This window comes from Deinococcus psychrotolerans, from assembly GCF_003860465.1.
GTDB lineage: Bacteria > Deinococcota > Deinococci > Deinococcales > Deinococcaceae > Deinococcus > Deinococcus psychrotolerans.
This window is the reverse complement of record NZ_CP034183.1, coordinates 1610247-1666270: the sequence shown is the minus strand read 5'-3', so window position 1 is coordinate 1666270 and position 56024 is coordinate 1610247. Positions and strand designations below refer to the sequence as shown.

Annotated in this window: 59 protein-coding genes (1 of these 59 only partly in view); 30 read left to right on the top strand and 29 right to left on the bottom strand. The window is 61.3% G+C overall.

The features are described from left to right. Positions 1-91: 91 nt before the first annotated feature. From EHF33_RS08105 to EHF33_RS08080, 6 genes are all read right to left on the bottom strand, one after another. Positions 92-817 carry an SDR family oxidoreductase gene (locus EHF33_RS08105; RefSeq protein WP_124869863.1) on the bottom strand — a complete coding sequence of 242 codons (726 nt, stop codon included), beginning with the start codon at positions 815-817 and terminating at the stop codon, positions 92-94. A 132-nt stretch (positions 818-949) separates the two neighbouring features. After that, on the bottom strand, positions 950-1951 hold the full coding sequence (gene rhaS, locus EHF33_RS08100) for a rhamnose ABC transporter substrate-binding protein (RefSeq protein WP_124869860.1): 1002 nt from the start codon (positions 1949-1951) through the stop codon (positions 950-952). A 67-nt stretch (positions 1952-2018) separates the two neighbouring features. Then, on the bottom strand, positions 2019-3005 hold the full coding sequence (locus EHF33_RS08095; RefSeq protein WP_124869856.1) for an ABC transporter permease: 987 nt from the start codon (positions 3003-3005) through the stop codon (positions 2019-2021). Then, positions 3002-4021 (bottom strand): ABC transporter permease, encoded by a 1020-nt coding sequence (locus tag EHF33_RS08090; protein WP_241191096.1) that lies wholly within the window; start codon positions 4019-4021, stop codon positions 3002-3004. Before EHF33_RS08090 ends, EHF33_RS08095 begins: the two co-directional genes overlap by 4 nt. Continuing rightward, entirely contained in the window at positions 4018-5571 is a 1554-nt protein-coding gene (locus EHF33_RS08085; RefSeq protein ID WP_124869853.1) for a sugar ABC transporter ATP-binding protein, read from the bottom strand. The genes EHF33_RS08090 and EHF33_RS08085 overlap by 4 nt, the downstream gene beginning before the upstream one ends. Further along, positions 5564-5893 carry an L-rhamnose mutarotase gene (locus EHF33_RS08080; protein ID WP_124869850.1) on the bottom strand — a complete coding sequence of 110 codons (330 nt, stop codon included), beginning with the start codon at positions 5891-5893 and terminating at the stop codon, positions 5564-5566. The genes EHF33_RS08085 and EHF33_RS08080 overlap by 8 nt, the downstream gene beginning before the upstream one ends. Positions 5894-6007: 114 nt before the next feature. Between EHF33_RS08080 and EHF33_RS08075 the strand changes: the two genes are divergently transcribed. From EHF33_RS08075 to EHF33_RS08045, 7 genes are all read left to right on the top strand, one after another. Beyond that, on the top strand, positions 6008-6784 hold the full coding sequence (locus EHF33_RS08075) for a DeoR/GlpR family DNA-binding transcription regulator (RefSeq protein WP_124869848.1): 777 nt from the start codon (positions 6008-6010) through the stop codon (positions 6782-6784). Between the two features lie 133 nt (positions 6785-6917). Then, entirely contained in the window at positions 6918-8117 is a 1200-nt protein-coding gene (rhaI, locus tag EHF33_RS08070; RefSeq protein ID WP_124869845.1) for an L-rhamnose isomerase, read from the top strand. 68 nt (positions 8118-8185) lie between these two features. After that, a complete protein-coding gene (locus EHF33_RS08065) occupies positions 8186-10273 on the top strand; it encodes a bifunctional aldolase/short-chain dehydrogenase (protein WP_124869842.1) in 2088 nt (695 codons plus the stop codon). A 90-nt stretch (positions 10274-10363) separates the two neighbouring features. Then, positions 10364-11767: a rhamnulokinase gene (locus EHF33_RS08060; protein ID WP_124869839.1), complete on the top strand. Its 1404-nt coding sequence runs from the start codon at positions 10364-10366 to the stop codon at positions 11765-11767. Further along, positions 11764-12555: a (Fe-S)-binding protein gene (locus EHF33_RS08055; RefSeq protein ID WP_124869835.1), complete on the top strand. Its 792-nt coding sequence runs from the start codon at positions 11764-11766 to the stop codon at positions 12553-12555. The genes EHF33_RS08060 and EHF33_RS08055 overlap by 4 nt, the downstream gene beginning before the upstream one ends. After that, positions 12552-13982, top strand: a complete 1431-nt coding sequence (locus EHF33_RS08050) for a lactate utilization protein B (RefSeq protein ID WP_206431572.1) — start codon at positions 12552-12554, stop codon at positions 13980-13982. Before EHF33_RS08055 ends, EHF33_RS08050 begins: the two co-directional genes overlap by 4 nt. Further along, complete coding sequence (locus EHF33_RS08045; RefSeq protein ID WP_124869833.1) at positions 13979-14590, top strand: LutC/YkgG family protein; 612 nt, start codon at positions 13979-13981, stop codon at positions 14588-14590. The genes EHF33_RS08050 and EHF33_RS08045 overlap by 4 nt, the downstream gene beginning before the upstream one ends. Here the strand turns inward: EHF33_RS08045 and EHF33_RS08040 are convergent. From EHF33_RS08040 to EHF33_RS08020, 5 genes are all read right to left on the bottom strand, one after another. Continuing rightward, positions 14587-15183 (bottom strand): cob(I)yrinic acid a,c-diamide adenosyltransferase, encoded by a 597-nt coding sequence (locus EHF33_RS08040; protein WP_124869830.1) that lies wholly within the window; start codon positions 15181-15183, stop codon positions 14587-14589. The two genes, EHF33_RS08045 and EHF33_RS08040, sit on opposite strands and share 4 nt — an antisense overlap. Positions 15184-15259: 76 nt before the next feature. Further along, positions 15260-16780, bottom strand: a complete 1521-nt coding sequence (gene malQ, locus EHF33_RS08035) for a 4-alpha-glucanotransferase (protein WP_124869827.1) — start codon at positions 16778-16780, stop codon at positions 15260-15262. 197 nt (positions 16781-16977) lie between these two features. Further along, on the bottom strand, positions 16978-17289 hold the full coding sequence (locus tag EHF33_RS08030) for a DUF503 domain-containing protein (protein ID WP_124869824.1): 312 nt from the start codon (positions 17287-17289) through the stop codon (positions 16978-16980). After that, positions 17290-17511 carry a heavy-metal-associated domain-containing protein gene (locus tag EHF33_RS08025; protein ID WP_124869821.1) on the bottom strand — a complete coding sequence of 74 codons (222 nt, stop codon included), beginning with the start codon at positions 17509-17511 and terminating at the stop codon, positions 17290-17292. 70 nt (positions 17512-17581) lie between these two features. Continuing rightward, entirely contained in the window at positions 17582-18097 is a 516-nt protein-coding gene (locus tag EHF33_RS08020; protein ID WP_124869818.1) for a DUF1999 domain-containing protein, read from the bottom strand. Positions 18098-18192: 95 nt separating this feature from the next. Between EHF33_RS08020 and EHF33_RS08015 the strand changes: the two genes are divergently transcribed. From EHF33_RS08015 to EHF33_RS07950, 14 genes are all read left to right on the top strand, one after another. Next, complete coding sequence (locus EHF33_RS08015; protein WP_124869815.1) at positions 18193-18597, top strand: hypothetical protein; 405 nt, start codon at positions 18193-18195, stop codon at positions 18595-18597. Beyond that, entirely contained in the window at positions 18594-19259 is a 666-nt protein-coding gene (gene pth / locus EHF33_RS08010; protein ID WP_124869813.1) for an aminoacyl-tRNA hydrolase, read from the top strand. The genes EHF33_RS08015 and pth overlap by 4 nt, the downstream gene beginning before the upstream one ends. Positions 19260-19344: 85 nt before the next feature. Further along, complete coding sequence (locus EHF33_RS08005; RefSeq protein ID WP_124869809.1) at positions 19345-19905, top strand: DUF4126 domain-containing protein; 561 nt, start codon at positions 19345-19347, stop codon at positions 19903-19905. Between the two features lie 304 nt (positions 19906-20209). Continuing rightward, complete coding sequence (locus EHF33_RS08000; protein WP_124869806.1) at positions 20210-20584, top strand: P-II family nitrogen regulator; 375 nt, start codon at positions 20210-20212, stop codon at positions 20582-20584. Positions 20585-20616: 32 nt separating this feature from the next. After that, positions 20617-21936: an ammonium transporter gene (locus EHF33_RS07995; RefSeq protein ID WP_124869803.1), complete on the top strand. Its 1320-nt coding sequence runs from the start codon at positions 20617-20619 to the stop codon at positions 21934-21936. Positions 21937-22279: 343 nt separating this feature from the next. Further along, positions 22280-22597, top strand: a complete 318-nt coding sequence (locus EHF33_RS07990; RefSeq protein WP_124869800.1) for a V-type ATPase subunit subunit G family protein — start codon at positions 22280-22282, stop codon at positions 22595-22597. Then, a complete protein-coding gene (locus EHF33_RS07985) occupies positions 22594-24648 on the top strand; it encodes a V-type ATP synthase subunit I (protein WP_124869796.1) in 2055 nt (684 codons plus the stop codon). Before EHF33_RS07990 ends, EHF33_RS07985 begins: the two co-directional genes overlap by 4 nt. A gap of 56 nt (positions 24649-24704) precedes the next feature. Then, positions 24705-25022, top strand: coding sequence for a V-type ATP synthase subunit K (locus EHF33_RS07980; protein WP_124869793.1), 318 nt, complete (start codon positions 24705-24707; stop codon positions 25020-25022). 3 nt (positions 25023-25025) lie between these two features. Beyond that, positions 25026-25586 carry a V-type ATP synthase subunit E gene (locus EHF33_RS07975; RefSeq protein WP_124869790.1) on the top strand — a complete coding sequence of 187 codons (561 nt, stop codon included), beginning with the start codon at positions 25026-25028 and terminating at the stop codon, positions 25584-25586. Position 25587: 1 nt separating this feature from the next. Further along, on the top strand, positions 25588-26571 hold the full coding sequence (locus EHF33_RS07970; RefSeq protein WP_124869788.1) for a V-type ATPase subunit: 984 nt from the start codon (positions 25588-25590) through the stop codon (positions 26569-26571). Then, a complete protein-coding gene (locus tag EHF33_RS07965; protein ID WP_124869785.1) occupies positions 26568-26921 on the top strand; it encodes a V-type ATP synthase subunit F in 354 nt (117 codons plus the stop codon). Before EHF33_RS07970 ends, EHF33_RS07965 begins: the two co-directional genes overlap by 4 nt. 353 nt (positions 26922-27274) lie before the next feature. Further along, a complete protein-coding gene (locus tag EHF33_RS07960; RefSeq protein WP_124869782.1) occupies positions 27275-29038 on the top strand; it encodes a V-type ATP synthase subunit A in 1764 nt (587 codons plus the stop codon). Beyond that, a complete protein-coding gene (locus EHF33_RS07955; protein WP_124869780.1) occupies positions 29035-30444 on the top strand; it encodes a V-type ATP synthase subunit B in 1410 nt (469 codons plus the stop codon). The genes EHF33_RS07960 and EHF33_RS07955 overlap by 4 nt, the downstream gene beginning before the upstream one ends. Before the next feature lie 68 nt (positions 30445-30512). Beyond that, positions 30513-31178: a V-type ATP synthase subunit D gene (locus EHF33_RS07950; RefSeq protein WP_124869777.1), complete on the top strand. Its 666-nt coding sequence runs from the start codon at positions 30513-30515 to the stop codon at positions 31176-31178. A gap of 50 nt (positions 31179-31228) precedes the next feature. Here EHF33_RS07950 and EHF33_RS07945 read toward each other — a convergent pair whose 3' ends face one another. The 3 genes from EHF33_RS07945 to EHF33_RS07935 are packed head-to-tail and all read right to left on the bottom strand — an operon-like array spanning position 31229 to position 33721. After that, positions 31229-31792: an HD domain-containing protein gene (locus tag EHF33_RS07945; protein WP_124869774.1), complete on the bottom strand. Its 564-nt coding sequence runs from the start codon at positions 31790-31792 to the stop codon at positions 31229-31231. A gap of 17 nt (positions 31793-31809) precedes the next feature. Then, positions 31810-32748: a nucleoside hydrolase gene (locus tag EHF33_RS07940; RefSeq protein ID WP_124869770.1), complete on the bottom strand. Its 939-nt coding sequence runs from the start codon at positions 32746-32748 to the stop codon at positions 31810-31812. 7 nt (positions 32749-32755) lie between these two features. Next, positions 32756-33721 (bottom strand): hypothetical protein, encoded by a 966-nt coding sequence (locus EHF33_RS07935; protein ID WP_124869767.1) that lies wholly within the window; start codon positions 33719-33721, stop codon positions 32756-32758. Positions 33722-33840: 119 nt separating this feature from the next. Here EHF33_RS07935 and EHF33_RS07930 point away from each other — a divergent pair, with 119 nt between their 5' ends. The 6 genes from EHF33_RS07930 to fabF all read left to right on the top strand — a co-directional run bounded on the left by EHF33_RS07930 (position 33841) and on the right by fabF (position 38694). After that, positions 33841-34911, top strand: coding sequence for a beta-ketoacyl-ACP synthase III (locus tag EHF33_RS07930; protein WP_124869764.1), 1071 nt, complete (start codon positions 33841-33843; stop codon positions 34909-34911). A 5-nt stretch (positions 34912-34916) separates the two neighbouring features. Next, entirely contained in the window at positions 34917-35822 is a 906-nt protein-coding gene (gene fabD / locus EHF33_RS07925) for an ACP S-malonyltransferase (RefSeq protein ID WP_124872976.1), read from the top strand. Next, positions 35819-36274, top strand: coding sequence for a hypothetical protein (locus EHF33_RS07920; protein ID WP_124869761.1), 456 nt, complete (start codon positions 35819-35821; stop codon positions 36272-36274). Before fabD ends, EHF33_RS07920 begins: the two co-directional genes overlap by 4 nt. Further along, a complete protein-coding gene (gene fabG, locus EHF33_RS07915; protein ID WP_124869758.1) occupies positions 36271-37026 on the top strand; it encodes a 3-oxoacyl-[acyl-carrier-protein] reductase in 756 nt (251 codons plus the stop codon). The genes EHF33_RS07920 and fabG overlap by 4 nt, the downstream gene beginning before the upstream one ends. A gap of 100 nt (positions 37027-37126) precedes the next feature. Further along, entirely contained in the window at positions 37127-37357 is a 231-nt protein-coding gene (gene acpP / locus EHF33_RS07910; protein WP_124869754.1) for an acyl carrier protein, read from the top strand. An 89-nt stretch (positions 37358-37446) separates the two neighbouring features. Next, positions 37447-38694, top strand: coding sequence for a beta-ketoacyl-ACP synthase II (fabF, locus tag EHF33_RS07905; RefSeq protein WP_124869751.1), 1248 nt, complete (start codon positions 37447-37449; stop codon positions 38692-38694). 10 nt (positions 38695-38704) lie between these two features. On the opposite strand, the gene EHF33_RS07900 is transcribed toward fabF, so the two are convergent. The 5 genes from EHF33_RS07900 to pstS form a co-directional block, all read right to left on the bottom strand. Beyond that, on the bottom strand, positions 38705-39352 hold the full coding sequence (locus EHF33_RS07900; protein ID WP_241191095.1) for a phosphate signaling complex PhoU family protein: 648 nt from the start codon (positions 39350-39352) through the stop codon (positions 38705-38707). 185 nt (positions 39353-39537) lie between these two features. Continuing rightward, on the bottom strand, positions 39538-40296 hold the full coding sequence (gene pstB, locus EHF33_RS07895) for a phosphate ABC transporter ATP-binding protein PstB (RefSeq protein WP_124869748.1): 759 nt from the start codon (positions 40294-40296) through the stop codon (positions 39538-39540). 60 nt (positions 40297-40356) lie between these two features. Continuing rightward, positions 40357-41223, bottom strand: a complete 867-nt coding sequence (gene pstA, locus EHF33_RS07890) for a phosphate ABC transporter permease PstA (protein ID WP_124869745.1) — start codon at positions 41221-41223, stop codon at positions 40357-40359. 1 nt (position 41224) lies between these two features. Then, on the bottom strand, positions 41225-42220 hold the full coding sequence (pstC, locus tag EHF33_RS07885) for a phosphate ABC transporter permease subunit PstC (RefSeq protein ID WP_124869742.1): 996 nt from the start codon (positions 42218-42220) through the stop codon (positions 41225-41227). A gap of 156 nt (positions 42221-42376) precedes the next feature. Next, on the bottom strand, positions 42377-43408 hold the full coding sequence (gene pstS, locus EHF33_RS07880) for a phosphate ABC transporter substrate-binding protein PstS (protein WP_124869739.1): 1032 nt from the start codon (positions 43406-43408) through the stop codon (positions 42377-42379). A gap of 185 nt (positions 43409-43593) precedes the next feature. Here pstS and EHF33_RS07875 point away from each other — a divergent pair, with 185 nt between their 5' ends. Further along, the gene (locus EHF33_RS07875; RefSeq protein ID WP_124869737.1) at positions 43594-44568 is read left to right on the top strand and encodes an MBL fold metallo-hydrolase; all 975 of its coding nucleotides are present in this window, start codon (positions 43594-43596) and stop codon (positions 44566-44568) included. 79 nt (positions 44569-44647) lie between these two features. On the opposite strand, the gene secD is transcribed toward EHF33_RS07875, so the two are convergent. The 8 genes from secD to truD form a co-directional block, all read right to left on the bottom strand. Next, positions 44648-46933 (bottom strand): protein translocase subunit SecD, encoded by a 2286-nt coding sequence (gene secD / locus EHF33_RS07870; RefSeq protein ID WP_124869734.1) that lies wholly within the window; start codon positions 46931-46933, stop codon positions 44648-44650. Between the two features lie 52 nt (positions 46934-46985). Then, complete coding sequence (locus EHF33_RS07865; RefSeq protein ID WP_124869731.1) at positions 46986-47324, bottom strand: hypothetical protein; 339 nt, start codon at positions 47322-47324, stop codon at positions 46986-46988. Positions 47325-47497: 173 nt separating this feature from the next. After that, positions 47498-48349, bottom strand: coding sequence for a carbohydrate ABC transporter permease (locus EHF33_RS07860; protein WP_124869728.1), 852 nt, complete (start codon positions 48347-48349; stop codon positions 47498-47500). A 17-nt stretch (positions 48350-48366) separates the two neighbouring features. Further along, positions 48367-49293 (bottom strand): carbohydrate ABC transporter permease, encoded by a 927-nt coding sequence (locus EHF33_RS07855; RefSeq protein ID WP_124869725.1) that lies wholly within the window; start codon positions 49291-49293, stop codon positions 48367-48369. 203 nt (positions 49294-49496) lie between these two features. Further along, positions 49497-50759 carry an ABC transporter substrate-binding protein gene (locus tag EHF33_RS07850; RefSeq protein ID WP_124869722.1) on the bottom strand — a complete coding sequence of 421 codons (1263 nt, stop codon included), beginning with the start codon at positions 50757-50759 and terminating at the stop codon, positions 49497-49499. Between the two features lie 452 nt (positions 50760-51211). Further along, on the bottom strand, positions 51212-51664 hold the full coding sequence (locus EHF33_RS07845; protein ID WP_241191094.1) for a DUF3293 domain-containing protein: 453 nt from the start codon (positions 51662-51664) through the stop codon (positions 51212-51214). Between the two features lie 10 nt (positions 51665-51674). After that, positions 51675-52070, bottom strand: coding sequence for a hypothetical protein (locus EHF33_RS07840; RefSeq protein WP_124869719.1), 396 nt, complete (start codon positions 52068-52070; stop codon positions 51675-51677). After that, a complete protein-coding gene (truD, locus tag EHF33_RS07835) occupies positions 52067-53131 on the bottom strand; it encodes a tRNA pseudouridine(13) synthase TruD (RefSeq protein ID WP_241191093.1) in 1065 nt (354 codons plus the stop codon). Before truD ends, EHF33_RS07840 begins: the two co-directional genes overlap by 4 nt. Before the next feature lie 452 nt (positions 53132-53583). On the opposite strand from truD, the gene EHF33_RS07830 reads away from it, so the two are divergent. Next, entirely contained in the window at positions 53584-54174 is a 591-nt protein-coding gene (locus EHF33_RS07830) for a CAP domain-containing protein (RefSeq protein WP_124869713.1), read from the top strand. Between the two features lie 99 nt (positions 54175-54273). On the opposite strand, the gene EHF33_RS07825 is transcribed toward EHF33_RS07830, so the two are convergent. Beyond that, positions 54274-54984, bottom strand: a complete 711-nt coding sequence (locus EHF33_RS07825) for an ABC transporter ATP-binding protein (protein ID WP_124869709.1) — start codon at positions 54982-54984, stop codon at positions 54274-54276. Positions 54985-55195: 211 nt separating this feature from the next. Between EHF33_RS07825 and EHF33_RS07820 the strand changes: the two genes are divergently transcribed. Further along, complete coding sequence (locus tag EHF33_RS07820; RefSeq protein ID WP_124869706.1) at positions 55196-55843, top strand: GNAT family N-acetyltransferase; 648 nt, start codon at positions 55196-55198, stop codon at positions 55841-55843. Positions 55844-55906: 63 nt separating this feature from the next. On the opposite strand, the gene EHF33_RS07815 is transcribed toward EHF33_RS07820, so the two are convergent. Beyond that, positions 55907-56024 carry the 3' end of an ABC transporter ATP-binding protein gene (locus EHF33_RS07815; protein WP_124869703.1) on the bottom strand. 680 nt of this gene lie beyond the right edge of the window, so only the last 118 of its 798 coding nucleotides appear in the window; its start codon lies off the right edge, out of view — the gene reads right to left on this strand; the stop codon is at positions 55907-55909.

Here is a 56024-nt window from a genome sequence, read left to right as displayed (position 1 = left end):
TACGGCGAATTATTTGTCTGGGCGCACGAAAACCCGCGCTCTGGGCCTTTGGGACGCCGGAGTGCGGGCAAAAAGGGGAAACGGGCTGAATTTACTTGCGGGGCGGCTGTGCGGGCCGCACTTCGACGCGGCTGGGCAGCGTGCGGGCGGGCATTTTCACCAAATCCACCACGATCTGAGCGATGTCTTCGGGCTGAATCTTCCAGGCGTCACTTTCTGAAGGAGTGTGTCCGCCAAAGTGGGTGGCCACCGAGCCCGGCATGATCTGGGTAACCTTAATGTTTAGGGGGCGTAGGTCGAGCATCATCACTTCTGAGAGTCCGTTGAGACCGAATTTAGAAGCGTTGTAGGCTCCGCCGGCCGCAAATGGATTTTTGCCGGCCAGGCTGGAGAGCGTGATCACGTAGCCGTGGCTTTCCTTCAGGTAGGGAATGGCCGCCTTGACCGTGAAAAAAGCTCCGGTGAGGTTGGTGTCGATCACGGCCTGCCAGTCCTCGGCGCTCATATCCTGGATGGGGGCGAACTTGCCGACGCCCGCGTTGACGAACAGCACGTCCAAGCCGCCGAACGCTTCGGCGTGGGCTTTCATCGCGCCTTCCAAGCTGCTCAGGTCGCGCACGTCGCAGACCACGCCCCGCGCAGACTCGCCGAGTTGCTGCGAATTGAGTCGCTGGGCCGCCGCTTCAATCTCACTCTGGTCGCGGCTGGTAATCGTCACGCCGTAGCCTTCTTTGAGCAGGGCCTCGGCAGTCGAGTAGCCGATGCCTTTGCTGCCGCCGGTGATAAAAGCGCTTTTCTGGGTCTGGGGATTAGTCATAGGGGAAATCTAACACGCCATGCCCGAGTCTCAAGGTAAGCCGTCAGGCGGCTCGATATTTCAGCCTATCCAGCCCAAAAAAGCCGCCCGCGCCCACTCAGGGACGTTGGCGGCTCTCGTATTGCGCTTGGCTCAGAAGTTGAACTTGTCGATATTGGCTTTGTCGAAGGTGGTGGGCGGCCCAAGCACCACTTCGCCGTTCTTGCCGACGGTGTACTTGCCGAGCTTGCCTGCCGTGAAGGTGTCGCCCTCCTTGCCAGTCACCTGATTGCTGGCCAGCGCGGCGGCGGCGTAGGCGGCCAGGTAGCCGAGGTCGCCGGGATTCCAGAGCTGGAAGGCAGTGACGGTGCCGTCTTTGATGAACGAGCGCATCTGGTTGGGGGTGCCGAGGCCGGTCAGCATCACCTGACCCTTTTTGGGACTGGTCGAGAGGTACCGCGCCGCCGCCGCCACGCCGACTGTGGTGGGGGAAATTACGCCTTTGAGGTTGGGGTAGGCTTGGAGCAGCCCCTGCATCTCGGTGAACGATTTCTGGTCGTCGTCGTTGCCGTAAGCGATCTTGACCAGCTTCATGTCCTTGTAAGCGGGCTTTTTCAGCTCATCTTGCATGATCTTGATCCAGGTGTTCTGGTTGGTGGCATTGGGTGTGGCGCTCAGGATGGCGAATTCACCCTTGCCACCCATCAGCTTGGACAGCAGCTCAATCTGCCCCTTGGCAATGCCGTCGCTCTTGGCCTGGTTGATGAAAATCTGGCGGCCTTCGACGGCCACGTCGGAATCGAACGTGACCACCTTGATGCCCTGAGCCATCGCCCGCTTGAGCGAAGGCACCAGTGCGTTGGCATCGTTGGCGGCCAGCACGATGGCGTCCTGACGCTGGGCGATCAGGGTGTTGATGTAGCTGACCTGTGAGCTGGCCCCGCCGTCCGACGGCCCCACCGCCTTGCCGATACCGCCGAGTTCCTTGATGGCCTCCAGGCCGCCGTTGTCGGTGGTGGTGAAGTAGGGAATGTTGATGATCTTGGGCAGCATGGCGATCTTGAGGCCCTTTTTATAGGTGTTCTGAACCAGGGCTGCCGAAGCGAGGCCAGCGGTCAGGGTCAGGGCAGACAGGAGTACGGTGCGCTTTTTCATGTGGAACCTCCAGATCGGGGAGAGGGGGCGGATAACGCAGGGCGGTAAAAGAAAACAAAAGGAAGGATTACTGAATCACGCGGTCCCCTTTGGCGCGGCGGCGCTCGCGGTAAGTGCGGAAGTGGCCGAGCAGGTTGGGCACCAGCACCGAGCCGATCAAGAGCAGGCCGGTCACGACAGTCAGCACCTCGTTGGACACGTCCACGAGGGTCAGCGCTCCGTTGATGATGCCGATGAGAAAGACGGCGGCCACCGCGCCCACCACGCTGCCCTTGCCGCCAAAAATACTGACGCCGCCGAGCAGCACCGCCGCGATCACGCCGAGTTCCAGGCCCACGGCGTTGTCGGCCCGCGCACTGGCAAAGCGGAAGGTATAGACCACGCCTGCCAATGCCGACATCAGCCCCGACAGCACAAAGAGGCTCAGCTTGACCCGCTCGACCCGCAAGCCCGCGAACCGCGCCGCCACTGGATTGGCTCCGATGGCGTACAAGCTGCGCCCGAAAGCCGTGGCGTGGAGCACCACTACCGTGATGACCGCCAGCACAAAAAACAGCGCGATGGGAATCGGAATCGGCGTGCCCGGCAGCGTGCCAAACCCCAGATTGGTGTAAAAGGCTGGAAAGTCGGCGATGGCCTTGTCGCCCAGCACCACGTAAGCCAGCCCCCGGTAAAGCGCCAGCGTACCAATCGTGACCGCCAGCGAGGGCAGGCCCAGCCGGGTAATCAGCAGCCCGTTGAACAGCCCGGCCAGTGCACCCACCGCCAGCGCCGCCACAATCGCCAGCGGGATCGGCCAGCCTGCCGCGAAGAGTGCGCCCAGCACCGCGCTGGACAGCCCCAGAGTAGAGGCCACCGAAAGATCGATCTCGGCCACGATGATAATCAGGGTCATGCTCAGCGCGATCAGGGCCACCTCGCTGAAATTGGCGGTTAGAAAGGTCAGATTAGAAGCCGTCAGGAAGGCGGGCGAGAGCAGCGCCCCGCTGAAGAGGGCGGCGAAGACCAGCACGATCAAGGTGACTTCCCAGCCCAGCAGATTGCGCCATTTCATGATGTTCTGCCCTTTGCATTCTGTTTGGCGCTTCGGCGCGACACCAGCATGTCCACGCTGATGGCCGCCAGCAACAGCGCACCCTGAATGGCCTGCTGATAAAAACCGGGTGCCCGTAGCGTCACCAGAGCGCTGCTCATCACGCCCAGCAGCAGTGCGCCGAGGCCCGCGCCGAGCAGGCTGCCGACTCCGCCGTTGATGCTGACGCCCCCGACCACCGCCGCCGCGATGACTTGCAATTCCAGGCCGCTGCCCGCGTTGGCGTCCACCGTGCCGTAGCGGGCCAGATACAGCACTCCCGCCAGCCCGGCAATCGCCCCGCTCAGCGCAAAACCGGTCAGGGTGCGCCGGGTCACACTGATGCCCGCCAGCACCGCCGCCTCACTGTTAGAACCTACCGCATAGTATTCGCGCCCGCCCCGGTACGACCCCAGATAAATGCCGAAGCCCAGCATCACCACGATGACCAGCAGCACCAGATTGGGAACGCCCAGAATATTGCCCGTCGCGAATCCCAGAAAGCTCGGTGGTAAATTGGAAGCGTTGATCTGCCCGCCGTGAACCACCGCGTAATCGATGCCCCTAAACACATACAGCGTGCCGAGCGTGGCGACCAGCGCCGGAACTTTGCCGTAAGCGACCAGTAGGCCGTTGACGCTGCCCAGCACCGCGCCCAGCCCCAGACCGAACAGCAGGGCGAGCGGCACCGGCAGGCCCGGAAAAGCCACGAACAGCGAGCCGGTCAGGAAGGCGCTGAGGCCCACCACGCTGCTGACGCTCAGATCCACGTGTTTCATCAGCAGCACGATGGTTTGACCGACGACGACCAGCGCGATGATGGAGACGTTCAGAAACAAATCCTTGAGACTGGTGAAACTCAGAAACAGCGGATTGATGGCCGCCGTGCCCAGCGTGACAAATAGCAGCAGCGCCACCAGACTGACTTCCCGCGCCCTGAGCAGCCGGGTCAGCAGGTTGGGGGCGGAGGTCTGGGTCTGAGCAACTTTGCCGGTCACGCCGCGCCGCCCAGTTGTTTACGCTGCCCCTGTTTACGCTGCCCCGTCGCCAGATACATCACCGCTTCCTCGCTGCCTTCCTCGCGGCTGAGTTCGCCCACCAGTTGCCCCTCGCGCATCACCAGAATGCGGTCGGCCATGCCCAGTACCTCCGGCAAATCCGAAGAGATCATCAGGACGGCGAGGCCCGAGGCGGCCAATTCCGCCAGCGTTTTATGCACCTCGGCTTTTGCGCCCACGTCAATTCCTCGCGTCGGCTCGTCCACGATCAGGACGCTGGGATTGGTGGCCAGCCACTTGGCCAGCACCACCTTCTGCTGATTGCCGCCCGATAAGCTGCTGGCCGGGTCGGTCAGGCGGTGGGCCTTGAGTTGCAGCTTGGTGGTCCAGTCGCGGGCGCTGCGGCTCTCGGCTTCGCGGTTCATCAGCCAGCCACTCCGCAGCCGATTCAAAATGGCCAGATTGGCATTGCGCTCGATGCTCATGTCCATCACCAATCCCTGCTGGCGGCGGTCTTCCGGGACCAGGCCCAGCCCGGCGGCCATCACCGCCTGCGGGTTGAGTGGCGGGGCGACGTGTCCATTGATTCTGACCTCGCCGCCCTCACGTGGATCAATGCCAAAGATGGCCCGTGCCACCTCGCTGCGCCCAGCCCCCACCAGACCCGCCAGCCCGACGATCTCGCCTTTCCGCACTTCAAAGCTGATGTCGTCAAAGACGCCCGCTTGAGCCAGTCCGCGCACCGACAGCGCGACCTCGCCCAGCTTGGCCTCACCGCGTGGATACAGGTCGCCCAGATCGCGCCCCACCATCTGCCGCACCACTTTGTCGGTGTCGTAGTCGGTGATCGGGCCGCTGCTGACCCAGGTGCCGTCGCGCATGATGGTCACGCGCTGGCACTCGCCGAAGACTTCCTCCAAACGGTGCGTAATAAACAGCACCGCTGCGCCGCGTTCCCGCAGAGAGCGCACCACTTTGAACAGCCGCTCGGTTTCCGACAGGGTCAGCGCCGCCGTCGGCTCGTCCATGATCAGGACATTGGCCTTGAGTGACAGGGCCTTGGCAATCTCGACGAGTTGCTGATCGGCGATACTCAGGCCGCGCACCAGCCGGGCCGGATCGAGTGAGACGCCGAGTTCGCTCAGCAACCCCGCGACCTGCTGGCGCATGGCGGCCTTGTCGATGCGGCCCAGTCCACCGGAGGGCTGCCGCCCCATCAACACATTTTCAGCCACGCTGAGGTCGGGAAAGAGGGTCGGTTCCTGATAGATGATGGCAATGCCCGCGTCCCGCGCCTCGCCGGGCGAGTGAAAGTTGACCTCCTGCCCGCCGACATGAAGCGTGCCGCTGTCGCGCTTGTGGACACCCGCCAGAATCTTGACGAAGGTGGACTTGCCCGCGCCGTTTTCACCGAGCAGAGCGTGGGCCTCACCGGGAAAGAGGTCGATACTGACATCCGAAAGGGCCTTGACCGGGCCGAAGGATTTGCTGGCATGACTGAGTGTTAGAAGCGGCTGCGTGTTGGGCTGGGCATTTTGAAGATCAGTCAAGGTGAAACACCTCTTCCAGCCGCAAAAAGCCCTGATCGGGTGTGCCTGTCAGGTCTACGAAAAAGGGGCCCATCTCCGCTTGCCAGCGGGCATTGACTTCCGTATTCGCCATGCCGGACTGCGCCGCTTCTAAGCTGGGCGTTTCAAAATAGCCGACGAGTAAGCCGTCACTTTTGAGAAAAAGCGAATAGTTGTGCCAGCCGGTTGTGGAGAGCGCCGCCAACATCTCGGGCCAGACAGCGGCGTGGCGGGATTTGTACTCTTCTAAGCGCTCGGGGCGCACTTGAAGTAGAAAGCAAACTCGTTGATGGGGTGCGGTCATGGCCCTCCAGAACGCGGGATCGAAATGAACTTTGGACTGGCCCCATTCAACACTACCGCACAAAAAATTGCAAGGGCTTGTTATCTTTTGTCACTTTGATGTTAGAGTATAGCCATGCCTAGCGACACCGTGGCTCCCTTGCCGGGACGCCAGCAAGACATCTTGCGCCGCGCCCTAAGCGACAAAGTGGTGCGGATCAAAGACTTGGCCGCCGAGTTTGGCGTCCACGAAATGACCGTGCGCCGCGACATAGACGCGCTGTGCGAGCAGGGCAAGCTGCTGCGCGTTCACGGCGGAGCGCAATTGCTCGACAAAACCAGCGAAGAACTTTCTCAGCAACTGCGCTCGTCTCAACATGTGGAGGCCAAAGAGCGGATTGCCCGCGCCGCGCTGGCCCTGATCCAAGACGGTGACACGGTGGCCCTCGACGCCAGCACCACCTGTCTGGCGCTGGCCCGCTTGCTGCCGGCCCGCAAAGTGCAGGCGATCGCTTGCAGCTTGGACGCCGCCAACGTGCTGGCCAGCGGCGGCGTGCCGTTCCTGATGGTGGGCGGCAACTTTCACACGCCTGCCCGCTCGTTTGTGGGGGCGTTTTTCACCGACACTATTTCGCGGCTGCATCCGGATCTGGTGTTTTTTTCGGCCAAAGGGTACACCCCCGACGCCGGTTTCACCGACCCCCACTTGCCGGAAGTCGGAGCCAAACGGGCACTGATCGCCAGCGGCAGCAGCGTGGTGGCCCTCTTGGACGCCAGCAAAGTGGGTCGCCGGGCGCTGGCCACCATCGCCACCCACGCCGACATCAACACCCTGATTACCGACGCCGATTTGCCGCCGGAGCAGCGCAGGCGGCTGGAGGAAGGCGACGTTCAGGTGATCATGACGGGGTGAGGAGCGGCGTCCTCTTGCCAGAGCTGCAAAGCAGAGGAGGAGCGCATAAGGGTGCTGCCCACGACGACAGTCCGTACACAACGATTGGTGAACAAAACGAACTTGGCCTTCCCGCCGTTTCAAGAGGAGATACATGAATGCAGACCTTCTGAGCGCCCTCCAAGCCCAGCGTATCGAGACGCCCTCGTGGGGCTACGGCAATTCCGGCACGCGCTTCAAGACCTTTGCCGCTGCGGGCGCGGCCCGAACCATCTGGGAAAAGCTGGACGACGCCGCCGAGGTTCAGCGCTTAACTGGTATCGCGCCCGGCGTAGCCATTCACATCCCTTGGGACGCGGTGGACGATTACGGCGAGTTAAAAAAATATGCTTCAGAGCGTGGCCTCACTATTGGCGCAATCAACCCCAATGTCTTTCAGGATGAGGAGTACCGCCTGGGCAGCGTGACCAACCCGGAGGAGGCAGTGCGCGAACAGGCCATCGCTCACCTGCTGGACTGCGTGGAAGTGATGAAGCAGACGGGCAGCCGTGACCTCTCGCTGTGGTTCGCGGATGGTACCAATTACGCTGGACAAGACGACTTGCGCTCACGCAAACGCCGGATGCGGACGGGGCTGAAGCGCGTCCACGACGCTCTGCCGAGCGGCACGCGGATGCTGGTGGAATACAAACTGTTTGAACCGGCCTTTTACGCCACCGATCTGTTCGACTGGGGCGCTTCGTACTCGCATTGCCTCGCTATTGGCGACAAGGCGCAGGTGCTGGTTGACCTTGGCCACCACGCGCAGGGCGTCAATATCGAGCAGATCGTGGCTTTCCTCTTGGACGAGGGGCGGCTGGGCGGCTTTCACTTCAATGCCCGCCGCTACGGCGACGACGACCTGATTGTGGGCACATCCAACCCGTTTGAGCTGTTCTGCATTTACGCCGAACTGGTTTACGGCGCGAACTCAGCCGATGATTTGACAAAGCAGACCGCTCAGAACGTTTCGTACATGATCGATCAGAGTCACAACATCGAGCCGAAGGTGGAGGCCATGCTGCAAAGCGTGCTCAATTGTCAGGAATCTTATGCCAAAGCTTTATTGATTGACCGTGATTTGCTCCAAGAGGCTCAGAGTAAGGGTGACGTGCTGGCCGCCCACCGCGTGATGATGGACGCCTTCAAAACCGATGTGCGTCCGCTGCTGACGGAACTGCGTGCCGAGATGGGCCTCAAGTCTGAACCGATTCAGGCGCACCGGCAAAGCGGTTATCAGGAAAAAGTGGCCCGCGAGCGCGGCACCCAGACGGGCGGCGGCGGCTATCCGGTCAAGGAAAAAGTCAGAAGCTAACCTGCTGGTTTCCCGACAACATACCTCCCACACTTCATCTGCCCACACTCCAATCTGCAAGGAGCTTTATGACCGATACCCAGCCCCGCATCACCGTCCCCAAAGACCGCTGGAACGATGCCGACGCCCCCAACTCTGACGGTCTCGCCTCGCTGACTTACCGCTCCAATTTGCTCGGCTCCGACCGCACGCTGGTCAACATTTACGGCGGCAACACCAGCACCAAGAGTGTGGAGAAAGACCATCTGGGCCGCGACGTGACGGTGCTGTGGGTCAAGGGTTCGGGTTCGGACATTGCCACCATCACCGAGAAAGGCTTTGCGGGCCTCAAGTTGGACGAAGTATTGCCGCTGTTTGGCCGCGCCGAGATGACCGACGAGGAAATGACGGCCTACCTTGACCGTACCGCTTTTGAAGTGGGCCGCCCACGTCAGAGTATCGAAACGCTGCTGCACGCCTTCGTTCCGGCCAAGCACGTGGATCACACCCATCCGGACGCCATCATTGGGATTGCCTGCACGCCCAACGGCCCCGAGATTATGCGCGAGATCTACGGCGAGCGGGCCGCCTGGGTGGACTACATCCGGCCCGGCTTTACCCTGTCGCAGCAAATTGGCGCGGCGGTGCGCGGCAATCCCAAGCTGGAAGCGGTGGTGATGGGCAAACACGGGCTGGTGACGTGGGGCGATACATCAAAAGAGAGCTACGAAAGCACTATCAAAATTATTGGCGAGGCGCAGGCCTACCTGGACGCCCACGCTGAGGCCCAGCCGTTTGGCGGCGCGAAAGTTGAGAGTGTGCCAGAGGTGGAGCGCGACGCCCTGCTGACGGTGGTGCTGCCGATCCTGCGCGGCGCGATGAAGGGAGCGCGTCCGGTGATTCTGGAAGTGGACACCTCACCGAACATCATGGAATTCGTCAACTCCAACGCTGCCGCCGAGCTGTCGCAGGTGGGCGCGGCCTGCCCCGATCATCTGGTTCACACCAAGCGCGTGCCGCTGTACCTCGACTGGACGCCGCAGCAGGGAGCGCAGGCGTTGATTCAGGCGGCCAGAGACGGCGTGGCCCGCTTCAAGGCCGAGTACGCCGAGTATTTTGACGCCAACAAATCGGCAGGCGACATGATGTCCGCGCCCTCGCCGCGCGTGGTGCTGATTCCGGGCCTCGGGATGGTCACCAGTGGCCCCGACGCGCAGGGAGCCGACGTGTCGCGCCAACTGTATACCCGCGCCATTCAGGTGATGAAAAGTGCCAGCAGTCTGAGCGGCTTCGTGAGCCTGAGCGCTGCCGAGAGCTACGCCATCGAATACTGGCCGATGGAACTCTACAAACTCAGCCTCAAGCCCGCGCCCAAAGCGCTGGAAGGACACGTGGCGCTCGTGACGGGCGCGGCCAGCGGCATCGGACGGGCGATTGCCCACCGGCTGGCGGCGGACGGAGCGCACATCGTGATTGCCGATCTGAACGCCGACGGCGGCAAGACCGTGGCCGAGGAAGTGAACAAGCAGCGCGGCCAGCGGCGGGCCACCAGCCTCAGCATGAACGTGACCGAGGAAGGGCAAGTCATCGGTGCGTATCATCAAGCCGTGTTGCAGTACGGCGGCGTGGACATTGCCGTCAACAACGCCGGAATCGCCTCCAGCGCCCCGATTGAGGAAACCAGTCTGGAGATGTGGAACCACAACCAAAGTATTCTGTCTACCGGCTACTTTCTGGTGGCCCGCGAAGCCTTCAAACTCATGAAAGCGCAGGGCACAGGCGGCAGCTTGATTTTCATCGGCAGCAAAAACAGCGTGGCGGCGGGCAAGAATGCGGCGGCTTACAGCACAGCCAAAGCCGCAGAACTCCATCTCGCCCGCTGCCTTGCCGAGGAAGGCGGCGCGGCGGGCATCCGCGTCAACTCGGTGCTGCCCGACGGGATTCTGGCTGGAAGCAGCATCTGGGACGGCAAGTGGCGGGCCGAGCGTGCCGCCACCTACGGCCTTGAACCCGATCAACTCGAAGAGTTCTACCGCAACCGCACGACGCTGAAGGTCAATGTGTTTCCCGAAGACATTGCCGAGGCCGCTTACTGGCTGACCTCACCCGCTGCCGCCAAGACGACCGGCGGCGTGATCACGGTGGACGGCGGGGTGCCGATTGCTTATGTGCGGTGAGAAAAGATCATCCCTGTTGTCACCGTCCGCCTTGAGTGGAGCGACGTGTGGAGAGTGGAGCCAGTACAGCTCTGAAGGAGAGGGGGTGAAGTGAGCAAAGCGGTTGCCACTCGCCACATCGCCGTTGACCTCGGCGCTTCCAGTGGCCGCGTCGCTCTCGGCACGCTCGAAGGCGGCAGACTCCACGTAGAAATCCTTCACCGTTTCCCTAACGGCGGCGTACCCGTGCGCGGGCAACTCTACTGGAATGTTCTGGGCCTGTGGCGCGAGGTGCTGCACGGCCTCAAATTGGCGGCGCAGCACGGCGAGATTCAGAGCATCGGCGTCAATTCCTGGGCGGTTGATTACGGCTTACTGGACGCTCAGGGCGACTTGCTGGGCGCGGTTCACCATTACCGCAGCCCCCGTTTGGACGGCGTGATGCAGCGGGTGCGGGCCAAGCTGACCGACGAGGCGATTTATAACGCCACCGGCATTCAATTTTTGCCGTTCAACACCCTCTACCAACTCGCTGCCGAACCGTCTGAACGATTGGCCCGCGCCGACAAGTTGCTGATGATCCCCGATCTGCTGCACTTCTGGCTGTGCGGCGTGGCCGTCACCGAGCGCACCAATGCCAGCAGCACCCAGTTTTTCAATCCTCAAACGGGAAAATGGGCCACCGAATTGCTGGACGCCCTCAATATCCCCACCGAGTTCCTGCCCGCCATCGCGCAGTCCGGTACGACTTTAGGCCTTCTGACTCCGGAAGTGGAGCGCGAAACGGGACTGAAAGGCGTTCAAGTGATCCTGCCCGCCACCCACGACACCGCCTCCGCCGTCGCCGCCGTGCCTGCCGAGGGCCGAGACTGGGCGTATGTGTCGAGCGGCACTTGGAGCTTGGTAGGCATTGAAACGCCTCAGCCGATCATCACGCCGCGCAGCCTCGCCGAGAATCTGACCAACGAAGCGGGCGTAGGCGGCACCAACCGGCTGCTCAAAAACGTGATGGGCCTGTGGATTATTCAGCAGTGCAACGAGGTCTGGAAGCTGGACTACGCCGACCTCTACGAGCAGGCTGCCGCCGTTGCTTCCTGCTCCACCATTGACCCGGATGACGCCCGCTTTCTGCCGCCCGGTGCGGATATGGCGGCGCGGGTTCAGGCTTACTGCTCCGAAACAAATCAGTCCGTGCCCCAAACGCCCGCCGAGATTACCCGCTGCGTGCTGGACAGCCTCGCCCACAAAACCGCGCAGATTCTAAAGGCGCTGGAAGACGTGAGCGGTCAGGCCATTCGCGTGGTGCATGTGGTGGGCGGCGGCTCACAAATCGCTCTGCTCAACCAACTGATCGCCAACGCCTGTGGCAAATGGGTGATCGCTGGCCCTGTGGAGGCCACTTTAATGGGTAATCTACTGGTGCAAGCGCTGGGCCAAACCGACCTTCCCACCCTGCGCCAAGTGGTGCGGGCTTCCACCGCCTTGCAAACTTTCTCACCCAACCCCCAACCATGAAAATAGATTTGTTTATCACCTGCCTCAACGACGCCCTTTTTCCGCAAACGGGCTTGGCGATGGCGCGGCTGCTGCGGCGACTCGGCCACCAAGTCCACTTCAACGAAGCGCAAACCTGCTGCGGCCAGATGCATTTCAACACCGGCTATCAGCGAGAAGCCCTGCCACTTATTCGCAAATTCGTGAACGACTTCAGAAACGCCGAGGTGATTGTGGCCCCCAGCGGTTCCTGCGTGGCCTTCGTGCGCGACCTGTATCCGAAGGCGGCAGAGTGGGCCGGAGACGACGATTTGTTGCGGGAAGTCACCGAACTTGGAAAGCGGACGTATGAACTCAGCGAATTTCTCATCAAGGTGCTGAAGGTCGAGGACGTGGGTGCGTACTATCCGCACCGCGTCACCTATCACCCGACCTGTCACGCGGCGCGGCTGCTGCGGGTGGGCGACGCGCCTCTGACGCTGCTCAAGAATGTGCGCGGCCTGACCCTGGTAGAACTGCCCGCTTCTGAGCAGTGCTGCGGCTTCGGCGGCACTTTCAGTGTCAAGAACCCCGAAACCAGTACGGCGATGCTGGCCGACAAGGTGCAGAGCGTGATGAGCACCGGGGCCGAGTGCTGCACGGCGGGCGACAATTCGTGCTTGATGCATATCGGCGGCGGCCTCAGTCGGCTGCAAAGTGGGGTGGGCGTAGTGCATTTGGCGGAAATTTTGGCCAGTACTGAGTCAATAAGCGCTGGAAGTTCAGAAACTATCGGTGCCATGCAGGTCAGCGCGGAGGCTCTGCTGTGAGCGCTGGAGGCATCCGCCCGGCCCGGCCCTTTCCCGAGGCGGCCCGCGACACGCTGCAAGACGCCCAGATGCGCCGCAACCTGAAGCACGCCACCACCACCATCCGTGAGAAACGCCTGCGGGCGGTGGCTGAATTGCCGGATTGGGAAGCCCTCCGCACGCGGGGAGCAGAACTCAAAGACGCCTCTCTCTCAGACTTGGCCGAGCAACTCCTGACGCTGGAAGCGGCAGTCAAGCGGTGCGGCGGGCAAGTTCACTGGGCGCGGGACGCCGCCGAAGCCTGCCGCATCGTGACTGACCTCGCCGCCTTGCATGGAGCGCGGGAGATCATCAAAGTCAAGAGCATCAGCACGGACGAAATAGAACTCAACGCGGCGCTGGAGCAGCGGGGCATTCAAGCTATAGAAACCGACCTCGCCGAGCTGATCGTGCAGCTTGCCGGAGACACGCCCAGCCACATTCTGGTTCCAGCCATTCACAAAAACCGCGCCGAAATCCGTGATTTGTTTCGCCAAAAACTCGGCGCAGAGCTGCTGACCGACGAGCCGAAAGTGCTGGCTGAAGCTGCCCGCCTCTACCTCCGCGAGAAATTCCTCAGCACCAAAGTGGCGGTGTCGGGCGCGAACTTTGCCATCGCCGAAAGTGGAACCGTCTGCATCGTGGAATCCGAAGGCAATGGGCGGATGTGCCTGACCCTCCCGGACGTGCTGATTTCGGTGATGGGCATTGAGAAAGTGCTGCCGCAGTGGGCCGACATCGCGCCGTTCATGCAACTCCTGCCGCGCAGCTCTACCGCCGAGCGCATGAATCCGTACACCAGTTTCTGGAGTGGCGTGATTCCCGGCGACGGCCCGCAGGAATTTCATCTGGTGCTGCTGGACAATGGGCGCACCGACGTGCTGGCCGACGAAGCCGCCCGTCAAACGCTGCGCTGTATCCGCTGCTCGGCTTGCCTGAACGTCTGCCCCGTCTACGAGCGGGCGGGCGGCCACGCTTACGGCAGCGTCTATCCCGGCCCGATTGGCGCGATTCTGACGCCTCAACTGCTGCAACTCGAAGATGAAAATGCCAACACCTTGCCGTGGGCCAGCAGTTTGTGCGGGGCGTGTTACGACGCTTGCCCGGTCAAGATCAACATTCCTGAAATCCTGATTTATTTGCGTGGACAGATCACGCCGCACAAGTCGCACAATCTCGAGAACACGGTGGAGAGCATCGCCATGAAAACCGCCGCCTGGATTTTTAACGAGCCGTTCCGCTTTGAGGGAGCGCTCAAACTCGCCCGCACTGGGCAGGGGCCGCTGGTACAGCACGGCGCGATTCATGCTCTGCCCGGTCTGCTCGGTGGCTGGACGAGTTCACGCAATTTGCCTGCCTTTCCGGCCAAATCGTTCCGTGAGCTGTGGCGCGAAGAGGGTGAGGTATGAGCGGCGAAGCCCGATTGGAGATGCTGACCCGCATCCACCGCGCCGCCGCTGGCCCCAAGCTGGAGATAGAACGCCCCCCCATTCCTGCTTCCACTCGCCCAAGGGCCGAAATCGTGGCTCAGTTTGCCGAGTACGCCGCCGAGTACCGGGCTGAGGTTCACCGTGCCAGCGAAGCCGACTTGCCTGTGCTGCTCGCTGCCCTGCTGAGCGGCCAGAATGTCTTGGTTCCTGAAGGCTTCCCGGCCCAGCTTTTCCCGCAGCCCGCAACCCACAAGCCGCAAACCACCCACGCTGACCTCGCCGCTTACGACGCTGTGCTGACCACTTGCGCGGTTGCCATTGCCGAAACCGGCACGGTGGTACTTGATCACGGCGCGGGGCAGGGGCGGCGGGCGTTGACGCTGATTCCGGATTGGCACGTCTGCGTGGTGCGCTCCGAGCAAGTGGTGGACAGCGTGCCTGAAGCGGTGGCCGCCTTACAGGAAGCGGTGCTGGCAGGCCGCCCCCTGACTTGGATCAGCGGGCCGAGCGCCACCAGCGACATCGAACTCAGCCGCGTAGAAGGCGTTCACGGGCCGAGGCGACTGAGCATCATCGTGGTGGATTAGGAGTTGTTCTGCTCCACTGTTTTGCGCCTCGGTTTGACCTTCCAAGCTTCCTCGCTCAGTCCGGCGCGGGCGTTCACGGCGCGGGCCATCACGAACAGCAAATCCGAAACCCTGTTCAGGTAAATCTGAGCCTGAAGGTTGGCTTCCTCCACGTCCATCAGCCTGAGTACGTCGCGCTCGGCCCGCCTTGCCACGCTGCGGGCCACGTGCAAGCTGGCTCCAACCGGCGTGCCGCTGGGGTGAATAAAGTGCTTGAGCGGTTCCACGCCGTCCTGATAGCGGTCAATCATGGCTTCCAAGTAAGCGGCGTCCTCGGCGTCCATGCGGGCCACATTTTTGGCATAGGGGCTGTCCTGACGGGTCGCCAGATCTGCGCCGAGATCGAACAGCGCGTTTTGGAGGTATTCCAAATCCGTTTCCACATCGGTCTGCGGCGTGTGCGAGCGGGCGTTGTGGGCGCGGGCAAGGCCCAGCACGCTGTTGAGTTCGTCTACTGTGCCGTAAGCCTCCACGCGGGGATGCGTTTTGCTCACGCGGTCTGCGCCGTAGAGTCCAGTCTGGCCGCCGTCGCCGGTGCGGGTATACAGTTTCATGACTTCAGGGTAAAGCAAAGCAGGCCGCAACAAAGCCGCCCACCTTGCAGCGAGCGGCCTGTTTTCACCTCTTGTCTTAAGCTGTCCGCTTCGTCTCTTCGGTCAACTCGCGCAGCTTGTGGGCCAACTCAGCCGACACCACGCCCTCCCGGTAGCGCCAGGTCCAGTTTTCGGGGCCAGTGCTGCCGGGCAAGTTCATCCGTTCGTCGCTGTCCAGATTCAGCAAATCTTGCAGTGGCACGACGGCCAGATTGGCTTTCGATTCAAAGGCGATGGTGGTCAGCAGCCAAGCAAAGCTCTCTTCACTGGGATCGCTGTGGGTGTAGACGCGGAAGGTGTGGTGCTCGTGTTCATCGGCGTTGCGCCACCAGCCCCGTGTGGTGTCGTTGTCGTGGGTGCCAGTGTAGACCACCTGATTTTCCTTGAGGTTGTGCGGCAAAAAGGCGTTGACGGCAAAGTCGCCGCCGCCAAAAGCAAATTGCAGCACCGCCATGCCCGGCAAGTTGTAATCGTCGCGCAGCGCTTCCACATCCGGCGTAATCACGCCCAAATCCTCGGCGATGATTGGGAGGTCGCCCAGCGCCTGACGCACGGCGGCGAACATGTCGTGGCCCAGGGCCGGTTTCCACTCGCCGTTCATGGCGGTGTCGGCAGGAAAAGGAATTTCCCAGTAGCCCGCAAAGCCCCGGAAGTGATCGACCCGGATCAGGTCGTACAGCTTCAAGCTGGCCTGAAAACGGCGAATCCACCATTCGAAGCCGCTCTTTTTCATCACGTCCCAGTCGTAGAGCGGATTGCCCCAGAGCTGGCCGGTTTCGCTGAAGTAATCTGGTGGTACGCCCGCGACGACGGTGGGCTGGCCCTCGTCATCAAAGAAAAACTGCTCTGGGTTGGCCCAAGCGTCCGAAGAGTCCATCGCCACGAAAATCGGAATGTCCCCGATAACCTGCACGCCCTGTTCGGCAGCGTAGTCACGGATGGCCGTCCACTGCCTGAAAAATAAAAACTGCTGAAACGAGTAGCGCTCGATTTCGCGAACCAAGCGGGTTTTGGCGTCCGACATGGCCTCGGCTTCGCGGCGGCGAATCGGCAGCGGCCAAGCGTTCCACGGTAGGCCACCCTGCTCGTTTTTGATGGCCATAAACAGCGCGTAATCTCCCAGCCAGTGCTGTTCGCTGGACTTGAATCCGGCGAACTCGGCGTCCACTTCGCCCATTTCACCCTCGGCCCGGCCCGCCTCGAAGTGCGAAAAGGCGCGGCTGAGCATTTGGTTGCGCCAGATGTACTGGAGGCCAAAATCCACCCGGTCAGGGTTAAAGTCCGGCACCGCGTCAAAGTCCACGTCCAGCAGCAGTTCCTGCTCGCGCAGGGTGTCAAGGCACACCAGATAAGGGTTGCCCGCGAACGCTGAGAAGGCTTGGTAAGGACTGTCGCCGTAGCCGGTGGGGCCGAGCGGCATGACTTGCCAGTATTTTTGGCCCGCGCTGGCAAGCCAGTTGATGAAGCTGCGGGCTTCTTGGCCGAGTTCGCCGATCCCGTAAGGGCCGGGCAAACTGGTGGGGTGGAGCAGGACTCCGCTGGAACGGGCAATCAGCATGACATCTCCTTGAATGGGCGTGGTTTGTCGCACAACCGGCGGCTGGCGGTGTCCGGCTGCCGGAGTTGGAACCACTTCCATGAATGGAGAGATTGTAGCAAGGCGGCGGCGGGGAAGAGCGCAAAGTTTAAGAAAGAGGGGCCGCAAACTCGCTGCGCCGTGAGGAGCGTGAGGCTCCTTGCAAAATGTTCTCGGCGCTACTCCATCACCTCTTCAATCGTCACGATGCCGCGCTCTTCCTCGGTCACGCGGTACTCGCCCTGCGCCACAATAAAGTCGGCGGCGAGTTGCAAAGTTTCTTCGACCCACTGCCGATCATTGCTGACCGTCACCACCCCGATAATTTCCCAGTCGTGGGCGTTGAGGCCGTCTAGGCGGGCCACCGTTACCGGAAAGCGGGCTTTGAGCCGCTCGACCACGGGCCGCACCAGCGCCCGCTTTTCCTTGAGATTGCTGACCCAGGGCATCTCTACGCGCACCGTCAGGCTGCCGATATAGCCGAGCGCCACCTAAAGCATTCCCGCCAAAAAGCCCTGCTTGCGAATGGCCCGCAGCAAATCCATGACGGTCAGGGCGGTGGGGTCATACTGCACGGCGATTTGCCCCTGGTCGGGTTGGGCCTGCGTTACGCCGGGCATAGCCAGGAGCGCCGCCGAGATGCGGACGCCCGATTCTTGCTCCATGCCGCGCACGCCGATCAGGACGCGGGCTTTTTTGTTGGGTTGAGTCATGGGTTGATTCTCCTTTTAAGGTCTTCTTGGAAGTGGGGCTTTTGCGGTGAATGCCAAGAACCGTGTTTTTCTAGGCTTTGCTCTCGCCACCCGTGTTTGGCATTTTACTGAGCCGCTCGCCGGACGCGGTCTGGTGGCGGCTGCCCAGATAGCTCACCGCGTAGCGGCCCAGCAGGTGCGCTTCTTCATTGTGGGCCGCGCTCTCTAACTCCGGCGTCACGGGAAAGTGAACTTCGTAGACGGCGGCGTCGTAAGCGCTCTTGACGCAGGCGTGCAGCAACCCGCTGGCCGCCTCGCCGGGCGCACCTTCGGCCAGCAGCACCTGCACCACCATCACCACTGGCTTGTCGCCTTGCCAAACCGCCTGGGCCAGCAGCACGCCCATGAGCTGGCCTTCCTCTTCCGCCAAAAAGCTGTGTTCGCTTCGTTCAAAAAACTTGAGGGCGGGCAACGAAGTTCGCAGGCGGCCTTCTCGCTCTCGCTCATCGAGGGTGTCGAAGGCAGGGTCTGCGCGGCGCTGCACGGCCAAGTCGAGCGCTTCGAGTGCAGGGAAGTCGTCAGGGGTAAAGATTCGGTAACGCAGCATAAGCGCAGGCTAGCGCTTGGGTGTGCGCCGATTGGTGGGCTGGCTCGGCGGATTGGTTAATTCAAACTCCGGCGGGCTGTGGCAAACTGCTGGACATGACTGCCGAACCCGTTCGCGCTCGCCTAGAAGCCCTCGCCGCCGCCCTGCGGCACTTTCACTCCGCTCTTTTGGATGTGGCCAAAAGCGACTACGAGTTTTTGCACGGCCCCGTGACTTCCCCTTTCACTTTGTTCAACCTCGTCACCAACGACCCAGCGTTTCAGTGGTTGCGTCCGCTTTCGGGCTTGATGTCCACCCTAGACGAAGTAATCGACCAAAAAAATACCGTGCTGGGCGAGCGCCAACTCGGCGACGTGCGCCAAGCTTACGGTCTGCTGTTCGGCAATACCGACACCCGCTTCGCGGATTTCCGTGACGGCTTTAAGAAGGCCAAGCACGACCCCAAGGTGCACCAAACTGAAGCGCAGGTGCGGGAACTCTTGGACGCCCATGACGCATGAAACTCATCGTGGCCCTCGGCAATCCCGGTTCTCAGTACGCCCAGACCCGGCATAACGTCGCCTGGCAGGTGGCCGACGAGCTGGCGAGGCAACAGGGTGCAGTGTGGCGAGCCGGCGAACACGCGGAGCAAGCCGAGTTTCGGGTGCTCGGCGAAAAAGTCCTGCTGATCAAGCCGCAGACCTTTATGAACGCTTCGGGCAAAGCGGCGCTGCCTGCCATGCAATTTTATAAGCTCAGCCCCGAAGCGCTGCTGGTCATTCAAGACGACCTAGACAGCCCATTCGGGTTACTCAAAATCAAAGTGGGCGGGCGGCACGGCGGCCAAAACGGTGTGCGCGACATTATCCGTGTGCTGAGCACTGAGCAGTTTGCCCGCCTCAAAATCGGTATTTCCCGCCCGCCTGCTGGCCGCGACCCTGCTGACTGGGTGCTGAGCAAGTGGGCCGAGAGCGAGCGCCCCACCTTAGAAGAGTTGGTGTGGTTGGGCGTCGGCGCGTCGCTCAAGTGGGTCATGGCTGGCCCCAAGGAAGCGCAGGCAGCCTACAACAACACCGACCTGCGCCCCAATCCGGAGTCTGCCGTCCAAGCGCCGGTCAGTGCGGCTGCCGAGCCGGAAGCCGCGTCAAGCCCAATACCACTTTCTCAAACCGCTCAGAAGTAAAGCCGCGCTCAAGAGAGCCGGAGAACTTCAGGCCCGCCACTGCTGTATTAAGCCGTATGACGCTGACCTCACTGACGGTGACGCAATGGAAGTCCTGACCGGACTGCTGACTTCGTTCGGCTTGTCTGGCGCAGCGGGCCTGAACGCTTACGTGCCGCTGCTGATCGTCGGTTTGCTTCAGCGCTACGGCGTGATCGCCTTGCCAGAGTCGTACGCGCTGCTGAGCAACACCTGGGTGCTTCTGGGCATCGCGGTGGTCGGAGCGCTCGATTTCGTCGGAGACAAGATTCCCGGCATAGACCACGCCCTGCACGTCTTTGGCGGCATTCTCAATGCGGCGGCGGGGGCGGTGCTGTTCGCTTCGCACGCAGGCATCACCCATCTCGATCCCAGCGTGTCGCTGCTGCTGGGCTTCATGGTGGCGGGCAGCGTGCAGATGGGCCGCACGGTGCTGCGTCCGGCGTCTACTGCCCTGACCGGCGGGCTGGCCAACCCGCTGGTGTCGACTGCCGAGGACGGCACTTCGGTGCTGCTGAGCATTTTGGCAATTTTCGCTCCGGTGCTGGCAGTGATCGTGTTGCTACTGCTGCTGTATTTCGGCTTCCGCTTGTGGCAGCGGCGGCCAAAGCGCAGGTCGCTGATCTAAAACAGGGGAGAGGGAGAGCGGCGCAGACAGTTCAGTGTCTGCGCCGCTTTTTGCTGGCCTGATCTATGGGGGAAAACTGGACGGCTTGTCCAGAAAAATTTAAACGAGCTGCGCATCTGGATCTAAAAAAGTTATTCGGTCTCCTAAAATAGTGCAAGTTGTCCACACAAATCTGGTTGTATGAACGCTTTAGCGTTGACAGACTGCACGCCTGACCTTAATCTGCGTTTTAGACATGGCCTAAAAGTTCCAGTCGTGGAGGAGCTTTAACGGGCGGGTTGCAGCGCAGGGCCAAAGGAGCCGCATGAAACTGATCACCGCAGTGGTAAGGCCCGAACGGGTACAGCAAGTCAAAGAAGCCCTGTTCCAAGCGGGCATCAAGGGCTTGACGCTGAGCCGAGTCAGCGGACACGGCGGCGAGCAGGAAGTCGTGGAGCGCTACCGGGGCACCCGCGTCATCGTCGAGTTTCACGACAAAGTGGAATTCAAGATGGCCGTCAGTGAGCCGTTTATAGAACTCGCCATTGAAGCCATCTGCCGGGGCGCACGTACCGGAGAAGTCGGCGACGGCAAAATTTTCGTGACGCCTCTAGAGCGGGTCATCCGCATCCGTACCGGCGAAGAAGACAACAGCGCCCTGACGCCCGTCGCACCAAAAACCCTGACGCCCACCCGCTAAACCGGGCCTGACGACCGTACCGAGGAGATTCAATGCTGCTGACCCCAACTGTACTCAGGCGCTCGCTGCCGCTGCTGACCTTGCTGAGCGGAGGTGCGGCGCTGGCCCAAGCGGCCAAGGCCCCCGCCTTCGATACCGGCGACACCGCTTGGATGATCGTGGCCGCCGCGCTGGTGCTGTTCATGACGCCGGGCCTGGCCTTTTTCTACGGCGGCCTGACCCGCTCACAGAGCGTGCTCAACACCATGATGATGAGCTTTGTTTCGATCGGCTTGGTGCTGGTGCTGTGGATGCTGGGCGGTTACAGCATCGCCTTCACGCCGGGCAATTCCTTTTTTGGTGGATTCAGCGCTGCCGGCTTCAATGGCCTGAGCAACACCGTCAACGGCACCATCCCTTCCTACGTCTTCGCGGCGTTTCAGGCCATGTTCGCCGTCATCGCGTTGGCGCTGATCTCCGGCGCGGTCGTCGAGCGGATGCGCTTCGGGGCTTTCTTGTTGTTCGGCGGACTGTGGAGCCTCCTAATTTACTCGCCGCTGGCCCATATGGTCTGGGGCGGTGGCTGGCTGGGCGTGCGCGGAGCGCTGGACTACGCAGGTGGAACAGTCATTCACATCGCGGCGGGCGTCAGCGCTCTGGTGGCCGCGTTCGTGCTGGGGCCGCGCATCGGACATGGCCGCACCGCCCATGTGCCGCACAATGTTCCCTTCGTGCTGCTTGGCGCGGCGATCTTGTGGTTCGGCTGGATCGGCTTTAACGCGGGCAGCGCTCTGGGAGCCAACCAATCGGCAGCGCTGGCCTTCATGACCACCTGTGTGGCCACCGCCGCCGCCATGCTGACTTGGCTCATCTGGGAAAGTGCGCGGGGCGGCAAACCTACCGCTGTGGGCGCAGCGACAGGCTTGGTGGTGGGCCTGGTCGCCATCACGCCCGCTTGCGGTTTCGTTTCTCCCTGGGCGTCTTTGGTGGTGGGCATTGCCGGAGCCACCGCCAGCTTCTGGGCGGTGCAGTTCAAGCAGGCCTTCCGCTCCGACGACGCGCTGGACGTGTTCGCCTGTCACGGTATTGCGGGCATCGTAGGAGCCCTGCTGACCGGCGCACTGGCCTGGACGACGGGCCAGGGCAAGCCGCTGGGCGAGCAAATGCTGATTCAAACTCAAGCGGTGCTGTTTACGCTGGTGTTTTGCGGCGTGGGCAGCTTCATTTTGCTCAAGTTGGTGGGTCTGGTGCTGCCGCTGCGGGTCACGGCCAGCCAAGAAGTCAGCGGCATCGACATCTCCTCGCACAGCGAGCAGGGCTACGCCGAAAACGAATCGGGCCTCAGTGCTCCGGTGATGATCGGCGGAGATTAAGTTTTGATTAAATACCTCTTCTTTGAGAGGTCGAGCATTCGGTTTTGTGTCCCCCAGTGCAGTGGCTGGGGGATTTTGCAGGTCTGCCGAAGGTGGGGGGGGCTGTGACTTTCACCTCAGCTTTATCTTCCCGGTCAGGGTACGCCACGCAGCGGGGGCTTCATCCGGGATTGATGTCCTAAAAAGTGATTGGGGGTGCTGTGATAAGATTTTCGTTGAGCTTGACAGTCTAAGAGTCGGGCCAAACCAACTGCATGTTTGACTCGCCGCCACCCACCTCAGGGCGCGGGGGGTCATGTGCCACGAACCGCACTGCCAAGAACCACACCAAAGGAGGGAAGATTTGGACGTCTCAAGTCGGGTTTTAAGTGAGCTGGCCAGCCGTGAACAGGCGCTCGATGCACAGATCGAAGCGGCCCGCCAGGACGCCGCGCGTGAAATCGAGGCTGCCGAAGCCGAGGCCGCGCGTATTTTGAAGGAGGCCGGCGAGCAAGTCAAAACGCTCACCGCCGCCCGCGAGCAAGAAATGGCCGCAGAAGGCGTGCGCGTCCGTGAGGAAGCGCAGGCACAGGCCAAAGAAGAGGTGTTGGTAGCCCACACCCGCTCGGATGCCAAAATGGGTCAGGCGGTGGAAACCATCCTGCGGGCGGTGTTGCCGTGATCAACAACATGCAGCAGGTGGTGATCGCCACCCGCAAGCAGGGCAGCCGCGACGTCATCGAAGCGCTGCAAAATGCTGGAGCGCTGCATTTGGTGCCGGTCAAAGCGGAAGGGGTGCTGACTGCTGGCCCGCTGACCGGCGAGGACGCCGAGTTTCGCCGCGAAAGCGAGCGCTTACTGGCCCGCGCCGAGACCACCCTGACCGAATTGGGCGCGTCCCGCCGCGTTGCTGCGGCGGTGCCTGCCGAGTCGGAGTGGCCCGCCCTCCTCGAAGAAGTGGCTGGCCCCGCCGCTGAGTTGGCCAAGCGGCGGCAAGCCTTAGACGCCGATATGGACGTGGCCCGCACGTACGGCTCCGCTGTCAAAGCGCTGAGCGAGCTGTCGGGCGGCCTCGATCAAAGCCGCCGGGTCAGCTTGGTGCCGTTTATCTATCAAAAGCCTGAAGACTTGAGCGCTTTGCAAGCCGCGCTGCAAGGAAGTCTGGATGGCCGCTTTGAAGTGGCGACCCGCCCGCTGTCGAACGCTGATCATGTGGGCGCGGTGGCCACCCTCAGCATCGACCGTGACGCGGCCCGCGCCGCCCTCGGCAAGGCCCGCCTCGGTGAGCTGCGGTTGCCGGGGCGCTTTGATGGGCAGCCGATCAGTCAGGTCAGCGCCGATCTGAGCCGCATCGAGCGTGAAGGTGCGCCGCAGCGCGACGCTTTGGAGCGCGAGCGCACCGGCCTGGCCAACAAGTTCGGGCCGACGTTGTTCGCCATCCGTGACGCCCTGAGCGATCAGGTTGCTATTCACGACGTGGAGGGCATGAGCGCACGCGGTAAATACAGCCTCGTGATGCAGGGTTTCGTGCCGGAAGACCGGATTTCCGGCCTCAAGTCGGCGCTTGACCGTTTCGGTGACGCGGTGAGCTACGAGTTGCACCCAGTGGACTCGCACCACACTGCCCACGTGCCGGTCGAACTCAAAAACACCTCCTACAGCAAGAACTTTGAGCTGATTCTGGGGATGTTGCCGCTGCCCCGCTACGGCAACTTCGATCCCACCGGCATCATCTCGTTTTTCTTCCCGCTGTTTTTCGGCTTTATCATCGGTGACATCGGTTACGGGCTGCTGTTCTTCATTGTCGGTACTTGGTTTGCCCTCAAGGCCAAGAAGGGCGAGGGCGTCAACCTTGCCGCCATGAACTCGTACCTCTCGCCCGATGTAATGGGCAAGCTCGGCGTGATTATCCGCACCATGAGCACCTGGGCGATTTTCTGGGGCTTTTTGACCGGTGAGTTTTTCGGCAACCTCGCCGAGCACCTGCACATCTTCTACGTCAATCACGCTTGGATACAGAGCATTTGGGGCATTACGGTGCCCGGCGAGCAGGAAAGCGGCTTACTGCCGATTGTCTTCCCGCGCTTGGCATCTTATTTCACCAACACCGCCCTGATCACCACACTCATCGTCGGTATCGGCATGGTGCTGTGGAGCTGGCTGATCCGCGTTCAACTGGCCAGCCGTCACGGTGACAAAACCCACTTGTGGGAAGCCATCGGCATGCTCGGCGGCTTGGTCGGCTTGATCAGCCTCGGCTTTTTGTCGCAGGGCGGCAATCAACTGGTCAATGCAGCCATCTACAAAGACTTTTCCAATCCTCTCCTGATTGCCATGTACATCGGTTTTGCCGTTTTCGTTCTCGGCATGGTCATGTCCAAAGTCTTCTTGATGATCATTGAAATTCTTTCGCAGGGCGGCAACATCATCAGCTTCGCCCGTCTGTTCGCCGTCGGCGTGGCCGGAGCGATTCTGGCCAACCTCGCGACCGATCTCGGCTGGGGGATGTACGAGCGCATCGGCGTCCTTGGCATCATCATCGGGGTGATTCTGGCACTGCTGGTTCACGCCTTCGCGCTGGCCATCACCATCATCGGCCACGTTTTGCAGCCCATCCGTTTGCATTTCGTCGAATTTTTGACGCCCACCGGCTATCACAACGAATCCGGTGTGCCGTATAGCCCACTGCGCCGCCTCAGCCCGCCCACCGGCACGGCCATCAGCAAGCAGTGAGTGTTTTTTCTTCCACCTCTCCCTCAAGTTCATCCCCCATTCAAAGGAGCACCCGCATGACCAAGACCAACAAGATCGCCCTCGCCGCCCTCGTTTTCGCTCTCGCCAGCACCGGCTTTGCTCAGGAAGCTGTTGTTCCGGCCACCACTGCCGTGAACTCCAACGGTGGCCTCATCGCTGTAGGTGCGGGCCTCGCGCTGGGCCTCGGCGCAATCGGCACCGGCCTTGCTCAGGGCCGCATCGGTGCGGCTGCCGCTGGCGTGACCGCCGAGAACCCAGGCCGCTTGGGCTTGATGCTCCTCTGGTTCGCCATCCCCGAAACCCTGGTGATCTTCGGCCTGGTGGGCTTCTTCATTCTCTCCGGCAAGATCTAAGCGATGGCGCTCGATAAACTGCTCGAAAACGAGGCGCAGTCGGAGATCGAGCGCATCCGCGCTGAGGCGCGTGACCGCGCTGGAGCCATTATCCGGGCTGCCCAAGAACAAGCCCAAACCCTCATCGAGAGTCGCACCCGGGCCTTAGAAACCCAGACGCAGGCCTCACTGACCCGCGCCCGCTCGGCAGCCGATTTGGAGCGCAGCGCTTCACGGCTCAACGCGGGCGAAAACGGGATGAGCCGGGCTTTCAAAACTGCTCAGCATGAACTGCTGGCCGTGACCCGCGCTCCCGAATACAAAGACATTTTGGCCCGCCTGATTGCAGAAGCCCGCGCAGTGGTGCCCAACGCCGAGGCGATTGAAGTCCATCCCAACGAAGCCCACGTGGCCCGCGAACTGGTCACTGACCTTGAAGTGCGTGAGAACTACGCCATTCAGGGCGGCGTGCGCGTGGTGGCCAACAACGGCAAAAGCGGCGTGACCAACACCCTGCAGGGCCGCTTGGAGAGACTGCAAGGCACGCTTGCTCCGCAAGTCAGCCGCATTCTCTCGGAAGGCTGATATGGCCGACGACTACGGTTACATCAACGCCCGCATTAAAATGATGCGGACGCAACTGCTCGACGGACGCGCCCTCGATTCCGCGCTGGGCGCACAGACGTACCCCGAGTTTTTGCGGTTGCTGAGCGAGTCCGAGTTGTCGGGCGACCTCTCTGCCGCTACCGCTCAGGGCGCGGGCCTGCCCGAACTCGATCAAGGCCTCTCCAAAAACTTCTTTGAGACGGTGGAAAAGGTCTACCGCTTCGCAGACGGCGACGCCAAAGCCGAAATCGGCGTGCTGCTGCAAAAGTGGGACTTGGTGAACTTGAAGTCCATCGCGCGTGGCCTGACCAGTGGCCGCAGCGGTGAGCAACTGCTCTCCAGCCTTATTCCCGGCGGCACCATTCCGATGACCACTTTGCAAACCGCCCTTCAAGGCGGCGACCTCGCCTCGGCTTCCACCGCGTTGACCCTGACCGGTCACCCGCTAGCGGCAGCGTTTCGCGAGGGCGTGGCGGCCTACGGCTCCAGCAGCAAACTGCTCGATCTGGAAGTCGCTCTCGATCAAGCCTATTACCGCTACGCGCTGCGGGTCTCGCGCAACACCTCTCTGCGCCGCTACCTCTCGCAGGAAGTGGACATCACCAATGCGCTGACCTCGCGCTCTCTGCGCGGTGTGGGTGCTAATCCGGCTCTGTTTGTGGAAGGCGGACGCAACATCGACGCTGGAACCTTCCTGCGGCTCACCGAAGGCGACCCCAGCGGCGCGGGCGAGATGGCTCCGATTTTGGAAGCCGCTGGCCCCGCCGAAGCTGAAAAGGTGGCCCGCGAAATGCTCGATAGCGCGGCCCGCAACGCTGCTGCCGGTGATCCGCTGGGCGTGGGCGTAGCCATTGACTTTTTGCGCCGCAAGGAACAGGAAATTGCCAAGCTCCGCCTCATCGGGCGCGGCAAGTTCTACAACGTGCCGGGCGAGCAGATTCGTCAGGAGGTGGCGCAAGGATGACCCAAAAAGTAGGAACCTCAGCCACCCAGCGGGTCGTCGTCTTGGCCGACAACGAAACGGCCACCGGCTACCGGCTGGCAGGCGCGGAAGTGGTGGAAGCCACTGCCGAGAACGCTCAGGCCAAGTTGGAAGAGATGATCACCAGCAACAAGTACGGTTTGGTGGCCGTTGATACCGGTTTGATCGCCGATCCGGCTGGCTCCACCGCCCGGCTTATGCGTGGGCGCGATCTGCCGATTATTTTGCCGATTCCCAGCCTCAGCGACGCTTTCAGCGCCGAGCAAGTGGACGCCAAAGCGTACATGGGTAAACTGGTGCGCGAAACGATCGGCTTTGATATCAAGCTTTAAACAGTGGGCGGGGGCAGGGGTCGCCGGGCAAAGCTCAAAGACTCACAAATGCTTTCCCGGCTTCTCCTTAGACTCCTAACTCCCTTCACCTCTTAGACTTCCCTTTTAAGTACGTTCAGACTACCGTTTCGGGATTCCGCGTCTTGGGCAGAGCGGCTTCTTGACCAGAACAGCGCCGATGACGACGCTTGGCCGCACCTCTCGGGCCTGCCCGCAAAAAGTGCTTCATCCCTCCACTCTCGCCTAGCCGTACCTTTTCAACTTCTCGCTTCTTGGGCAAAGCGGCACCTATTGGGCCTGCCCGCTCCGCTCGGTTTATCTTTAGATAAACGTCGTTCTACTCAGGAGTATCCATGACCCAAAACAAACAAGGCGTCATTGAGCGCATCGCTGGGCCTGCCGTGATTGCCCGCAGCATGTACGGCGCAAAGATGTTTGACATCGTGCGCGTCGGTGACGAAAGACTCGTCGGTGAGATCATCCGCCTCGACGGCGACACGGCCTTCGTGCAGGTCTACGAAGACACCTCTGGTTTGACCGTAGGTGAACCTGTAGTCAGCACCGGATTGCCGCTGTCCGTCGAACTCGGGCCGGGCATGCTCAACGGCATCTATGACGGCATTCAGCGCCCGCTCGACAAGATCCGCGAGCAGTCCGGCGACTTTATCGCACGCGGTATCGAAGTCAGCTCGCTTGACCGCGACCGCAAGTGGCACTTTACTCCCAGCGTCAGCGCGGGCGACGAAGTGACCGGCAGCGCCATCCTCGGCACCGTGCCGGAATTCAGCTTCACCCACAAAATCCTGACGCCGCCCGACAAAAAGGGCCGCATCAAGAGCATCGTGGGCGAGGGCGAATACAACATCGACGACACCATCGGTGAACTCGAAGACGGCACCAAGTTGCGTCTGGCCCACTACTGGCCGGTGCGTGCGGCCCGTCCCGTCGCCCTCAAGAAAGACCCCAGCCTGCCCTTCCTCACCGGCATGCGGATTTTGGACGTGCTGTTCCCGCTGGTCATGGGCGGCGCGGCGGCGATTCCCGGCCCCTTCGGCTCGGGCAAAACCGTTACCCAGCAGTCGGTGGCCAAGTACGGCAACGCCGACATCGTGGTCTACGTGGGCTGCGGTGAGCGCGGCAACGAGATGACCGACGTGCTGGTCGAGTTCCCCGAATTGGAAGACCCCAAGACCGGCAACCCGCTGATGCAGCGCACCATCCTGATCGCCAACACCTCCAATATGCCGGTGGCGGCGCGTGAAGCCAGCGTGTACACCGGCATCACCCTAGCCGAGTACTTCCGCGATCAGGGCTACTCGGTCTCCTTGATGGCCGACAGCACCTCCCGCTGGGCCGAGGCGCTGCGCGAGATCAGCTCCCGTCTCGAAGAAATGCCCGCCGAAGAAGGCTACCCGCCTTACCTCTCGGCGCGACTGGCAGCCTTCTACGAGCGTGCCGGAGCGGTGCGTACCCTCGCGGGCGAAGACGGCGCGGTCAGCGTGATCGGCGCGGTTTCACCGGCGGGTGGCGACATGTCCGAACCCGTCACTCAGGCCACCCTGCGCATCACCGGCGCGTTCTGGCGCTTGGACGCGGGTCTGGCCCGCCGCCGCCACTTTCCGGCAATCAACTGGAACGGCTCTTACTCGCTGTTCACCCCGATTCTCGACAGCTGGTACCGTCAGAACGTGGCTGAGGATTTCCCCGAACTGCGCCAGCGCATTCAGAACCTCCTCCAGCAAGAAGCCAGCCTTCAGGAAGTCGTGCAGCTCGTCGGCCCCGACGCTCTGCAAGACAGCGAGCGACTCGTCATCGAAGCGGGCCGAATGCTGCGCCAAGATTTCCTCCAGCAAAACGGCTTCGACCCGGTGGACGCCAGCGCCTCGATGCCCAAGAACTACGGCCTAATGAAAATGATGCTCAAGTTCTATGACGAGGCCGATGCCAGCTTGAAAAACGGCGCGACCATCGACGAGATCATCCAGAACTCGGTCATCGAGAAACTCAGCCGCGCCCGTTATGTGGCCGAGGGCGATTTCATGGCCTATGCCGAGAACTTGATGGACGAGCTGGACAATACCTTCAAGACCAAATCAGCTCAAGGAGTGAACGCGTGACCTTGCTCCAGAAAGAATACAACGACGTTTCTTATATCTCCGGCCCGCTTCTGTTTGTCAATGCGGCCTCGGACTTGGCTTACAACGCCATCGTCAACATCAAAGACGGCGCGGGGCGCATTCGCGGCGGGCAGGTCATTGAAGTCAGTGACGAGCACGCCATCATTCAGATTTTTGAAGATACACGCGGACTCGACCTCGCCACCGCCTCAGTGAGCTTGGTGGAAGATGTGGCCCGTTTGGGCGTCTCCAAAGACATGATCGGACGCCGCTTCGACGGCCTGGGTCGCCCGATTGACGGTCTGCCCAACGTGATCGCCGACAAGAGACTCTCCATCAACGGTCAGGCCATGAACCCGGCCAGCCGTGCCAAGCCCGAAGAGTTCATCCAGACCGGCATCAGCACCATCGACATCAACACCTCGCTGATTCGTGGTCAGAAACTGCCGATCTTCTCCGGCTCGGGTCTGCCGCACAACGAGTTGGCCGCCCAGATTGCCCGTCAAGCCAAGGTACCTGGTTCGGATGAGCCGTTCGCGGTGGTCTTCGCGGCGATGGGTCTGACGCAGCGCGAGGTCAGCTTCTTCACGCAGGAGTTTGAGCGCACCGGCGCTCTGGCCCGCGCCGTGCTGTTCCTCAACAAGGCCGACGATCCAACCGTCGAGCGCATCCTGACGCCGCGCATGGCGCTGACCACCGCCGAGTATCTGGCGTTCGAGCACGGCTACCACGTGTTGGTGATCCTGACCGATTTGACCAATTACTGCGAAGCACTCCGCGAAATCGGCGGCGCTCGTGAAGAAATCCCCGGACGGCGCGGCTTCCCCGGCTACATGTACACCGATTTGGCTTCGCTGTACGAGCGGGCGGGCGTCATTCAGGGCAAGCCCGGCAGCGTGACCCAGTTGCCGATCCTCTCGATGCCCGATGACGACATCACCCACCCGATTCCTGATTTGACCGGCTACATCACCGAAGGCCAGATCGTGGTTGACCGCACGCTCAACAGCAAGGGTATTTTCCCGCCGATCAACCCGCTTCCCAGCCTGTCACGCCTCATGGGCAACGGCATCGGCAAAGGCAAGACCCGCGCCGATCACAAAAACGTGTCGGATCAGCTGTTTGCGGCTTACGCCAACGGCCTCGATCTCCGCAAGCTCGTCGCCATTACCGGCGAGGACGCGCTGACCGAGAACGACAAGCTGTTCCTGCGCTTCGCCGAAGATTTCGAGAACTACTTCATCGGCCAGGGTGGACAAGACCGCAGTATCGAGGACTCGATGACGGTGGCCTGGGGCATTTTGAGCAAGCTGCCGCAGTCGCAACTGACCCGCATCGGTAAAGACTCGATCGACAAGTACTACGGCACTAAGGTGGACGAGATGTGGAAGGGCAACCGGATGTAAGGTTGTCGGCGGTGGATTGTCCGGGTCAGCCCCTACAACCCACCGCCCAAACCTCAAAAAGGAGGTGAATCATGGCAGACATCAGTCCAACCCGCAGCGCACTTCTCGCCGCCAAAGCCAGCCTTAAGACGGCCAGCGGCGGCGCAGATTTGCTTAAGCGCAAGCGTGACGCCCTGATCGGCGAGTTTTTCGCATTGATCAAAGACGCGCTGGCGGCCCGCGAAGAACTCAGCGGCGTCAGCAAAGGCGCTTACGTGTCGCTCTTTTCGGCCAAAGCGTGGGACAGCCCCGAAGCAGTGGAAAGCTTGTCGCTGGCACAGGGCAGCGAGTACAACGTCAGTATGGAAATCGTCAGCATCTACGGCGTGAAAGTGCCGAAGATGGAGATTCCTGACCGTGGCAACGCGGCAGCGTTTAGCCCGATCAACGTCGGCTCGCGCACCATTCAGGCCGCCACCGATTTTCAAACGGTGATGAGCGCACTGGTCAAGGTGGCCGCCACCGAAACCAAATTGCGGCGCATCGGCGAGGAAATTAAAAAGACCTCGCGGCGCGTGAATGCCCTTGAGCAAGTGGTGATTCCGGGCATTTTAGACGAGATCCGCTTTATCCGTGGCGTGCTCGATCAGCGCGAGCGCGAAGAAAGCTTCCGCCTCAAGAAGATCAAGGCCAAGCTGGAACGCGAAGCCGCCGCCAACAAAAAAGCTGCCAAGGAAGCGCAAGCCGCCGACTGAGCTCTGCTTTATATCGAAACCGCCGTTTCCTGATGGGAATGGCGGTTTTCTCATTCCTCCGGCGAGTCCGCTAGTTTCTGGCTGGCGGCGTTCAGATGCGCCCGCGCTGCCGCTTCCAAGTCAGCAAACTCTGGCGTGCTGTAAATCCGTTCCTGCCCAAGAAAGTGCTGCAAGACAGCCTGCCGCCCGGCGCGGTAAGCGGGCCAGGGCACGAACGCATATTCTTGCCGAATGGCCCGCTCATACGCCCAGAACTCGGCATCTGAAGCGCCAAATATGGCCAAGTCGGCGTCCACCAGTAAAGCGGCGGCGACTGAGCTGGGCGGCTGGTCGTGCCTGGTCGCCAGAATCAGCACTCCGATTTCCCGCTGAAGTGCGTCCGGCTCGCCTTGCTTTGCCAGCCACGCTCCGAACACTTCTGCGCTGCGGGACTCGTTGTCGTTTCGGGCCGGATCGTAGATCAGATCATGGCCCCAGATTGCCAATTCCAGCACTGGAGTCAGGGCGCGGCGTTCCTCAAGGGCGCTCAGCATGGCTTCCACGTGCCGGAGGTTGTGGTAAGCCCGGTGAGGCTCGGCGTAGAACGGAGTGCAAAACGCCCGTACCGCTGCCATGTCCGCCCCTGCTACATTCACGGCAGCCGCCTGAGCGCCTCCGCCACCAACGCATAAATCCCCGCTTCATTGGCCCCCGTCACCAGTTGCACATTCGGTTCGCCGCCGACTTGCACGGTTTCGCCGAAACGCTCCCCGCTGTCGGTCAGGATGTCCACATGGGCTTCCTCCCAATCGAACAGCTCTGGAGAGAGCATCAGCGCCGCCGTGCAGGGGTCATGGAGTGCGCCCACCGTCTGGCCCAACTTGCCGATTCGGTCTAGATAATCGTCGAGCAGGGCAGAGCAGGTTTGGGCAGCGGCGGTGCCGACAGCGGCGAGTTGCTGCGCCCGCGCCCGCGTGACCTGCACTTGCCGGGTCAGGTTCAGCCCAATCAAAGCGAGGTTCGCCCCGGCTTTCAGCACCACATCAAAAGCATGTGGGTCGGCGTAGGCGTTGAACTCGGCGCGGGGGGTGGTGTTGCCGAGTCGGGGCGCTCCATTTTCCAGACTGCCGCCCATGATGATGATCTGCTTGGCTTCTTTGAGGACACCGGGCCTGAGCCGCTCGGCCAGTGCCAGATTGGTCAGCGGGCCAGTCGCCAGCAAAGTGATCTCGCCGGGTTGGGCGCAGAGCTGACGAATCAGGGTTAAGGCAGCGTGTTCGCTTTTAACGGGCACAGAGGGGGAGGGCAGCGGCACCCCGCCGAGGCCAGTGACGCCGTGAATCTGTGGCGCGTAAACTGGCTCGCGCACCAGCGGGGTAAGCGCTCCGGCATAGACTGGGATGTCCTCGCGGCCTGCCAGCTTCAGCAGGGCGCGGGCATTCTGGGTGGTGGCGCTCAGCGGCGCGTTGCCGTGCGTGGTGGACACGCCCAGCAGGTTCACGTCCAGGCGGCCCAGCAAGGTGAGCAGGGTGATGGCGTCGTCGCTGCCGGGGTCGCAGTCGTGCAGGGTGGGGTAAGAGCGGGCATTCATTCCCCCATTATCGACTTTCTGAAGCCGGGCTGTCCGTGATTTGCGCGGCGCTGAGGGCAAAGCGGCGCAGGTGCAGCAACGCCAAAAGGAGGGCGGTACTCTGCATCAGGCCCAGCAGCAACGCGGCGACAAGCGGCCAGACTGCGCTTTGGAGCAGCACCAACCAGCTTTCGGGCAAGCCAGACGCAAAAAAAGAGCGGGCCACCGCCAGCAGGGGTAGCAGCGAGAGCCGACTGGCGATGTCAAAGGCCAGCAGCACCAAGCAGAGGATCAGCCAGTTGCCAAGCCGTTCGGCGGTGGGTTGCGCTACCTCACTCGGCTCGCCGCGCAACTTGGCCCCCGTGAGACTTAGCCATTGCCGGGCTGCCGCCAGAATCAAATTGCCCACCCACACCGCAAGCACCAAGCCGAGGGCGACCAAGCTGCCGAGCAGCGCCAGCGTCAGTTTCAGCTCTGGCCCGGTCGAGAATGGGCCCAGTGCGGCGGTGTTCAGTCCCGCTTCGCCCAGCGTCTGTACCAGTAAAATGCCCGCCAGTATCAAAACTGCCGCTCCGAGCGCCGATCCCCACTGCGTCACGCTGAGCGTGGTGTTTAAGCTCAGGCGCAGGGCTTCACTGCGCTGCAAGTGGACGGCCTCGCCCTGCGTCCAGCTGCGCACGCCGCCGAGGTAGGCTCGCGTCCAGCCAATCAGGACGGCGCTGAACCACGTACTGACGACCACCGCTGACACGCTCAGGATGCCCAGCAGCGCCAGAGTGACGGTGAACTGCTGAAGCTGAGAAGCCGACAGCGGGGCCGTCAGCGTCCAGTTTTTCAAAAGGGTCGCTGAATGACTCCACAGCCAAATCCACGATCCGGCCAACGCCAACGTCAGCCCTACCCCGCCGCCCAAGGTGACGCCGGTAAGCGCCCTGAGCGTCTGATCAAGGGCCATGCCGCTGCGCTGAGCAGTCTGCTGAGGAGTGGGAAACACCCGCTTATTTTGCTGGATGAGGAGCTCAATTTGGCGAAGCAAGCGTCTGGTTTTCGCAGGAAGGTATTCATTGAACAGCCGTTCAAAGAATGTTAATCTGCTGGGCGGAGGCTGAATTCATGCCGCAACCCGAAGGTTCTGCTTTGCTGTCCCGCCCCGCCTTACCCGCCATCGGTATTACCGCGCTGGGAGTCTACGCGCCTGAAAACGTCGTGACCAACGCCGATTTTGAGCAGCACCTCGATACCTCAGACGAATGGATCTTTTCGCGCACCGGCATCCGTGAGCGCCGCTTTGCCGCCGAGAACGAGTACACCTCGCACATGGGCGTGCGGGCGGTGCAGGATTTGGTGCGGCGCTTTCCGCATGCGCTGGAGGGTGTGGATGCGGTGGTGTGCGCCACCGGCAGCCCCGACGCGCTGTTTCCCTCCACCGCCGCGTTGATCGCCGGACAGGTCGGCCTGCGCGGAGCGGCGGCGTTCGACGTGTCGGCGGCGTGCAGCGGCTTCGTGTACGCCTGCTCGGTGGCTCAGGGCCTGGTGGCGGGCGGCTCGGCCAGGAAGGTGCTGCTCGTGGGCGCAGAAACCATGAGCAAGATCGTGGATCAAACGGATCGTGGCACCGCCATTTTGTTTGGCGACGGCGGCGGGGCCATGATCATCGAAGCGGTGCCCAGCGGCTACGGCTTCGAGTCGTTCGTGCTGGGCGCGGATTCGGCGGGCGCAGAGAGCTTGTACGTGCGCTGCGTGGCGCATCAGTTGCCCAGCGGAGCCGCCATGCAGCCGTATTTGGCAATGAACGGCCGCGAGGTCTTCAAGTTCGCGGTGCGGGTGATGGGCGAGAGCGGTCACGCCGCCATGCAAAAAGCCGGACTGAGTGTCAAAGACGTGGACTGGCTGATTCCGCATCAAGCCAATATCCGCATCATCGAATCGGCTTGCCAGCGGTTTGGGCTTTCCTTAGACAAAACGGTGGTCAATTTAGACCGCTACGGCAACACCTCCGCCGCCACCATTCCGCTGGCGCTGGCCGAAGCCTACGACGACGGACGTATCCAAGACGGCCAGCAACTGCTGATGATCGCCTTCGGCGGCGGCCTGAGCTGGGGCGCGACCACCTTGAAGTGGTACGACCCGCTCAAGCACGCGGGGACGGCGCAGGCGGATCAGGCTTTAGAGTTGCAAGTATGACTTCAATGAAAATTGCGGCCCTCTTTCCCGGTCAAGGCTCGCACGGCATCGGCATGAGTGCCGACCTCACCACCGAATTTGACAGCGCCCGCCAGGTCTTTGATACTGCCGAATCGACTTTGCCCGGCCTCCGAGCCCTGATCGAAACGGGGCCGCTCGACGCCCTGACCCTGACCGCCAATCAGCAGCCCGCCCTCGTGACGGCCAGCTTGGCCGCCTACCGCGCTTGGCAAGCCCACACGGGCCTGATGCCCTTCGCGGCGGCGGGCCACAGCCTGGGCGAATACAGCGCCCACGTTGCCGCCGGAACCCTGACCCTCGCGGACGCCCTGACCCTGACCCGCAGGCGCGGCGAGCTGATGCAGGCAGCCGTGCCGGTCGGCGTGGGTGCAATGGCCGCCATTATGGGTGATCCGGGCGTGGTCGAGGAGGTCTGCGCGGGCATGGAAGGCGTGCAACCCGCCAACTACAACGCGCCGACCCAGACCGTCATTTCCGGTGAAAAAGCCGCCGTGGAAGCCGCTTGTGCTCAGCTCAAGGCACGCGGCCTCAAAGCCATCCCCCTGAAAGTCAGCGCTCCCTTTCACTGCGCCCTGATGCAGCCTGCCGCCGAAGCACTCGCGCCGGATTTGCGGGCCGCGCCGCTGGGCCAACTGGCTTTTCCGGTGATTGCCAACGTGAATGCGCAGCCGATAGGTCACCCCTCGCAGGTGCCGGAGCTGCTGATCGAGCAGATAACCGGCAGCGTCCGCTGGGTGCAGAGCATTCGCCAGCTCGCCGAGATGGGCGCAGACGTCTTCGTGGAATTCGGGCCGGGCACGGTGCTGACGGGCCTCGTCAAGCGGATTTTGCCGGACGCACGGGTGATGAATGTGGGAAACTTGGCTCAAGTAAAAGAGTTTGAGCTGTGATTAAAAAGCTGGCCTTTGCCTTGCTCGTGACGCTGGCAGCTACTTCTTGCAACAGGGAAACGGGATTCAAGCCGATGCCCATTTCTTTCAAAGACCACCCCAGCATTTTGCGCGGAACATGGAACGGCAACACCACTGCCAACCAAGTCCTGAGCTTGAACCTCACCGCCACTTACGACACGTCCCGCCAGTATCAGGTCACGGGAACGGGAAGTCTGGGGAGTGAGTCGCTGACTGTGGCGGGTTCGGTGTCGGGCGGCTCGGTCCATAGCTACCTCAAAGCTCAACTCTCGCCTGCTCCAGAATTTGCTGATCTGACCCTGAAGCGTTCAGGGATGGCCGATCTCAACCTGAGATGTTCTGGTGTGAGTGGGAATGATGTTCCTGCTCGCTTGTCATGTCGTCTGCCAGATACTTCCACTTCATTCCAGCTCACCAAAGGAAATCCATGACCGATCAAACTCCCCCCCAGCGCGTCGCCCTCGTCACCGGAGCGGGCCGGGGCTTAGGCAAAGCGATGGCCCTCAAACTCGCCGCTGACGGCTTTAGCGTGGCCGTCCACTATGGCCGCAGCAGCGCGGAAGCCGAGAGCCTCGCCGAGCAAATCCGCACGGCGGGCGGCGTGGCCCAGACTTTCGCCGCCGACTTGTCGGTGCCTGCCAACGCCGCTAAATTGGTGGAAGACGTGGCGGCGCAGATGGGCGGCCTACACGTGCTGGTCAACAACGCCGGCATCACCCGCGACGGTCTGGCCATCCGTATGAAAGACGAGGACTGGGACGCGGTGATTGCCACCAACCTCAGCAGCGCTTTTGCCGCTTGCCGCGCCGCCATCAAAATCATGATGCGGGCGCGGGCGGGGCGGATCATTAACATTTCCAGCGTGGTGGGCCTGATGGGCAACCCCGGCCAGGCCAACTACGTGGCCAGCAAAGCCGGACTGATTGGCCTGACCAAAGCGCTGGCCAAGGAATACGGAGGGCGCAACATCACGGTGAACGCCGTCGCGCCGGGTTTCATCGGCTCCGACATGACCGACGCACTCAGCGACACCCAGAAAGCCGGATACGTGGCCGCCATTCCGCTGGGCAGACTCGGCCAGGCTGAAGATGTAGCGGCGCTGGTGGGCTTCCTCGCCTCCGACGCGGCGGGTTATATCACGGGGCAAGTCATCGGCGTAGACGGCGGGCTGTACCCTCACTGAAGCGGCCCATATTTTAGACTCTATTGAGTATCTTCACGCGCTTTGCTCTGCCCGTGTAGACTGTCGCCAGCCAAAGCACACCACTTCAGGAGGAATCAACATGGATACTTACGAACAAGTCAAAAATGTGATCATAGACAAACTCGGCGTGGAAGCTGAAAAAGTGACGCCCGAAGCCCGTTTCGTCGAAGATCTGGGCGCAGACAGCTTGGAGACCGTCGAGCTGATCATGGGTCTGGAAGACCAGTTCGGCGTGACCATCAGCGATGAGGCCGCCGAAAACATCCGCACGGTGCAGGCCGCTGTGGATTACATCAGCAGCCAGCAGTAAAACGGGTTTAAGCACGGCTGGGGCGAGTTGCGGATCATGCCGTACCTCGCCCCTTTGGGTTGAGCTTGATTGCGCACAGGGAGAAACAAATGGAGATCAAACGAGTGGTGATTACCGGCTTGGGGCCAGTCAGCCCGATTGGTTTGGGCGCTGAGACCTTTGCACAGGCGCAGCGTGAAGGCAAGAGCGGCATCGGCCCGATCACCCATTTTGACGCCAGCGCCTGCCGGGCGCAGATCGCGGGTCAGGTCAACGACGACCTCAGCCCCTTTATTGAGGCCCGCGAAGCCAAGAAGCTTGACCGCTACGTGCAGCTTGCGCTGGCCGCCGCCGACCTGGCTGTAGAGCACAGCGGCCTGAGCAAGGAAGAGTTGGCAGGCGAGCGTACCGGCACTTTGGTCGGCAGCGGCATCGGCGGCATGAAAACCTTTGAAGATCAGGCCAAAGTGATGGTGGAGCGCGGCCCCTCGCGGATCAGCCCGCTGTTCATTCCGATGATGATCGCCAACATGGCCACCGGGCACATCGCCATGCGCTTCGGAGCCACTGGGCCGAGCAGCACGGTGGTCACCGCCTGCGCCACCGGCTCGGGCGCGATTGGCGACGCTGCGCGGATCATTCAGCTCGGCCTCGCGGACGTGATGCTGGCGGGCGGCGCGGAAGCGGCCATCACCGGCCTGAGCATCGGCGGTTTTGGCAATATGCACGCCCTGACCGCCTCGCACAACGACGACCCTGAACAGGCCAGCCGACCTTTCGCGGCCTCACGCGACGGCTTTGTACTGGGTGAAGGCGGCGCGGTGGTGGTCTTGGAAGAACTGGAACACGCCAAAAAGCGCGGAGCCAAAATCTACGCCGAAGTGGTGGGCTACGGCACCTCCGCCGACGCTTACCACGTCACCATGCCCGCGCCGGAAGGCCGGGGCGCTCAGGTCGCCATGCGTCAGGCGCTCAAATCCGGCGGCGTCAACCCCGAACAGATCGGCTATGTCAACGCGCACGGCACTTCCACCCCCGCCAACGACCTCAACGAAACGCTGGCGATCAAAAGTGTTTACGGCGATCACGCCTATAAGCTGGCCGTCAGCAGCACCAAATCCATGACCGGGCACCTGCTCGGCGCGGCGGGCGCAATGGAAGCCATCGCGGTGGCGCAGGCGCTCAGCGACGGAATTTTGCCGCCGACCATCAATCTGGCGGGCGACCCCGACCCAGCGCTTGACTTAGACTTTATTCCGGACGGAGCGCGTGAAAAGCAGGTGGACTACGCCATGAGCAACTCGTTTGCTTTCGGCGGTCAGAACGCGGTGCTGGTGTTCAAGCGCTGGACGGAGTAGCGCGGAAAGTTTAGTCGCCGGCCTGCAACATGTTGGCTTCCAACCGCTCGGCCACGTTGACCACGTGGTCGCCGAGGCGCTCCAAGCTGCGGGCCATCCGGGTAGCAGTGAGCGCCGCGCCGACGTCTTCGGGGTTTTCCAGGATGCGGGTGAGGGAGGCGCGTTGAAGCTGCTCGTAGAGGGCGTCCACCTGCTCAAAATCCAGCCGAATCACTTCCCTGACGCCGTCAAGGTCGCGCTCGGCAAAAGCGTAGGCCAACCTCTCCAACATGTTGCTCAGGAGACGGGCAATCGGCAGCACGTCTTGCAGCGCTGCCGTTTGGGCCAGTGGCCCCAGCGCTTCCAGGTCACGCCCGACTTGCCGCCCGTAGTCCCCGACCCGCTCCAGATCGGCCAGACTCCGAAACACCATCACGTAAAAATGCAGATCGGTGTCGCTCAGCGGCTGGGCCATGGCCGTCAGGCACAGGTCTTCGAGCTCATATTCCAAAAGGTCTGTTTCGCGCTCGAGCTCGGCGGTGCGGACGGCCAGATTGGCAAAAACCCCACGCCCCACCGCCTGCTCAAGCAGCGCCATCTGTTCTAGCGTGATGCTGAGCATCCGCAAAAAACGGACGTTGAGGTGTCCTCTTAGAGGGGTAATGAGGCGGCTGTTCATTGTGGCTAGTATGTCGTTCATGGGTAAGGGGGATGTCATGCGGGTTCTTGGCCGCGGAGCAAAGCGGAAGTCAGCAAAAACGTCGAGTCTCAGGATAGCTGTATTGAGCTCCTGAGACTCTTGTTTTTCCGTTGGGTCTTTGGCGGCGCTGCTGGGCCTAGCTCAGTGGGCCTAGCTCAATGTGCTTAGCCGAAGCGCCCCGTGACATACGCCTCGGTGCGCTCGTCTTTGGGCGAAGTGAAGAGTTGGTCGGTTTGGCCGTGCTCGACGAGGTCGCCGTTCAGGAAGAAGCTGGTGGTATCGCTGACGCGGGCAGCTTGGTGCATATTGTGGGTCACGATAATGATGGTGGTGACTTTTTTGAGTTCGGTCATCAAATCTTCGATCTTGGCGGTGCTGGCCGGATCGAGCGCTGAGGTCGGCTCGTCCATCAGCAGGATTTCGGGTTCGACGGCCAGAGCGCGGGCAATGCACAGCCGCTGCTGCTGCCCCCCCGACAAACCGGTGGCGGGCGACTTGAGGCGGTCTTTGACTTCTTCCCAAAGTGCCCCGCCGCGCAGGGAGCGCTCGGCAATTTCCATGAGGGCTTTCTGATCGCGCATGCCGGCCAGCTTCAGGCCGCTGACCACGTTGTCAAACACGCTCATGGTCGGAAAAGGATTGGGCTTTTGAAACACCATCCCCACCCGGCGGCGCACTTCTACCGGGTCGACGCCAGCGCTGTAAATGTCTTGGCCGTCCAGCAAAATCTGGCCTTCTACGCGTGCGCCCGGCGTGAGGTCGTGCATCCGGTTGATGGCCCGCAAAAAAGTGGTTTTTCCGCAACCCGAAGGGCCGATCAGGGCATTGACCGTGCCTTTTTCAACAGCCAAGTTGACTTTGTTCACGGCTTGCTTGCTGCCGTAATAGATATCTACGTTGCTGGTGGTCAGTAATAGGGACATGTGGCTCCTTTCAGGGTTTGGGAAGGGGGAGGGCAAAAGCGAATGCTTCTACTCAGCGTTTTACTTTTGCCTGCTGGCGAAGCGGGCCAGCAAGGAGGTCACGAAAATGAGGGTAATCAGCAGCAGCGCTCCAGCTTGAGCGAGGCGCTGGTTTTCGTCGTAAGCGCTGGTGGCTCCGATAAAAATTTGCAGCGGCAAAGCGCTGGTGGGTTGCAGGGGATTGAGGTTGACCAGGTTGCTGCCAAAAGCCGTGAACAGCAGTGGAGCCGCTTCTCCAGCGACGCGGGAGAGGGCCAGCATCAGGCCGGTGATAATGCCGCCGCTGGCTGCGGGCAGCACGATGCTCAGAATCACTTTCCACTGCGGCAGGCCCAGCGCCAAGCCTGCTTCACGCACGCTCAGCGGCACCAGTTTCAGCACTTCCTCGGTGGTTCTGACCACGATAGGCACCATCAGCAGGCCCAGCGCCACGCTGCCCGCGAAGGCGCTGAAGTGTCCCATCGGTCTGACCACCAGCGCGTAAACCACCAGCCCCATCACGATGGCGGGAATGCCGCTGAGCACGTCACTGAGCATCCGGATAACCGGCATCAGGCGGTGGCGCGGAAATTCGGCCAAAAAGATACCGCCCGCGACGCCCACCAGAACGCCCAGCACGGCGGCCATCGCCAAAATCAGCAGCGAGCCGGAAATGGCGTTGGCCCAGCCGCCGCCCGCTTCGCCTTCGGGCGCTGGGGTTTTGAGAAAGAAGTCGAGATTGAGAGCGCCGAAGCCTTTGAGAAGCAGAAAACCGAAAATCAGGATCAGCGGCGCGACCACCAGCATGGTGCCGAGGCCGATCAAAAAGCCCATGAAGGCGTTCTTGGATTTGCGGCCACCGCTCAGGCCGTTTTTGTTGAAGGTCGGTGACAATTGCGACACGGCCATTTCACAGCCCCTTTGGCGTCAAGCGCAAAATGATGGTGCGGGCGATTAAGTTGACGAACACGCTGACAAAAAAGAGTGTCAGGCCCAGGCCCACCACGCTGGAGCGCTGGAGGCCCTCGCGGGCGTCACCGAACTGATTGGCGATCATAGAAGCCATCGTCGCGGTGGGCGACCAAATGCTTTTGATGATTTCGGGGGTGTTACCGATGACCATCGCCACCGCCAGTGTCTCGCCGAGCGCCCGGCCCAGCGCCAGAATGATGCCGCCCATGATGCCGGCTCTGGCATACGGCAAAATCGCCAAGCTGATGACTTCCCACTTGGTCGCGCCCAGCGCGTACATGGCCTCGCGCTGATCGGCGGGCACCAGCCGGATCACGTCGCGGGCCACCGAGGCGGTGAAGGGCAAAATCATGATCGCCAAAATGGTGACGGCCAGCAAAAAGCCCAGGCCGGTGGGTACCTGCGGCATAAAAAAGCATTGCAGCGAGGTTTTGTTGCTGTTAAACAGCTCGGCGCAGCGGGCGGTCAAATCGGGGTTGCTGGTGTAGAGCCACAGCTGCACCTGCTGAAACAGCGGCTTGAGCGCGAAGAGCGCCCACAGCCCGTATACCACGCTCGGCACGGCGGCCAGCAGCTCAACGAGGTAGCCCACCGGGTTGGCCAGCCACTTGGGCGCGTACTCGGCCACAAACAGCGCCGAGGCAATCGCCAGCGGCACGCTGATCAGCAGCGCCAGAAAGCTGGTCAGCAGCGTGCCCATCACCAAGCTCAGTGCGCCGTACTCGCTGGTGACCGGGTTCCAGACATTGGTGGTCAAAAAACTCAGGCCGAATTTCTGAATGGCCGGCCATGACTGCTGTCCCAGCAGCGCGATGCTCAGCATAAAGGTCAGGGCAATCACCAGCGACAAGCCAACGATGACGGTGCGGAATATCCCGTCGCCTTTAGAACTGAGTTTGGGGAGCGTCACTTTTCGGGGAAAGGGTTCATTCATCTGTGGCCTCTAAGCGCCGAATAAGTGCGCGTTAAGATAGTTCACTGTTCAAGTGTCAGCTTGAAGTCAGGCTGCGAAAAAGTTGACAAGCCAGCAAAAATCGGAGCGCCCACAATGGAGTGCTCCTCGCAGAAGGTCAGGTTTAAGTGGCGTCGTTTAGAACTTTGCGCCGCCGTAAGTCATGCTGGCGATGATGGTCTTGGCTTTGTTGACCGCGTTGGCGGGCAGCTTGGCATAGTCCAGCGGCTCGTTGTACTGCTGGCCGGTGCTGACCATCCAGCTCAGGAGGTTCTTGAGGTCTTTGGCCTGCGCCTCGGTGCGGCTGCCGTATTTCTGGTCTTGATAAAAGATGATGTAAGTAAAGCTGGCAATCGGGTAGGCGTTGGGGTTGGCGCTGTTGGTGATGCTGACGCGGGTATCGGCTGGAATGACCACGCCTTCAGCGGCCAGCGCGGCTGGGCCGTTGTCGGCCACGATCATTTTGCCGGCCCGGTTTTTGACTGCGCCGAAATCCAGTTTGGTCTGCTTGGCGTAAATCAGTTCCACGTAACCAATCGCGCCGGGGGTGCTTTTGACGATGCCGGCCACGCCGTCGTTGCCCTTGCCGCCCACGCCCACCGGCCACTGCACACTGTTGGCGCTGCCGACCTTGGTTTTCCACTCGCTGCTGACTTTGCTCAGGTAATCGGTGAACACGGCGGTGGTGCCGGAGCCGTCCGAGCGGCGGGCCACCGTGATGGGCAGGCCGGGCAAGGTCACGTCAGGGTTGAGTTTCTTGATGGCCGGGTCGCTCCATAACTTGACTTTGCCGAGGTAGATGTCGGCCAGCAGCTTGCCGTCGAAGTTGAGCTTGGTGGTCACGCCGGGCAGGTTGTAGGAAGGCACCACTGCGCCGATGGCGGTGGGGATGTGCAGCAGCTTGCCGGGAGCAGGCTTCATGGCTTCGTCGCTCATGGGGTTGTCGCTGGCTCCGAAGTCCACGGTGCGGGCGATGATCTGCTGCTGGCCCGAGCCGGAACCCACCGATTGGTAGTTCACGTCGTTGCCGCTGGCGGTTTTGTATTCGGCAAACATCTTGGAATACAGCGGATAAGGAAAGCTCGCGCCCGCGCCGGTAATGGTGGCAGCGGAAGCGGCAGCGGCGGTCATTGCGATCAGGCTCAGGCCCAAAGTCAAAATCTTCTTCATGCCTCACACTGTGCTGGCCTTTTGTCAGGGGAACGTCACTGGTTTGTCAGGCATGTGTCAGCAGATCCACTTGAGGTGGTGTCCGCTTGCTCAGCATTTTTGAAGACGGGTGGCCCATCTGGGAAGCTTAAGAAACACCCCCAGCAAATTTGTACCGAGTTCAAGGCAGGATGCTAAGTTAAGCCATGACCGCCGCTGCCCACCCACCCGCGCTGCACCATCTGCGCGGCACGCTCTACGCCGCCTTGATCCCGATTCCCTTGCCGATGAAAACGGTCACGGTGCTGATCGACCTCTCACCGCCCGTGACTTTGATCGACACCAGCATCAACACCCCTGAAGCTCGGCAGGCCCTCGAAGCCGCGCTGAGTGCCCTCGGCCTGCACTGGCCCGATATCGAGCGCGTCATCGTGACCCATATCCATCCCGATCACTACGGCTTGGCGGGGCTGATCGAGGAGCGCAGCGGAGCGTCGGTGCAGATGCTTGACCACTCCGTCAAGCAAGAACGGCTCTGGTCGGACTGGGAAAGGCAGTTGCCCGCTCAGCACCAGTTTTTTGCCGAGCACGGTGCGCCGCCGAATTTTGGCGTCGGCGAAGCGCAAACCTCTGAGTGGGTTTGCCCCGCCGTCCGCCTGACGCCGCTGCAAGCGGGGCAACAGGTGACGCTGGACGGGGCCGAGTGGCAGGTGCTGTGGCTGCCGGGCCACGCCGACGGGCACTTGGGGTTGTGGCAACCTGAAACCGAGCTGCTGATCGCCGGAGACGCCATCTTGCCGCGCATCACCCCCAACATCGGGCTGTATGTGGGTGGGCGGCCTGATCCGCTGGGCGATTACTTTGCCACTCTTGAAAGCATCAGGGCGCTTGACCCGGTGCAGGCGGTGGTGGGCCACTACGGGCCAACGATGGACAAGGTGGCGGGGCGGGCGCAGGAAATACACGGGCATCACTTGGAGCGCCTGGATGAGCTCCTTGTGGCCGTGCGAGAGCGCCCCCGCCACGCTTACGACCTGAGCTTCGTGCTGTTTGCCCGCGAGTTGCCGCCGAGCGGTCGCCGCTTTGCAGTGGCCGAAACTTTGGCCCACGCCGAGTATTTGCGGCTGGGCGGCGCGGTGCAGCGCAGTTGGGTAGACGGGGTTTGGCAGTATCACGACTGAGGGAGCGGTGATAAGCCCCAAATAGAGACACGAAAAGGCGGGCCAGCTTGATCAGCCGCCCGCCCTCTTTTTGAAGTTCTTACTTCGTTGTCGGTGTTGCCGCGCCGGTCACGGCCTTTTTGCCCATGCGTTCTTCCAGCAGCACCACCATTGGGGCCACGATATAAATGCTGGAATAAGTGCCGATCACGATACCCACGATCAGCGCAATCGAGAAGTCGCGCAGCACCGGGCCGCCGAAAATCAGCAAGCTGAACAGCGGCAACATGGTGCTGATCGAGGTCATCACCGTGCGCGAGAGCGTTTGATTGATCGAGATATTCACGATGTCGCGGTAGCTCTTGCCGCGCAGCAGCTTGAGATTTTCGCGGATACGGTCAGACACGATAATGGAATCGTTGAGCGAGTAGCCGATCAGGGTCAGCAGGGCGGCCACCGAAGCGATGTTGAATTCCAGTTTCGCCACGGCGTAGAGGCCCATCACGATGGCCACGTCGTGCAGCACGGCGATCACCGAGCCGAAGCCCATCACGAAGTCGAAGCGGAACCAGACGTACACCAGAATCAGGCCCAGGCCCACCAGCACAGCGTAGATGGTTTGCTGGGTGAGTTCTGCGCCCACCGCTGGCCCCACCGTTTCGGTTTGCTGCACTTCGCCGCCGGGCAGCGCGTTGATTTTGGCGTCCAGCAGCTTGACTTGGTCGCTGGTCAGTTCCGGCACCTTGATGGTGTAGGTCACGCCCCCTGCCGTCGGGTTGATGTCGCGCTGGATGCTGGTGCTTTGGCCGGTTACGTTGGCAACGCCAGCGCTGGTGACTGCTGTGCGAACCTGCTCGGTGGTGGTGCTTGGGGCAGCTTTGGCGGTGATGCTGGTGCCGGAGGTGAAGTCCACCCCGAAATTCAGTCCCCGCACGCCCACGAAGGTTGCGCCCGCGATGGCCAGCAAGATGCTGGCAGTGGTGATAAAGGGAGCGGCTTTAATGAAGTTGACGTTCGGAACGCCGATTCGGAACGGCGCTTTGAAGTCGCGCTTGTTGGCAACGGCGTACAGCATCCACTTGGCGAACACCAAGTTAGAAAAAGCCGAGGCCACCACGCCGATAATCAAAGTGACGGCAAAGCCTTTGACCGGCCCCGAAGCGTAGTTGTAAAGCGCCAAAGCTGAGAGCAGGTGAGAAGCGTTCACGTCCAAAATGGTCAGGGTGGAGTGTTCGTAGCCCACGTTGATGGCGTTTTTTAGACCTTTACCCCGGCCCATTTCCTCTTTGATGCGCTCGAAGGAAATTACATTGCCGTCCACTGCCGCGCCGATGGTCAGCACCAGACCAGCGATACCCGGCAAGGTCAGGGTGGCCCCGAAGCCGCCCAGCAAGCCCAGAATGGTCACCGAGCTGAACAGCAAGCCCAGAGAGCCGACCAGACCGAACCAGAAGCCGTAATAGAAAAACAGCATACCGAAGACGGCGGCGATACCGACCAGCGCGGCAATTGCGCCGCTGCGGATGGCGTCTGCGCCCAGCGTCGGCCCGATGGCGCGTTCCTCGTCCACTTTAATTTTGATTGGCAGTGAGCCGGATTTCAGCACCAGGGCCAACTCGCTGGCTTCTTTGGAATCGAAGCTGCCGGTGATTTGGAAGTTGTTGTAAAGCGCCGACTGAATGGTGGCCACCGATTTGATCTGGCCGTCGAGCACCACCGCCATCGATTTCTGAACATTCTTGCTGGTGAAGTCGCCAAAGGCTTTGGAATCTTTGGGATTGACGTTGACGTTGACCTGCCAGACGCTGGGCCGCTGCTGGTCGATGCCTGCCGTCGCGCCCGCCACGATGCTGCCGGTGGCCTCAGCCGGGCCGAGGTCGGAGAGCTTGTAGCCGAGCGAGGCGGGGTTGCGCTGCAACTCGGCGGGGTCTTGCTTGGCTCCGGGGTTGACGATCTTGAATTCTAGCTTGGCCTGCTGCTTGACAATTTGCCGGGCGCTGTCCTGCACGGCGGGGGTGGCTCCCGGAATCTCCACGACCACCCGTTTGCCGCCGGAGACGGTCACGGTGGGTTCGGTTACGCCGAGGGTGTTGATGCGGTTTTCGATGATGGTCTTGACCTGTTCGAGCTGGTCTTTGGTGGCCGTTCCCGTTTCCGGCGAGAGCGTCATCCGCAGCCCGCCTTCGAGGTCTAGGCCCAGCGTGATGAATTTAAAGTTGTTGCCCCACAGCTCACCAATATGTTCGCGGTGCTGCCAGGGCCGCCAGATAAAGGCGATACTCAGCACCAGCACCGCCAAAATGGCGAGGGTGGTCGTGATGGAGTTGCGCCGCTGCGGGGCGGCTTTCTTGCGGCGTACAGGCCGTTTGGGGGCATGAAAGGTCATAGGGACTCCGAGGGAAAGAAGGGTTCAAGGTCGGTGGCGTGCGGGCCTGACCTCAGCCCCCATCAGTTTGCTGCCGTCCCAGCGCTGTCAAGTCCGGCATTCTCGGCCCTGTTTGGGCTTCGCCCAGCAGCGGCGCGGTTCGCTGATAGTGCGGCGTGCCGATGATCAGTTCTTCTTGCGGCGCGGCCAGTAAGCTCGGCCCCGGCGTCGGCGCAGGCATGGCCCGCAGTTCCGGCAAGGCGGCTTGCCCCGCCGTCATCAGCGTGCGCTGGCCTTCGGGGTGCGGCGTTTGGTTGCCCCACACCGCCAGCAAGGAGAAGACAGCAATCAGCCCCGGCCACAGCTTGATAAAGCGGGCCAGAAAGTGGGGTGAGGGCGGCAGAATCTTCATCGGGTTTTGACGGCGTTAAGGTGGCCTTAAGGCAAGTCACTATAGCAGCGCTGGGCTGAGGGGTTTCTGGTTTGCCTGACCAAACCACGAAAAAGGCCGGACACTTGGCCCGGCCCTTCTTGATCTGAAGATTCAAACGTGGAAGCTCAAATGTAGAGACTCAGGCGGAGTGCTTAGCCTTTCACCGCGCCCGCCGTCAAACCGGAGACGATGTTGCGCTGGAACACCAGCACCAAAATAATCAGCGGAATCGTGACCACGATGCTGGCGGCCATGATCTGGCCCCACGGCTGATCGAACTGCGTCGCGCCGGAGTAGTTGGCGATCACCACCGGCACGGTGCGGCGGGTGCTGGTAAAGGTCAGCGCGAAGAGGTACTCGTTCCAAGCGTTGATGAAGGCCAAGAGGCCAGTGGTCACCAGCGCCGGCATCATTACCGGAAACAAAACCAGAAAGAGGGTTTGCAGCGGCGATGCGCCGTCAACCAGCGCGGCTTCTTCTAATTCACCGGGCAAATCGCGTACGAACGAGGTCAGCACCCAGACCGTGAAGGGAATGGTGAAAATCAGGTAAGCGAGAATCAGGCCGCTGGGCGTGTTGTAGAGGCCCAGCGAGTTGATCAGGGTGTAGAGGCCGCCCAGCACTGCGATTTGCGGAAACACACTGACGGCCAGCACGATATACAGCACCGCCGACTTGCCCCTGAACTTGAATCGCCCCAGCGCGTACGCGGCAAAACTGCCGAACAGCAGCGCAATCGCCACCGCGCCCACAGCGGTAACCAAGCTGTAGAGCAGGCCCAGACGGAAGTTGGGATTGGCAAACACGTCGATGTAATTGCCCAGCGTAGACGGCGCAGTGGCGAAGGCCAGGGGCTGCAAGAACAGATCGCCCGCTTTGCGGAAGCTGGTCAGCACTGCCCAGAGAAACGGAATGAGCAGGTAAAGGGTGATCACGACAACGAGCGCGTAAAAGCCGACGCGTTGGAGGTAGTACAAAGTGGGATTGGTGCGTTTTAAGTACATGATGTAGTCCTCCTGGCTCAGTCGAATTTCACGCGGAAGGCCGTGACATAAACCACCACGATCACCATGATGATGATGAAAATGGCGATGGATACGGCGCTGCCCATGCCCAGCAACTGATTGTCGATCAGGGCTTGCCGGGCGTAAGCAGTCATCGACAGCCGGGCCGCCGAGACGTTGCCGACCATCACCGACATGATGTCGAAGACCCGCAGGGCATCGAGGCTGCGGAACACCAACGCCACCAAGAGAGCGGGGCGCAGCAGCGGCAAGGTCATCTGCCAAAACTGACGGCCCTTGCTCGCGCCGTCCATGTCAGCGGCTTCATACATGTCGCTGGGCAAGCTTTGCAGGCCTGCCAAGATCAGCAGCGCCATGAACGAGGTGGTTTTCCAAACGTCCACCGCGATCATGGCCCAGATGGAGGTGGTGGGATTGGCCAGCAGCGCCGTTCCGCCGAGCAGGCCGCGCCCGATCAGGCCGAACGAATCGTTGTACATGTACGCCCACATCTGCGCCGAAACGACGGTGGGAATGGCCCACGGCACCAGCATGGCGGTTCTTAGGAAGGCTCGGCCCGGAAAAGCGCTGTTGACCACCAGAGCGATAATCATGCCGAAAACAGTTTCTAAAAAGACTGACACCACTGTAAAAAGCAGCGTATTGGTGACTGCGCCCCACCATTTAGGGTCTTGCAAAAAGCCCAACGCAATGCCTTCGTCGGTGGTAAACCAAAAATTGCCCAGTCCCAGAAAGGTTTTCTGGTCGGGCGAGGTGAGGTTGGCTTCAAACAGCGAGAAGAAAATGGTGCGGTAAAGCGGATAACCTGCCACCAAGATGATGGCGATCATGGTGGGAATCAGCAGCCAGACGGCTTGGCGGGCGCGGGTCGCTTCGATGCCGCGCTGTTTGACAGCTTTATTGGTGGGTACAGTGGTGGTCATAAGCCGGTGATCTCCTTCTTGGCGCACACGGGCAAAACCCTAAGCCATCAGCGAAATGCGGAAATAAAAAAGTGAGCAAGAAAAGGAAGGCAGCAAATGCAGCGTAAGTCAGATTACGATCAGCTTGTTATCCAAAAAAGGGGGATGTCCGTACCCTCTGGACATCCCCCCTACGCTCCGTCAGTCAGGAGCGCGGTGAGCGTTTACCAACCACGACCTTTGATACGGGCCAGATCGGTGCTGAGCTGCTTGACCGCGTCTGCGCCTTTGGTTTTCTTGTTCAGCACGTCGGTGACGGCGGTGCTGAAGGCCTGCGAAACTTGGTTGTACTTGTCTTTGGTGGGGCCGGAAGGACGCGCCACCGCGTTGGTAAAGACGTCGAGCAAGCTGCCGAAGAACGGGTTGGCTTTCAGGATGTCTTTGTCTTTGTAGAGGCTGTTGATGGTGGGGTTGTACGAGCCTTCGATGGCGCGAATCTTTTGCTCTGCGGGGCCGGTCAAGTAGCGCACCAAAGCGATGGCCGCGTCCTGATTCTTGGAGTACATGCTCACGCCAAGCTGCCAGCCGCCCAAGGTCGCGGCGGGGCTGCCACCAGGGCCAGCAGGCAAGGGGGCCACGCCGATCATGCCTTTGACTTTGCTGTCGGCGCTTTGGCCGAGCGCCCAGGCGTAGGGCCAGTTGCGCATGAAAGCGGCGTTGCCGGACTGGAAGATGCCGCGTGCGGGCTCTTCGTCGTAGGTGGTCACGCCTTTGGGGCTGATGGTGCCGACCCAGCTCGCGGCGGCGTCGAGCGCAGCGGCGGCTTTGGCGTTGTCGATGGTGATTTTGCCCGCGTCGTCGACGATGGTGCCGCCGCCGAAGCTGTTGACCCATTCCAACGCGTCGCAGGTCAGGCCTTCATAGTTCTTGCCTTGAAAGACGAATCCGGCAAAGGCCTTGTTGGCTTTCTGCTCGCCGTCCTGAATTTTCTTGGCCATCATTGCCAGGGCAGCCCAAGTCTTGGGGGCGGCGGTAAAGCCGTACTTCTTGAGCAAGTCGGTGCGGTAGTAAAGAACCCCTGCGTCGGTAAACCAGGGCATGGCCACCAGTTTGCCGTTGACGGTGTCGGCGGCGATGATGGCTTTGAAGTTGGCGTTGACTTCGGCGGCAGGAACTTTGCCCTTGAGATCAACGAAGTGCTGGGCCAGCAAGCCCGGCCACACCACGTCGAGTTGATAGACATCGATGTCGCTGCTCTTGGCGGCGAGTTGCTGCTGATACAGGCCCAAACGGTCGTTGGTCAAGTTGGGGCTTTCGAAGACTTTGACAGTGTTGCCGGTGGCCTTGGCCCAGCGGGCCGCGCCTTCTTTACACAGTTGGAGTTCTTGGCCCACAGAACCGCAGGCGAGAGTAACAGTGACGGCGTGGGCTTGTGAGCCCAGCGCGGCGGCGGCGGCAACAGCTAACAACATGGCGGGTTTCTTCATGTATTCCTCCGGATGAAACCTCGACTTGGGCCAGCACCGAGTGATCGGTGAACAAAAGCCAGCTTTCGGAAGCGGTTCCACATTTGAACGTTTGGTAGCGGAAGATTACACCCCTCACCGAACATTGTCAATGCTAGGAGAGCCATTTGAGCGCGTTCGGGACAGCTTTAAGCAGTCTCTGAGGAGGCCCGTCAGCTTGCCGTCAGACCTAGATTTTGTGTGCGCTGGGTGAAGTTCTGCTCGGGGCGGTGTGGAAAACCATACAAGCAGCGTGGCGGCTTCTTGGCGCTCAAAAGTTCAGGGCGGCAGAGGATTTGATAAAGCTCTGCCGGGGGAATGGAGTGAGCGGTTCGGCCCCCAAACACTCCCTGTAATTCACTTTCATCAGGTGCTGTCCGCACCTGCCGCGCCCGCCCGCTCATTCAAGAAAGAAGTCCTTTTTGCCCAATGCCTCAAGCACCCGCCGCAGCCAGCCAAAAGCGCTCGACCCGTACGTCTGGAGCGCACCACACCAGCGCTGCTCGGCGGCCCACGCCCCAGATCAGCGCCGCCTGCCCAAAGTCTTGGCCGAGTTCTAAGGCGCGGCGCAGGTTGAGCGCCGGCACGATCAAGGTCGGCTCGGCCCAAGGGCCCTCGCCGTTGACGCCTTCTAAGGCAGGCCACGCCGCCAAAGCCGCTTGCAGGCGCGACTGTGCTTCGGCATTGCTGGCGGGGTCGCTGGCCTGACCGTGTGGATTCCAAGCCGTCAAGATGGCCCAGCGCTGTTGTGGCAAGCTCCAAAAGGGCAAGACGTCCCCAGCGTGGCTCAACTGGTAGCGCTGCTGAGCCATGCCGTAGGAAGTGGCCAGAAAAGCGGAGCGCAATTCATTGGGCGGCGATTGGAAGTTAATGGCAGGGGAGTTCACGGTGAGGCTTTTACCGAGAAGGCGTGGCTGTCACCAGCGCTTCGACGGCGATCAAGTCAGATTGACCGAAGCGCAGCAAAACCTTGACGCGCTTGCCGACCTTGAAGGTGCCGCCCAGTACCACCCGGTAAGGACTGCTCTGCGAAACAATCAGCGGCCCGGTCAGCGGAATTTCTTTGACGGCTTGGCAGCTTGGGGTGCAGCGCAGCAGTTTGGCGTGTCCAGTGTCTGACCACACGCCGGTCAGGCTTTGGGCGCTGCCGGGCAGCAAGTGGGCTTCGAGCAGCACCCCGCCGAAGGTAGGCCGCAGGGTGGCCGTTTCAGCGCTGGGCGCGGCCAAGACACCCGCGCTCAGCAGTCCCGCTAGGCCGCACGCCAGCCAGAGCGGGCGGCCCCGGCGGCTCACTCGTCGTCTCCGTCTTCGTCCGGTGTACCGGCGTCTGGAGCGTCCACATCTGTTTTCATCAGCTCGCGTAGCACCGAAGTGGCAAAGCTGCCTTTGGGCAAGGCAAAGCTGACGGTGTAGCCGTCTTCTTCGGGCGTCAGGGCGGCGTCTTCCATGAAAATGCGGATCAGGCGGCGGTCACCCCTGCGGGAAGCGAAGACCTCGGGCGTCAAGCCGAATTCACCCAGCACTTCAGCTTCGAGTGCGCCCGCGTCCAAGGTCAGCGGCTTGGTTTTGCGTCCGAACAGCGTGCCGGTGGCGCTAACCTCGTTCCGGGCGGCGCGGGGGGACTCGGCCTGTGCGTCTTCGACCAAAAAGACCCCACCGGTGTCGTGTTTCTTGGCCATGTCACCGCTGAGGAGCCCATCAAACAGGCCGCGCTCTAGCCTCAAGCTGACAAAGCGGTTGAACAGAGCGCTCTGCACGCTGCTGCTCAAGAACCGCCGGACTTGTGGGTCGCGCAGCTCCGACTCGCCGCGCAGCACCTTTAGGCCTTCCTCGGCATTCAGACCGCCGAGGCCAAAGCGCTGCGGCCCGAAGTAATTGGGCACACCCAAATGCGTGAGCAAGTCCAGCGTGCTTTGTGCCTGAGCCGCCGTCTCCGGAGCGCCGCGCACCCGCACGGTAAAGTGGTTGCCACGCAGGTGACCGAGGCCGAGCTTGTTGGTGTGGCGGCCCGTCTCTAAAATCTGCACGCCCTCCAAGCTGAAGTCGCCCAAACGGGCTTCATACTTGGCGGGCAAGCTGATCCACTGCCGGGTGACGGCGTGGCGGTCTTTGAGACCCGCGATGCCGAGGTCTTTGGCTTTGACGCCGAGCTGCACACTGAGCTGCCGCGCCAGGTGTGCGGTGGTGTGCCCGACTTTCTCAAGGTGCAAGTACAAGTGGTCGCCGCTGCCAGACGGCAAATAGGTGGGGCGTTCCTCGACCACGAAGTCGGCTGGCTCTCGCCGCAGGAGGCCGCCGCTGCCGGGGGTGGGCGTCAAGGCGCTGAGCGCCGACCAAGAAAAAATCAGATTCACAAGGCACCTATGGTACTGCGGCCAGATGTGACAACCGCTCGGTGGCCGCCGCAGATGAAGACGGGGCGCTCTCATCTGTCTTGCCCGCTCCATGAAGCCCAATTCTTACAAATTCAAAAAGTGCGGCCCAGACGCGGAAAATTCTAATAAATGTGAACAATTCGAGACGATCGACTCTCCACTTTGGATGAGAATCCTCTCATGTTGGCTCGTCAGAACGAAATTTCTGGCGATGGGTCTTCATGATTGAAGGTTGAGGGCGAATTTGGCCGAGAGGAGCCAAAGACTCAAGTGCGTCCAGCACGGCAAAATTTAGACTTTGTAAGAAATATTGTGTCAAAGTTCACATCCTGGGTCGGTGAGGTGAGGCTGCTGCAAGGGGGCATTTTCTAAGCTTCTTCTCAGATAGACGAGCACGGCCCCCACCCTCACTTTTGCTTTCGGAGACCATCATGAAAACCCCCCTGACTTTTTTGACCATCGGCTTTTTCGCTCTCGCACTGACTGCCTGCGGAGGCGCAAATCTTCCCTCGCCTTCAGCCGGAGCAGGCGCGGCGGTGGGCAGCAGCGAAGTCTCCGGCGGTTTGGGAGCCAGCAGCAGCAAAGACGCGGGGCCGCAGGATATGACGGCGGAAGAAAGAATGGTGCTGGAGCAGACCAACAAAGCCCGCGCCGTCGCCCGCACCTGCGGCGATCAGCAGTTTGCCGCCGCCGGCCCGCTGACCTGGAACGGCTACCTCGCCAAGTCGGCCCGCGCCCACTCGCAGGACATGGCCGACAAGTCGTACTTCAGCCACGTCGGCCTGGACGGCAGCACCATGATCAAGCGCGACGAAGCGGCTGGCTATAGCGCTTGGCAAGAACTCGGCGAAAACATCGCTGCCGGATACGCCGTCGCCGTTGTCGTCCAAGGCTGGATTGACAGCCCCTCACACTGCAAGACCTTGATGGATCCCAAGTACAAAGAGCTCGGCGTCGGCTACGTCTACAAGCAGGGCACCCAGTACGGCACCTACTGGACGCAGGAGTACGGCACCCGCTGAGCAGCGCGGAACGCTCTGAGAAAAAAAAGGAAGGAAGCGGGGACGAAGCTAAAAGAGCTTTCGTCCCCGCTGGGGTTTTTGGGAACGCCGTCAGGCCAGTTAGCCGCCCAGGTAAGCGTGCAGTACCCGCTCGTCGCCCACCAGTTCGCTCGACAAGCCGCTGAAGGTGACTTGCCCGGCTTCCATCACATAAGTGCGGTGGCTGGTCTGCATGGCGAGCTTGGCGTTTTGCTCGACCAGTAAAATGGTCACGCCTTGGGCATTGAGTTCTTTGATGATCTTGAAGATTTCAAGGACGATAATCGGCGCGAGGCCGAGGCTCGGTTCGTCGAGCAGGAGAAGTTTGGGGCGGCTCATCAGCGCTCTGGCGATGGCCAGCATCTGCTGTTCGCCGCCCGATAATGTTCCGGCCAGTTGGCTGCGGCGCTCGCCCAGGCGCGGAAAACGCTCGTACATCCTCTGCACGTCACTGTGAATGCCCGCCGTGTCTTTGCGGATATACGCGCCGAGTTCCAAATTATCGGCGATGCTCTGGCGGGCCAAGACCTGCCGCCCTTCAGGACTCTGGGCAATGCCGTAGCTGACCACCTTATCGGCAGTGACACGCGACAAATCATGGCCGTCGAAGATAATCTGGCCGCTTTTGGCTTTCAGCATCCTTGAAATGGCCCGCAGCGTGGTGGTTTTGCCCGCGCCGTTCGCGCCGATGAGGGTCACGATTTCGCCTTGCTCGACGGTCAGCGAGAGGTCGCGCACCGCTTGAATGGCTCCGTAATTGACGCTGAGATTTTTGAGTTCTAGGAGAGGCAAGGGGAGGCTCCTTTCGGGTGGGGTTGTGCCGAGAGCGGCGGCGACTAGAAACAGGTTGGCTGGCGTTTGTGGCTGTCTTTTCTTGGCTTTACTTCTCGGAATGGAGCGGATTGCGTTGGTTCTTGCCCGCTGTGCGCTTCTCGCAAACTGAACGCGGTGATAAGCTGTTTCGCGCATGGACTCTCTGGGCTGCCTGTGTTCTCCTGTCTTCATGTCCACCAACTTTTACCCGCCACTGAACCTCAAAGTCATTACGCCCAAGCTGGAACTGCGTGGAGCGACGGACGAACTGCTGGCCCAGCTTCTTCCAATTGTCCGTGCTGGCGTGGTCACGCGCCCACCTGATCCATTCGACGATCCGATGTCGCTTTATGCAGACAATCCGCTGCGTGAAAGGAAGTGGCTTCAGGCCATCTGGCGCGGACGGGGCAATGTTCACCCTGATTCTTGGCGTTTGTACTTTGTGGTGATGCTGAACGGGCAGGCGGTGGGCATGCAGGACTTGATCGGCGTGAATTTTGACACTTGCCGCACCGTCACCAGCTTTTCTTGGCTGGCTCCCAGTGCTCGGCAACAAGGACTGGGACGAGAGATGCGTGCGGCCATTCTTCACCTCGCCTTCGAGGGGTTTGGCGCGGGGCAGGCGAATAGCGAGGCGTTCTTTGACAATTCGGCGTCTAACCGGGTCTCGGAAAGCATGGGCTACCAACCCAACGGCACGGACTGGGCCACCCGGCGCGGTGAACCCGCCGTACTCAACCGCTGGCGGCTTGGGCGGGAAGACTGGGAACCAAATCGCCGCAGCGACATCGAGCTGATCGGCGTGGAGGAGTGCAGAGCCGTGTTGTCCATCGAGTAAGCACAGACCCCTGGGATGCAGGTCGGTGAGTGCCGCGAGTGCTCTCCTGCTTCCCCCATCTCCTCAGGCCCCCAAATACGCTTCGATGACTTTGGGATCGCGCTGCACGTCGGCGGGGTTGCCCACCGCGATTAATTGCCCGAAGTTCAGCACGGCCACACGGTCACACAAATTCATCACC

Coding starts and splice junctions, on each gene's coding strand:
- EHF33_RS07995 (WP_124869803.1), top strand. CDS start 20,617: ATGCTGCTGACCCCAACTGTACTCAGGCGCTCGCTGCCGCTGCTGACC.
- rhaS (WP_124869860.1), bottom strand. CDS start 1,951: ATGAAAAAGCGCACCGTACTCCTGTCTGCCCTGACCCTGACCGCTGGC.
- EHF33_RS07850 (WP_124869722.1), bottom strand. CDS start 50,759: ATGAAGAAACCCGCCATGTTGTTAGCTGTTGCCGCCGCCGCCGCGCTG.
- EHF33_RS08000 (WP_124869806.1), top strand. CDS start 20,210: ATGAAACTGATCACCGCAGTGGTAAGGCCCGAACGGGTACAGCAAGTC.
- EHF33_RS08040 (WP_124869830.1), bottom strand. CDS start 15,183: ATGAAACTGTATACCCGCACCGGCGACGGCGGCCAGACTGGACTCTAC.
- fabF (WP_124869751.1), top strand. CDS start 37,447: ATGGAGATCAAACGAGTGGTGATTACCGGCTTGGGGCCAGTCAGCCCG.
- EHF33_RS08095 (WP_124869856.1), bottom strand. CDS start 3,005: ATGAAATGGCGCAATCTGCTGGGCTGGGAAGTCACCTTGATCGTGCTG.
- fabG (WP_124869758.1), top strand. CDS start 36,271: ATGACCGATCAAACTCCCCCCCAGCGCGTCGCCCTCGTCACCGGAGCG.
- EHF33_RS07975 (WP_124869790.1), top strand. CDS start 25,026: ATGGCGCTCGATAAACTGCTCGAAAACGAGGCGCAGTCGGAGATCGAG.
- EHF33_RS07820 (WP_124869706.1), top strand. CDS start 55,196: ATGTCCACCAACTTTTACCCGCCACTGAACCTCAAAGTCATTACGCCC.
- acpP (WP_124869754.1), top strand. CDS start 37,127: ATGGATACTTACGAACAAGTCAAAAATGTGATCATAGACAAACTCGGC.
- EHF33_RS07875 (WP_124869737.1), top strand. CDS start 43,594: ATGACCGCCGCTGCCCACCCACCCGCGCTGCACCATCTGCGCGGCACG.
- EHF33_RS08045 (WP_124869833.1), top strand. CDS start 13,979: ATGAGCGGCGAAGCCCGATTGGAGATGCTGACCCGCATCCACCGCGCC.
- EHF33_RS07855 (WP_124869725.1), bottom strand. CDS start 49,293: ATGACCACCACTGTACCCACCAATAAAGCTGTCAAACAGCGCGGCATC.
- pstB (WP_124869748.1), bottom strand. CDS start 40,296: ATGTCCCTATTACTGACCACCAGCAACGTAGATATCTATTACGGCAGC.
- EHF33_RS07945 (WP_124869774.1), bottom strand. CDS start 31,792: ATGGCAGCGGTACGGGCGTTTTGCACTCCGTTCTACGCCGAGCCTCAC.
- EHF33_RS08015 (WP_124869815.1), top strand. CDS start 18,193: ATGACTGCCGAACCCGTTCGCGCTCGCCTAGAAGCCCTCGCCGCCGCC.
- EHF33_RS08105 (WP_124869863.1), bottom strand. CDS start 817: ATGACTAATCCCCAGACCCAGAAAAGCGCTTTTATCACCGGCGGCAGC.
- EHF33_RS08005 (WP_124869809.1), top strand. CDS start 19,345: ATGGAAGTCCTGACCGGACTGCTGACTTCGTTCGGCTTGTCTGGCGCA.
- EHF33_RS08065 (WP_124869842.1), top strand. CDS start 8,186: ATGACCGATACCCAGCCCCGCATCACCGTCCCCAAAGACCGCTGGAAC.
- pstC (WP_124869742.1), bottom strand. CDS start 42,220: ATGAATGAACCCTTTCCCCGAAAAGTGACGCTCCCCAAACTCAGTTCT.
- EHF33_RS07830 (WP_124869713.1), top strand. CDS start 53,584: ATGAAAACCCCCCTGACTTTTTTGACCATCGGCTTTTTCGCTCTCGCA.
- rhaI (WP_124869845.1), top strand. CDS start 6,918: ATGAATGCAGACCTTCTGAGCGCCCTCCAAGCCCAGCGTATCGAGACG.
- pstS (WP_124869739.1), bottom strand. CDS start 43,408: ATGAAGAAGATTTTGACTTTGGGCCTGAGCCTGATCGCAATGACCGCC.
- EHF33_RS08075 (WP_124869848.1), top strand. CDS start 6,008: ATGCCTAGCGACACCGTGGCTCCCTTGCCGGGACGCCAGCAAGACATC.
- EHF33_RS07965 (WP_124869785.1), top strand. CDS start 26,568: ATGACCCAAAAAGTAGGAACCTCAGCCACCCAGCGGGTCGTCGTCTTG.
- pstA (WP_124869745.1), bottom strand. CDS start 41,223: ATGGCCGTGTCGCAATTGTCACCGACCTTCAACAAAAACGGCCTGAGC.
- EHF33_RS07940 (WP_124869770.1), bottom strand. CDS start 32,748: ATGAATGCCCGCTCTTACCCCACCCTGCACGACTGCGACCCCGGCAGC.
- EHF33_RS07960 (WP_124869782.1), top strand. CDS start 27,275: ATGACCCAAAACAAACAAGGCGTCATTGAGCGCATCGCTGGGCCTGCC.
- EHF33_RS08025 (WP_124869821.1), bottom strand. CDS start 17,511: ATGACTCAACCCAACAAAAAAGCCCGCGTCCTGATCGGCGTGCGCGGC.
- EHF33_RS07865 (WP_124869731.1), bottom strand. CDS start 47,324: ATGAAGATTCTGCCGCCCTCACCCCACTTTCTGGCCCGCTTTATCAAG.
- secD (WP_124869734.1), bottom strand. CDS start 46,933: ATGACCTTTCATGCCCCCAAACGGCCTGTACGCCGCAAGAAAGCCGCC.
- EHF33_RS07930 (WP_124869764.1), top strand. CDS start 33,841: ATGCCGCAACCCGAAGGTTCTGCTTTGCTGTCCCGCCCCGCCTTACCC.
- fabD (WP_124872976.1), top strand. CDS start 34,917: ATGAAAATTGCGGCCCTCTTTCCCGGTCAAGGCTCGCACGGCATCGGC.
- EHF33_RS07970 (WP_124869788.1), top strand. CDS start 25,588: ATGGCCGACGACTACGGTTACATCAACGCCCGCATTAAAATGATGCGG.
- pth (WP_124869813.1), top strand. CDS start 18,594: ATGAAACTCATCGTGGCCCTCGGCAATCCCGGTTCTCAGTACGCCCAG.
- malQ (WP_124869827.1), bottom strand. CDS start 16,780: ATGCTGATTGCCCGTTCCAGCGGAGTCCTGCTCCACCCCACCAGTTTG.
- EHF33_RS07980 (WP_124869793.1), top strand. CDS start 24,705: ATGACCAAGACCAACAAGATCGCCCTCGCCGCCCTCGTTTTCGCTCTC.
- EHF33_RS08080 (WP_124869850.1), bottom strand. CDS start 5,893: ATGACCGCACCCCATCAACGAGTTTGCTTTCTACTTCAAGTGCGCCCC.
- EHF33_RS08055 (WP_124869835.1), top strand. CDS start 11,764: ATGAAAATAGATTTGTTTATCACCTGCCTCAACGACGCCCTTTTTCCG.
- EHF33_RS07900 (WP_241191095.1), bottom strand. CDS start 39,352: ATGAACAGCCGCCTCATTACCCCTCTAAGAGGACACCTCAACGTCCGT.
- EHF33_RS07860 (WP_124869728.1), bottom strand. CDS start 48,349: ATGTACTTAAAACGCACCAATCCCACTTTGTACTACCTCCAACGCGTC.
- EHF33_RS08020 (WP_124869818.1), bottom strand. CDS start 18,097: ATGCTGCGTTACCGAATCTTTACCCCTGACGACTTCCCTGCACTCGAA.